47 protein-coding genes (1 of these 47 running past the window's edge) are annotated in these 57671 nt (G+C 60.2%); 12 read left to right on the forward strand and 35 right to left on the reverse strand.

Features of this window, described 5'->3' with window-relative positions; genetic code table 11:
* Positions 1–124 precede the first annotated feature (124 nt).
* The 6 genes from ppiD to tig form a co-directional block, all read right to left on the reverse strand.
* On the reverse strand, positions 125–2038 hold the full coding sequence (ppiD, locus tag BSP75_RS09510) for a peptidylprolyl isomerase (protein ID WP_075112989.1): 1914 nt from the start codon (positions 2036–2038) through the stop codon (positions 125–127).
* 150 nt (positions 2039–2188) lie between these two features.
* A complete protein-coding gene (gene hupB / locus BSP75_RS09515; protein ID WP_005315375.1) occupies positions 2189–2461 on the reverse strand; it encodes a nucleoid-associated protein HU-beta in 273 nt (90 codons plus the stop codon).
* A 240-nt stretch (positions 2462–2701) separates the two neighbouring features.
* Positions 2702–5056 carry an endopeptidase La gene (gene lon / locus BSP75_RS09520; RefSeq protein WP_058051817.1) on the reverse strand — a complete coding sequence of 785 codons (2355 nt, stop codon included), beginning with the start codon at positions 5054–5056 and terminating at the stop codon, positions 2702–2704.
* A 141-nt stretch (positions 5057–5197) separates the two neighbouring features.
* Entirely contained in the window at positions 5198–6472 is a 1275-nt protein-coding gene (gene clpX / locus BSP75_RS09525) for an ATP-dependent protease ATP-binding subunit ClpX (protein WP_005336977.1), read from the reverse strand.
* A gap of 70 nt (positions 6473–6542) precedes the next feature.
* A complete protein-coding gene (gene clpP, locus BSP75_RS09530) occupies positions 6543–7166 on the reverse strand; it encodes an ATP-dependent Clp endopeptidase proteolytic subunit ClpP (RefSeq protein ID WP_042062813.1) in 624 nt (207 codons plus the stop codon).
* 86 nt (positions 7167–7252) lie between these two features.
* Positions 7253–8563, reverse strand: a complete 1311-nt coding sequence (gene tig, locus BSP75_RS09535; protein ID WP_075112990.1) for a trigger factor — start codon at positions 8561–8563, stop codon at positions 7253–7255.
* A gap of 441 nt (positions 8564–9004) precedes the next feature.
* Here tig and BSP75_RS09545 point away from each other — a divergent pair, with 441 nt between their 5' ends.
* Together BSP75_RS09545 and yfbR are read left to right on the forward strand one after the other, a co-directional pair.
* Positions 9005–9439 carry a YccF domain-containing protein gene (locus BSP75_RS09545; protein WP_042062816.1) on the forward strand — a complete coding sequence of 145 codons (435 nt, stop codon included), beginning with the start codon at positions 9005–9007 and terminating at the stop codon, positions 9437–9439.
* A gap of 92 nt (positions 9440–9531) precedes the next feature.
* Positions 9532–10122: a 5'-deoxynucleotidase gene (gene yfbR / locus BSP75_RS09550; RefSeq protein ID WP_042062817.1), complete on the forward strand. Its 591-nt coding sequence runs from the start codon at positions 9532–9534 to the stop codon at positions 10120–10122.
* 87 nt (positions 10123–10209) lie between these two features.
* Here yfbR and lolE read toward each other — a convergent pair whose 3' ends face one another.
* The 3 genes from lolE to BSP75_RS09565 all read right to left on the reverse strand — a co-directional run bounded on the left by lolE (position 10210) and on the right by BSP75_RS09565 (position 13473).
* Positions 10210–11451 (reverse strand): lipoprotein-releasing ABC transporter permease subunit LolE, encoded by a 1242-nt coding sequence (lolE, locus tag BSP75_RS09555; protein ID WP_075112991.1) that lies wholly within the window; start codon positions 11449–11451, stop codon positions 10210–10212.
* Entirely contained in the window at positions 11451–12149 is a 699-nt protein-coding gene (lolD, locus tag BSP75_RS09560) for a lipoprotein-releasing ABC transporter ATP-binding protein LolD (RefSeq protein WP_075112992.1), read from the reverse strand. Before lolD ends, lolE begins: the two co-directional genes overlap by 1 nt.
* A gap of 88 nt (positions 12150–12237) precedes the next feature.
* Positions 12238–13473 carry a lipoprotein-releasing ABC transporter permease subunit gene (locus BSP75_RS09565; protein ID WP_058051813.1) on the reverse strand — a complete coding sequence of 412 codons (1236 nt, stop codon included), beginning with the start codon at positions 13471–13473 and terminating at the stop codon, positions 12238–12240.
* Between the two features lie 76 nt (positions 13474–13549).
* On the opposite strand from BSP75_RS09565, the gene BSP75_RS09570 reads away from it, so the two are divergent.
* Together BSP75_RS09570 and mfd are read left to right on the forward strand one after the other, a co-directional pair.
* Positions 13550–14125 carry a hypothetical protein gene (locus BSP75_RS09570; protein WP_042062821.1) on the forward strand — a complete coding sequence of 192 codons (576 nt, stop codon included), beginning with the start codon at positions 13550–13552 and terminating at the stop codon, positions 14123–14125.
* A 56-nt stretch (positions 14126–14181) separates the two neighbouring features.
* The gene (gene mfd, locus BSP75_RS09575) at positions 14182–17634 is read left to right on the forward strand and encodes a transcription-repair coupling factor (protein WP_075112993.1); all 3453 of its coding nucleotides are present in this window, start codon (positions 14182–14184) and stop codon (positions 17632–17634) included.
* A 97-nt stretch (positions 17635–17731) separates the two neighbouring features.
* On the opposite strand, the gene fbp is transcribed toward mfd, so the two are convergent.
* Positions 17732–18766, reverse strand: a complete 1035-nt coding sequence (fbp, locus tag BSP75_RS09580; RefSeq protein WP_058051810.1) for a class 1 fructose-bisphosphatase — start codon at positions 18764–18766, stop codon at positions 17732–17734.
* Positions 18767–19148: 382 nt separating this feature from the next.
* Between fbp and BSP75_RS09585 the strand changes: the two genes are divergently transcribed.
* The gene (locus BSP75_RS09585; protein ID WP_075112994.1) at positions 19149–20765 is read left to right on the forward strand and encodes a peptide ABC transporter substrate-binding protein; all 1617 of its coding nucleotides are present in this window, start codon (positions 19149–19151) and stop codon (positions 20763–20765) included.
* Positions 20766–21015: 250 nt separating this feature from the next.
* On the opposite strand, the gene BSP75_RS09590 is transcribed toward BSP75_RS09585, so the two are convergent.
* From BSP75_RS09590 to BSP75_RS09610, 5 genes are all read right to left on the reverse strand, one after another.
* Positions 21016–21450, reverse strand: a complete 435-nt coding sequence (locus BSP75_RS09590; protein ID WP_075112995.1) for a YcgN family cysteine cluster protein — start codon at positions 21448–21450, stop codon at positions 21016–21018.
* 155 nt (positions 21451–21605) lie between these two features.
* Positions 21606–23888: a formate C-acetyltransferase gene (gene pflB / locus BSP75_RS09595; protein WP_042062283.1), complete on the reverse strand. Its 2283-nt coding sequence runs from the start codon at positions 23886–23888 to the stop codon at positions 21606–21608.
* 46 nt (positions 23889–23934) lie between these two features.
* Positions 23935–24783, reverse strand: a complete 849-nt coding sequence (gene focA, locus BSP75_RS09600; RefSeq protein WP_042062281.1) for a formate transporter FocA — start codon at positions 24781–24783, stop codon at positions 23935–23937.
* A gap of 381 nt (positions 24784–25164) precedes the next feature.
* Positions 25165–26925: a 30S ribosomal protein S12 methylthiotransferase accessory factor YcaO gene (ycaO, locus tag BSP75_RS09605; protein WP_075112996.1), complete on the reverse strand. Its 1761-nt coding sequence runs from the start codon at positions 26923–26925 to the stop codon at positions 25165–25167.
* A 193-nt stretch (positions 26926–27118) separates the two neighbouring features.
* Positions 27119–28552, reverse strand: coding sequence for a glycoside hydrolase family 1 protein (locus tag BSP75_RS09610; RefSeq protein ID WP_075112997.1), 1434 nt, complete (start codon positions 28550–28552; stop codon positions 27119–27121).
* Between the two features lie 167 nt (positions 28553–28719).
* Here BSP75_RS09610 and BSP75_RS09615 point away from each other — a divergent pair, with 167 nt between their 5' ends.
* Entirely contained in the window at positions 28720–29583 is an 864-nt protein-coding gene (locus tag BSP75_RS09615; protein ID WP_075112998.1) for a LysR family transcriptional regulator, read from the forward strand.
* 36 nt (positions 29584–29619) lie between these two features.
* Here the strand turns inward: BSP75_RS09615 and BSP75_RS09620 are convergent, their stop codons facing one another.
* Complete coding sequence (locus tag BSP75_RS09620) at positions 29620–30369, reverse strand: transporter substrate-binding domain-containing protein (RefSeq protein ID WP_075112999.1); 750 nt, start codon at positions 30367–30369, stop codon at positions 29620–29622.
* Positions 30370–30531: 162 nt separating this feature from the next.
* A complete protein-coding gene (gene metE / locus BSP75_RS09625; RefSeq protein ID WP_075113000.1) occupies positions 30532–32796 on the reverse strand; it encodes a 5-methyltetrahydropteroyltriglutamate--homocysteine S-methyltransferase in 2265 nt (754 codons plus the stop codon).
* 322 nt (positions 32797–33118) lie between these two features.
* On the opposite strand from metE, the gene BSP75_RS09630 reads away from it, so the two are divergent.
* Positions 33119–34042 carry a LysR substrate-binding domain-containing protein gene (locus BSP75_RS09630; protein ID WP_075113001.1) on the forward strand — a complete coding sequence of 308 codons (924 nt, stop codon included), beginning with the start codon at positions 33119–33121 and terminating at the stop codon, positions 34040–34042.
* An 83-nt stretch (positions 34043–34125) separates the two neighbouring features.
* Positions 34126–35028, forward strand: a complete 903-nt coding sequence (locus tag BSP75_RS09635; protein WP_075113002.1) for a LysR family transcriptional regulator — start codon at positions 34126–34128, stop codon at positions 35026–35028.
* Between the two features lie 63 nt (positions 35029–35091).
* Here BSP75_RS09635 and BSP75_RS09640 read toward each other — a convergent pair whose 3' ends face one another.
* Positions 35092–35982, reverse strand: coding sequence for a LysR family transcriptional regulator (locus BSP75_RS09640; RefSeq protein WP_075113003.1), 891 nt, complete (start codon positions 35980–35982; stop codon positions 35092–35094).
* 101 nt (positions 35983–36083) lie between these two features.
* On the opposite strand from BSP75_RS09640, the gene BSP75_RS09645 reads away from it, so the two are divergent.
* From BSP75_RS09645 to BSP75_RS09655, 3 genes are all read left to right on the forward strand, one after another.
* The gene (locus BSP75_RS09645; protein ID WP_075113004.1) at positions 36084–36722 is read left to right on the forward strand and encodes an NAD(P)-dependent oxidoreductase; all 639 of its coding nucleotides are present in this window, start codon (positions 36084–36086) and stop codon (positions 36720–36722) included.
* 440 nt (positions 36723–37162) lie between these two features.
* Complete coding sequence (locus tag BSP75_RS09650) at positions 37163–38206, forward strand: 2-oxoglutarate and iron-dependent oxygenase domain-containing protein (protein ID WP_075113005.1); 1044 nt, start codon at positions 37163–37165, stop codon at positions 38204–38206.
* Between the two features lie 139 nt (positions 38207–38345).
* Entirely contained in the window at positions 38346–39509 is a 1164-nt protein-coding gene (locus tag BSP75_RS09655) for a PLP-dependent aspartate aminotransferase family protein (protein WP_075113006.1), read from the forward strand.
* Positions 39510–39626: 117 nt separating this feature from the next.
* Here BSP75_RS09655 and BSP75_RS09660 read toward each other — a convergent pair whose 3' ends face one another.
* The 3 genes from BSP75_RS09660 to BSP75_RS09670 all read right to left on the reverse strand — a co-directional run bounded on the left by BSP75_RS09660 (position 39627) and on the right by BSP75_RS09670 (position 42882).
* A complete protein-coding gene (locus BSP75_RS09660) occupies positions 39627–41291 on the reverse strand; it encodes an AMP-binding protein (protein WP_058051626.1) in 1665 nt (554 codons plus the stop codon).
* A 97-nt stretch (positions 41292–41388) separates the two neighbouring features.
* A complete protein-coding gene (locus BSP75_RS09665) occupies positions 41389–41667 on the reverse strand; it encodes a YfcL family protein (RefSeq protein ID WP_042062259.1) in 279 nt (92 codons plus the stop codon).
* 99 nt (positions 41668–41766) lie between these two features.
* Positions 41767–42882 carry an ATP-NAD kinase family protein gene (locus tag BSP75_RS09670; RefSeq protein ID WP_075113007.1) on the reverse strand — a complete coding sequence of 372 codons (1116 nt, stop codon included), beginning with the start codon at positions 42880–42882 and terminating at the stop codon, positions 41767–41769.
* Between the two features lie 120 nt (positions 42883–43002).
* On the opposite strand from BSP75_RS09670, the gene BSP75_RS09675 reads away from it, so the two are divergent.
* Positions 43003–43740, forward strand: a complete 738-nt coding sequence (locus BSP75_RS09675) for a TerC family protein (protein ID WP_005352619.1) — start codon at positions 43003–43005, stop codon at positions 43738–43740.
* Positions 43741–43836: 96 nt separating this feature from the next.
* On the opposite strand, the gene BSP75_RS09680 is transcribed toward BSP75_RS09675, so the two are convergent.
* The 14 genes from BSP75_RS09680 to BSP75_RS09745 all read right to left on the reverse strand — a co-directional run.
* A complete protein-coding gene (locus BSP75_RS09680; protein WP_042657590.1) occupies positions 43837–44325 on the reverse strand; it encodes an OmpA family protein in 489 nt (162 codons plus the stop codon).
* A gap of 28 nt (positions 44326–44353) precedes the next feature.
* The gene (locus BSP75_RS09685) at positions 44354–45592 is read right to left on the reverse strand and encodes a diguanylate cyclase (RefSeq protein WP_075113008.1); all 1239 of its coding nucleotides are present in this window, start codon (positions 45590–45592) and stop codon (positions 44354–44356) included.
* Positions 45589–46110: a YfiR family protein gene (locus BSP75_RS09690; RefSeq protein WP_232100283.1), complete on the reverse strand. Its 522-nt coding sequence runs from the start codon at positions 46108–46110 to the stop codon at positions 45589–45591. Before BSP75_RS09690 ends, BSP75_RS09685 begins: the two co-directional genes overlap by 4 nt.
* Before the next feature lie 224 nt (positions 46111–46334).
* Positions 46335–47882, reverse strand: a complete 1548-nt coding sequence (gene tyrR / locus BSP75_RS09695) for a transcriptional regulator TyrR (protein ID WP_058051631.1) — start codon at positions 47880–47882, stop codon at positions 46335–46337.
* A 148-nt stretch (positions 47883–48030) separates the two neighbouring features.
* Positions 48031–48369 carry a 4a-hydroxytetrahydrobiopterin dehydratase gene (locus BSP75_RS09700; RefSeq protein ID WP_058051632.1) on the reverse strand — a complete coding sequence of 113 codons (339 nt, stop codon included), beginning with the start codon at positions 48367–48369 and terminating at the stop codon, positions 48031–48033.
* A 63-nt stretch (positions 48370–48432) separates the two neighbouring features.
* Positions 48433–49227 carry a phenylalanine 4-monooxygenase gene (phhA, locus tag BSP75_RS09705; RefSeq protein ID WP_075113010.1) on the reverse strand — a complete coding sequence of 265 codons (795 nt, stop codon included), beginning with the start codon at positions 49225–49227 and terminating at the stop codon, positions 48433–48435.
* Between the two features lie 153 nt (positions 49228–49380).
* Positions 49381–50811 carry a gamma-aminobutyraldehyde dehydrogenase gene (locus tag BSP75_RS09710; protein WP_075113011.1) on the reverse strand — a complete coding sequence of 477 codons (1431 nt, stop codon included), beginning with the start codon at positions 50809–50811 and terminating at the stop codon, positions 49381–49383.
* Positions 50812–50840: 29 nt separating this feature from the next.
* The gene (locus BSP75_RS09715; RefSeq protein ID WP_075113012.1) at positions 50841–51668 is read right to left on the reverse strand and encodes an ABC transporter permease; all 828 of its coding nucleotides are present in this window, start codon (positions 51666–51668) and stop codon (positions 50841–50843) included.
* A gap of 35 nt (positions 51669–51703) precedes the next feature.
* Complete coding sequence (locus BSP75_RS09720; RefSeq protein WP_075113013.1) at positions 51704–52672, reverse strand: ABC transporter permease; 969 nt, start codon at positions 52670–52672, stop codon at positions 51704–51706.
* Complete coding sequence (locus tag BSP75_RS09725; protein ID WP_075113014.1) at positions 52669–53682, reverse strand: ABC transporter ATP-binding protein; 1014 nt, start codon at positions 53680–53682, stop codon at positions 52669–52671. Before BSP75_RS09725 ends, BSP75_RS09720 begins: the two co-directional genes overlap by 4 nt.
* Before the next feature lie 100 nt (positions 53683–53782).
* Positions 53783–54928 (reverse strand): ABC transporter substrate-binding protein, encoded by a 1146-nt coding sequence (locus BSP75_RS09730; RefSeq protein WP_075113015.1) that lies wholly within the window; start codon positions 54926–54928, stop codon positions 53783–53785.
* A 197-nt stretch (positions 54929–55125) separates the two neighbouring features.
* Complete coding sequence (locus BSP75_RS09735) at positions 55126–56049, reverse strand: LysR family transcriptional regulator (RefSeq protein WP_005346246.1); 924 nt, start codon at positions 56047–56049, stop codon at positions 55126–55128.
* Between the two features lie 191 nt (positions 56050–56240).
* Positions 56241–57272 (reverse strand): TIGR01620 family protein, encoded by a 1032-nt coding sequence (locus BSP75_RS09740; protein WP_075113016.1) that lies wholly within the window; start codon positions 57270–57272, stop codon positions 56241–56243.
* Between the two features lie 67 nt (positions 57273–57339).
* Positions 57340–57671, reverse strand: the 3' portion of a protein-coding gene (locus tag BSP75_RS09745; protein WP_075113017.1) for a YcjX family protein. Its footprint extends 1075 nt past the window's final position; the window shows 332 of its 1407 coding nt (coding positions 1076–1407); its start codon lies off the right edge, out of view; it ends in the stop codon at positions 57340–57342.

Raw genomic sequence — 57671 nt, forward strand, 5'->3', positions numbered from 1 at the left:
GGCGTGAATATCAAAGCGTGTTTGCATGAGGCGCTGGGGCGCCCCATGCAACACGTAATTGGGACATAGCCATAAAAAAACGGCTCCATCAAGGAGCCGTTTTCAATGGGTTGCGCGGTGCCGATTACTCGACGGTCGCTTCCACACTGGTGAAGTACTCGATCTTGGCTGCTTTGCGCAGCTCGTCGATCAGAGACTTGTAGCTCACCTGAGCTTTGCCCTGACCAAGCTGACCTTGCAGCATGGCGGCCATGCCGGATGCGGCGGCCGGGACGTTAACCTTGTCCAGCGCAACTACCACGCGGTCACCATTGGTCTCGGCAACCAGTGCCACGCTAGGCTTGCCATCTTTCGGATGGGGCAGTGTGAACGCCTGGGCAATCAGGTTCTGATCCAGTTCGCGATCGAAGCGGGCAACCCTTTTGTGGGTCTCCACTTTCAGACCGAGAGCAGCCAGATCGGCCGTGATGCTCTCACCGACCTTCAGCTTGTCCAGCAGGCCCTGCGCCTTGCCACGGGCCACTTCACCGGCCTTGTCATGCTTGATGGCGGCAATCACCTGCTCTTTCACTTCAGCCAGCGGCTTGACGGCCTTTGGCTGGTGACCGGTGATGTGCAGCACCAGCGCCTTGCCATCAGCCAGCTCAATCACGTCGGAGTTGGTGTTGTCATCGCGCAGTTGCTCGGAGAACGCCACGGAGAGCACCTTGGGATCGTTCAACGGAGCCGGGGCGCTCGCCTGGGTGAAGAAATCGGAAGATTGTACCTTCATCCCCATGGCATCAGCGGTCAGATCCAGCGAGTCCGGGTTTTCGAAGCTGTTGTCAGCCATCTTCTGCTGCTCGGCGAAGAACAGCTCCTTGGCCTTATCAGCTTGCAGACGAGTGATGGTCTCTTCCTTCACATCGGCAAACGGCTTGGTCTGGGCAGCCTCAACCCCCAGCAGCTTGATGATGTGGAAACCGAACGGGCTCTTCACCACGGTGGAGAGATCACCCGCCTTGTTCAGGGCGAACGCGGCTTTTTCGAAGGCCGGGTCCATCACCCCTTTCTCGAACCAGTCCAGCTCGCCGCCTTTTTTGGCGGAGAAGGTATCGGCAGAGTCAGCCTTGGCCAGCGCAGCGAAATCATCACCCGCCTTGGCTTTGGCCAGCACGGCTTCTGCCTTCTGCTCGGCGGCTTTCTCGTCCTTGCCAAACGGGATCAGGATGTGAGCCACATGACGACGCTCGGCACGCTGGAACAGATCCTGGTGCTGATCGTAGTAATCCTGGGCATCCTGCTCGGTGACCTTGATGTCCTTGGCGAGGTTGGCAGCGTCCAGCAGCAGATAGTCGACCTTGACCTGTTCGTCGTTCATGAAACGGGCGCCATTGGTCTTGTAGTACTGCTCCAGCTCGTTGTCAGAGACCTGAACATCATCCACATAGTTGGCGGCAGCCAGACGCACCAGACGCAGATCGCGAGTCTGGTTGTAGAGCTTGTCGAGCTGCTCCGCTTCACCCTTGAGGGAGAATTCGGTGCCCAGCAGGGCGCCCATCAGCTGTTGACGCACCATGTCCTGACGCAGGGAGTCACGGAACATTTCGGGAGTCATACCGGCACGACGGATCAGCTGCAGATAGCGGTCATTGTTGAACTTGCCGTTTTCGGCAAACTCGGGCATCTCCACGATGGCTTGCTTGATCTGCTCGTCGCTGATGCGCAGACCCAGTTCACGGGCCTTGCTGTCCAGCAACGCCTGATCGATCAGCCGATCCAGCACGCCACGGCGGAACTGTTTCATGTAATCGGGGTTCGCGGCCAGCTGGCTGAATGCCTCTCCCATCTGGGATTCCATGCGGGCGCGCTCGTTACGGTAGGCATTTTCCAGTGCCGCAGCACTGATCTCGGTGCCATTGACGGTGGCGGGGGCGGTACGGGCCGGGCCGTTCAGGTAGCTACCTACACCAGCCAAGGCAAAGGAGAGGATGATCAGGCCCAAGATAACCTTGGCTACCTTGCCCTGCGCCCCTTCGCGTAGTTTATCCAACATCATGTTTGTACTTATGCTCCCGAACTCGATGGGCGTAAACAATAAAAAGGCGCACCGATTGCGATGCGCCTTGGTCAATCAGTATGAGAGAAGACTCTCTAACTTGTCTGGTCTGCGACCAAGGACGGTAGCCGACGGATATCAGCGACCGACTTAGTTAACAGCGTCTTTCAGGGCCTTACCGGCTTTGAAGGCAGGAACTTTACCAGCAGCGATTTCGATGGTCGCGCCAGTCTGCGGGTTACGGCCTGAACGGGCAGCACGCTCGCGTACAGCGAAAGTACCGAAACCAACCAGAGCAACCTGGTCACCCTCTTTCAGCGCTTCACCAACAGCATCAATGAAGGCATCCAACGCACGGCCAGCGGCAGCTTTGGAGATATCGGCACCGTCTGCAATCTTGTCAATCAGTTGAGATTTATTCACTCTTATATTCCCCTTTTATCAAACACCGCTGCGGCGCTGATTTCCCTGGCCACAACAAGTGGAGGTTTTATAGCAAGCCTCCTGATCAGTTGCAAGTGACAATCTGGCGCAAACCCGCGCCACACAACGCATTGCGACTCATCACGAGTACCCGATCGGTGGTCAAGGCTACTTCCGTTATCGGGCGCATGCAAGCCTTAACCACCCGTCGAATGCGCCAAATTTGCGGCGCATCAACATTTACACGACAGAAACGCGTTCAAACCCCTGCGGATTGTCCTGCAACGCCAATTCCAGCACCTCGTCAATCCAGCGAACCGGATAAATTTCAAGGTCTTGTTTGACGTTTGCCGGGATCTCCTCAAGGTCACGCTCGTTCTCTTTCGGAATAAGCACTCGCTTGATGCCGCCACGATGGGCTGCCAGCAACTTCTCCTTGAGACCACCGATGGGCAGCACTTCGCCGCGCAGGGTGATCTCCCCTGTCATCGCCACATCAGCACGAACCGGATTACCGGTCAAGCTGGAGACCAGGGCGGTACACATGGCGATACCGGCACTCGGACCATCTTTCGGGGTTGCCCCTTCCGGTACGTGCACGTGGATATCGCGCTTCTCGTAGAAGTCGGCGTTGATGCGCAACTTCTCGGCACGGGCCCGCACCACCGTCATGGCCGCCTGGATGGACTCCTGCATCACGTCACCGAGGGAACCGGTGTAAGTGAGCTTGCCCTTGCCCGGCATGTTGGTGGTTTCGATGGTGAGCAGATCGCCGCCCACTTCGGTCCACGCCAGACCACACACCTGACCCACCTGGTTCTGGTCGGTGGCCTTGCCATAATCGAAACGCTGCACCCCGAGGAACTCCTTGAGGTTGGCCTGATTGACCTGAACATGCTTGATGCTCTTGTCCAGCAGGATGCGCTTGACTGCCTTGCGACAAATCTTGGAGATCTCGCGCTCCAGACTCCGTACCCCCGCCTCGCGGGTGTAGTAGCGGATCACCCCGACCAGGGCAGAATCCTCGATGGTGATCTCGGACTCTTTCAGGCCGTTGCGCTGGATCTGCTTGGCCACCAGATGTTGCTTGGCAATGTTGAGCTTCTCATCTTCGGTGTAACCGGAGAGACGGATCACTTCCATCCGGTCCAGCAACGGACCTGGGATATTCATGGAGTTGGAGGTGGCCACGAACATCACGTCCGACAGGTCATAATCCACTTCCAGGTAGTGATCGTTGAAGCTGTTGTTCTGTTCCGGATCCAGTACTTCCAGCAAGGCAGATGCGGGATCGCCACGCATGTCCGAGCTCATCTTGTCGATCTCGTCGAGCAGGAACAGCGGGTTCTTCACGCCGACTTTCGCCATCTTCTGAATAAGCTTGCCAGGCATGGAACCGATATAGGTACGGCGGTGACCGCGGATCTCCGCTTCATCACGCACGCCCCCCAAGGCCATCCGCACATACTTGCGGCCCGTCGCCTTGGCGATGGATTGGCCCAGCGAGGTCTTGCCCACACCGGGAGGCCCAACCAGACAGAGGATAGGGCCCTTGAGCTTGTTCACCCGCGCCTGTACCGCCAGATATTCGAGGATGCGATCCTTGACCTTCTCGAGGCCATAGTGATCGGCGTCCAGCACCTCTTGCGCCTTGCCAAGATCTTTCTTGACCTTGGAGCGCGCCTTCCACGGCACCTGTACCATCCAGTCCACATAGCTGCGAACCACGGTAGCCTCGGCGGACATGGGCGACATCATTTTCAGCTTGGCGAGCTCTGCCAACGCCTTTTCACGGGCATCAGCCGGCATGCCAGCCTCTTCAATCTTGCGATTGAGGGCTTCAAACTCGTCCGGGCTATCTTCCAGCTCACCCAGCTCTTTCTGGATGGCCTTCATCTGCTCGTTGAGGTAGTACTCGCGCTGGCTCTTCTCCATCTGCTTCTTGACGCGCGTGCGGATGCGTTTCTCGACCTGCAGCAGGTCAATCTCCGACTCCATCATCGCCATCAGGAATTCGATGCGCTCGGAAACCGAGACGATCTCCAGCACCTTCTGCTTGTCTTCCAGCTTGAGCGGCATATGGGCCGCCATGGTGTCGGCCAGACGCGCAGCATCGTCGATCGCCGAGATCGAGGTCAGTACCTCGGGCGGGATCTTCTTGTTGAGCTTGATATAGCCTTCAAACTGGCCGATGGCGGAGCGCACCAGTACTTCCTGATCCTTCTCCTCAATGGCTTGGGAGGGGATGTACTGGGCTTCGCAGACAAAGAAATCCTTGTCGTCGATCATCCGCTCCAGGCGGGCACGCTGCCCCCCCTCTACCAGCACCTTGACGGTGCCGTCCGGCAGCTTGAGCATCTGCAGAATATTGGCCACTGTCCCGACGGTGAAGATCTCCTCCACAGTCGGCTCGTCGGTTGACGCATCCTTCTGGGCCACCAGCAGAACTTTCTTGTCCTGCTCCATGGCCGCTTCCAGACAGCGAATGGATTTTTCCCGCCCCACAAAGAGTGGAATGACCATGTGGGGGTAAACCACCACGTCACGAAGAGGCAGGACGGGAATCTCGATGCGTTCTGAACGCTCTAGGTTCATATATGTCCTCTCGGCTTGTTATACCGTTGGCAAAGCGCTTGGCTGAGTATATGGGGGCGCTGAGATGAGATTCAATCGCCGAAACCGCAAAAAGCATGAAAGGGGCAAAAAGCCCCTTCCATTTGATTAAAAATCAGACGTTTACTCTGATGCAGCAGCCTGGGTCTCGGGATTTTCGTAGATCATCAAGGGCGCGGAGTCCCCTTTGATCACGGTCTCGTCGATCACCACCTTGCTGACCCCTTCCAGAGAAGGCAGGTCATACATGGTATCCAGCAGCACAGCTTCCACGATGGAACGCAGACCACGAGCACCGGTTTTACGCTCCATCGCCTTGCGGGCAATGGCGTTGAGTGCGTCGTCACGGAACTCCAGCTCAACCCCTTCCAGATCGAACAACGCAGCGTACTGTTTGGTCAGCGCGTTTTTCGGCTCTTTCAGGATCTGGATAAGCGCAGACTCGTCCAGTTCGGTCAGGGTCGCGACCACCGGCAGACGGCCGATGAACTCGGGGATGAGACCGTACTTGATCAGATCTTCCGGCTCCACCTTGGCGAAGGTCTCGCTCAGGGTAGCCTTGGCATCCTTGGATTTCACCTCGGCGCCAAAACCGATACCGGTTCCCTTCACGGAACGCTGCTCGATCACCTTGTCCAGACCGGCAAAGGCACCGCCACAGATGAAGAGGATCTTGGAGGTATCAACCTGCAAGAACTCCTGCTGCGGATGCTTGCGACCACCTTGCGGCGGCACGGAAGCGATGGTCCCTTCGATCAGCTTGAGCAGTGCCTGCTGTACCCCTTCCCCGGAGACATCGCGGGTGATGGAGGGGTTGTCCGACTTGCGGGAGATCTTGTCGATCTCGTCGATGTAGACGATGCCACGCTGGGCCTTCTCTACGTCGTAGTCGCACTTTTGCAGCAGCTTCTGGATGATGTTCTCCACGTCCTCGCCCACATAACCGGCTTCGGTCAGGGTGGTCGCATCGGCCATGGTGAACGGCACATCCAGCAGACGAGCCAGGGTCTCGGCCAGCAGGGTCTTGCCGCTACCGGTCGGGCCAATCAGCAGGATGTTGGATTTGCCGAGCTCCACACCACTGTTTTCGCCGCTGTTACGCAGACGCTTGTAGTGGTTGTAAACCGCAACGGCCAACACCTTCTTGGCGTACTCCTGCCCGATCACATAGTCATCGAGATGAGCGCGGATCTGATGAGGGGTCGGCAGCTCGTTACCATCGCGCTTGGGCGAGATCTCGCGGATCTCTTCGCGGATGATGTCGTTGCACAGCTCGACGCACTCATCACATATGTAGACGGAAGGGCCAGCGATCAGCTTGCGCACTTCATGCTGGCTTTTGCCGCAAAAAGAGCAGTAGAGCAGCTTATCACCCTCACCCTTGCGTTTTTCTGTCATTCAGCAACCTCGTTTTATCAATAGAGGATGGATCGGCCTGTTGAGTTTACAACAGACCGGGACACCCTGCTCAGCTACGCTGGCTCAGGACACCGTCTACCAGACCATAGGCCACGGCCTGCTCGGCGGACATGAAGTTGTCACGATCGGTGTCACGCTCGATGGTAGCCATGTCCTGACCGGTATGGAACGCCAGACGCTCGTTCAGGGTATTTTTGATTTTCAGGATCTCCTGGGCGTGGATCTGGATATCAGATGCCTGACCCTGGAAGCCACCCAGCGGCTGGTGGATCATCACGCGAGCGTTCGGCAGGCAGAAACGCTTGCCCTTGGCGCCACCGGCCAGCAGGAAGGCGCCCATGGAGCAGGCCTGACCCATGCAGACGGTGCTGACATCCGGCTTGATGAACTGCATGGTGTCATAGATAGACATGCCCGCAGTCACCGAACCACCCGGCGAGTTGATGTAGATATAGATGTCCTTGTCCGGATTCTCGGACTCGAGGAACAGCAGTTGGGCAACCACCAGATTGGCCATCTGATCTTCAACCTGACCGGTCAGGAAGATCACCCGCTCTTTCAGCAGACGGGAGTAAATATCGTAGGAACGTTCACCCTTGGCAGTCTGCTCTACCACCATCGGGATGAGTGCATTGCGTGGGGATTCGGTTACATCGTTATAGTTTTTATACATAAGGCATTGTCCCTAAAATAAAATGGCCCGAGTGGAGATCACACGAGCCATTATACTTAACAGTCTTGACCTTAAGTCAAATGTTCTTAGGCAGCGGCGCCAGACTTGTTGATCACGTCGTCAAAGGCAACTTCTTTTTCGGTCACTTGCGCTTTGGACAGGATCAGGTCGATGGCTTGATCTTCAACTGCCAGGTTACGAACGCCGTTCAGCATCTGCTCGTTCTTCTGGTAGTACTCGATCACTTCCTTCGGATCTTCGTAGGCAGTCGCCATGGACTCGATGATGCTGGTTACGCGGGCATCGTCAGCCTTGATCTCGTTGGTGCGGATCACGTCGCCCAGCAGCAGGCCAACGCGTACACGACGCTCGGCTTGCGCCTGGAACAGTTCAGCCGGCAGCTCGGGAGCGTTGCCGCCCTGGAAACCACCGAAGCGCTGCAGAGCCTGTTGACGCAGGGTATCGATCTCTTGAGCAACAGCGGCCTTCGGCAGGTCGATTTGGTTGGCTTCAACCAGACCGTTCAGAACCTGCTCTTTCACGCTGTTTTTCAGGGCTTGAGCCAGTTCGCGCTCCATGTTCTTGCGCACTTCGGCTTTCAGCTCTTCAACAGAACCGCTTTCGATACCGAAACGCTTGACGAACTCTTCGGTCAGCTCAGGCAGGATCTGCTCTTCAACCTTGATCAGCTTGGAAGCGAACTTGGCTTCTTTGCCTTTCAGGTTTTCAGCGTGGTAGTCAGCCGGGAAGGTCACTTCGATGGTGAACTCGTCGCCCGCTTTCTTGCCCATGATGGCGTCTTCGAAGCCCGGGATCATACGGCCAGCGCCCAGCACCAGGTTGAAGCCTTCAGCTTTGCCGCCGTCGAACTCTTCACCGTCGATGGAACCGACGAAGTCCAGGGTCACACGCATGCCATTGGCAGCAGCAACATCGGCATCAGCCCAGGTAGCGTGCTGCTTGCGCAGGGTGTCGATCATGTTGGCCAGATCTTCATCCTTCACGGTCGCAACCGGCTTCTCGACCTTGATGGTCTCGAGACCAGCAACTTCGAACTCCGGGTACACTTCGAACGTGGCGGTGAATTCGAAATCCTGACCTTCCTGGATCTCTTTCGGATCCATGGTCGGGGCACCGGCCGGGCTCAGTTTGTTTTCGATGATGGCTTTGATGAAGTTGCTCTGCATCATTTCATCAGCAACGCGGGCGTGAGCCATGGCGCCGAACATCTTCTTGATGATGGCAACCGGAGCCTTGCCAGGACGGAAACCGTCGATGCGACGAGTTTTGGCCAGGCCATTCAATTCTTTACGCACAGCGGCGTCTACGGTAGCGGCCGGTACAGTGATGGTAAGACGGCGTTCCAGACCCTGGGTTGTCTCTACAGAAACTTGCATTCTTCTACCTCGTTCAACTCAGCACTGTGTGCTGACCCTTATTGCCCCTGGGCAAAGCCCGGAGTCTTCCTGTTTATAAAGACAACAATATGTCTTTGTGATGAGAAAATATGACGCGGCATTATAGCGGCGCACTTTGGTCGAGTCGAGCCACACATCCCCCACATTGAGCGGCGTGAAAGCACAATTCGTGCAAAACTGCCCTTTATATGGGGAGAGAGGCACCCGACTTCAACCATCCGGTGACGATAATTTTGCGTTTGTTCACCTTTTTTCAGCCGAATGCCGATTTATTACCCATTTTTCGCCGCAAAACGGGCCGCTGTCGCGGGCGGCGACTTAATTTGTCCAGCCAAATGGCGATTGACCCAATCAACCATTGCGTCCCCTGCCCTCCCTCGTTATGGTGGCAGCCAAATTGATGTATCTGGAGTCACTCACATGGCCTTTTTCCGCTTCTTGTTCAATCTGCTCTGGTTTGTACTGGGAGGTATATTTATGGGCCTGGCCTGGTGGCTGGCCGGTCTTATCTGCTTTATCTCGCTGGTCGGCATCCCCTGGGGACGTGCCTGCTTCGTGATCGGCACCTTTACCTTCTTCCCGTTTGGCAAGCAGGCGGTCAATCGCAAGACCATGACCGGCCAGAGCGATATCGGCACAGGCACCCTGGGGCTGATTGGCAACATCCTCTGGTTCGTGCTGATCGGCATCTGGCTGGCCATCGGTCACATCGCTTCCGCGCTGGCCTGTTTCGTGACCATCATCGGTATCCCGTTCGGTATCCAGCACCTCAAGCTGGCACTGATCAGCCTGGCCCCCATCGGCCAGATGATCGTGACCAACCACGAGGCGGAATCGGGTCGCTATATCCGCTAACTGCGGGAATTGCGCGGGCAGACGCTGCCATACAACGAAAAAAAGGGCAGACTGGGGTCTGCCCTTTTCTATTCTCTTTTGTTGAGGCCATCATGTTACCCAGCCACTTTTTCGCCAATCTCGCCCGCATGAAGCTCATCTACCGCTGGCCCCTGATGCGCAACATCCAGCCCGAAAATATCGCCGAGCACAGCCTGCAGGTCGCCATGGTGGCCCATGCACTCGGCATCATCAAAAACCGGCTGTTTGGCGGCAGCGTGAATGCCGACCGCGCCGCCGTGATGGCGCTCTATCACGATAGCAGCGAGGTGTTGACCGGCGATCTGCCCACCCCGGTCAAATACTTCAACCCCGAAATTGCCCGCGAGTACAAAAAGATAGAGCTGGCCGCCGAGCAGCGTCTGCTCGCCATGCTGCCACCTGAGCTGGTCGAGGATTTTCGCCCGCTACTCGATTCGGCAGCCCAGGATGGCGAGCTGGCCCGACTGGTGAAAGATGCCGACACCCTCTGCGCCTATACCAAGTGTCTGGAAGAGATCAACGCGGGCAACCGGGAGTTTGAACCGGCTCGCAAGCGCCTCGAAGCCATGCTGGAAGCCCGGATGAGCGAGGAGATGCGCTACTTTATCGACACCTTCGTGGCCAGCTTCTCCCTGCCGCTCGATGAGCTCAACGCCCACTAAGCCAGGCTATACGCTCTGAAAACAGAAGGGCCCGCCGGTTTGCACCGGCGGGCCCTTCGTTATTTATTGCGAATTAGATGCGGCGTATCAGTGGCCCAGCTCGCGGGACGGCACCAGACCGCTCGCCCGCCAGGCGGGATAGAGGGTCGCCAGCAGACTCATCAGAATGGCAGCGCCTGTAACGATCAGCAGATCCTGCATATGCAACTCGGTCGGCAAGAAGTCGATGAAGTAGATATCCGGATTGAGGAAGCGATGGCCGATAAGCTTTTCGACAACGCTCAGGATCTGGGTCAGCTTGCTGGAGAGCAACCCACCCAGCAGGGCACCAAGCAGCGCACCGGCTACACCGTTGACCATCCCCTGAATGACGAAGGTGAGCCGGATCTGGCCGGGGCTCGCCCCCATGGTCTTCAGGATGGCGATCTCGCTGCGCTTTTCGTTCACCGCCATCACCAGGGTGGAGACGATGTTGAAACAGGCGACGGCCACCACCATCAGCATCACCACATACATGACAGTGCGCACCATCTGGATGTCCTGATAGAGGTAACCCTGACTGTTCATCCAGCTGCGGATATAGACGTGATGGGGGAACTGCTGCGCGGCAGCCACCGTGATGGATTGCGCCTTGAGCACATCGCTCACCCGCAGGCTGAAACCCTCTACATCACTGCCCATACCGGTGATGGTCTGGGCATCGGCCAGATGCATAAAGCCGAGCAGACCGTCGAGCTGACCGCCAATTTCCAGCAGTCCCACCACGGTCAGGGCTTCGCGTCGGGGATTCTTGATCCCGGCCTGATCGCCCCCTTGCGGCAGCAGCAGGGCGACAGCGTCCCCTACCTTGACCCCGAGCTTGTCGGCGATGGTCTTGCCGAGGATCACCCCATGCTCGCCCGGTTGCAGCTCACGCAGGCCGCGACCTGTCATGTATTTGCCCGCATCCGACAGATTGGCTTCCAGCTCCGGCAGCACGGCGCGCAGTTGCACCCCCTTGAGGGCGGAGCCGTGCTCCAGCAGGCCATTGAGGCGAATGACCGGCGCAGCCGCCTCGACACCCGGCTGGGCCAGCAGGTAGTCGCGCAGACGGGGCCAATCCGGCAGCGGCCGCTCGACCGCGTCCAGCTCACCTTGCGGCACGACCGAGAGCACCCGATCTTTGAGCTCCCGCTCGAAACCGTTCATGGCAGAGAGGCCCAGGATCAACGCCATCACCCCGAGGGCGATACCGATCAGGGAAGAGGCAGAGATAAAGGCGATAAACCCGTTGCGACGGCGGGAGCGGCTGTAACGCAGGCCCAGAAAAAGGGGCAGCGGTTTGAACATCAGGCAACCTCCGCCATCACACCGCTCACCAAGGTCACCCGGCGATGGAGCTTGGCCGCAAGGCTCAAGTCGTGAGTCACCACCACAAAGGCGGTACCCAGTTCACGGTTCAGTTCACACAGCAGTTCGTACACCGCAGTGGCGCTGGCGTGATCCAGATTGCCGGTGGGTTCGTCCGCCAGCACCAGACTCGGTTCGTTGACCAGCGCCCGGGCAATCGCCACCCGTTGACGTTCGCCACCGGAGAGCTCGGAGGGACGGTGGTTCAAGCGATGGGAGAGCCCTACCCGACCCAACATTCTGGTCGCCTTCTCGGTGGCAACCGCCACCGACTCACCGGCGATCAGCAGCGGCATGGCCGTATTTTCCAGCGCACTGAACTCGGAGAGCAGGTGATGGAACTGGTAGACAAAGCCCAGCTCGCGGTTGCGAAAACGGGCCTGGGTACGGCTGTCCCAATGGTGGATATCCTCCCCCTTGAACAGCACGGCTCCGCTGGAGGGGTTGTCCAGCGCCCCCATCAGATGCAGCAGAGTGGTCTTGCCGGAGCCCGAGCTCCCCACCACCGCCAGCATTTCACCGGGCGCGACACAGAGATCGATCCCCTTGAGCACCTGAGTCTCCAGCTCCCCCTCTTTATAGACATGATTGAGCGCCTGGCAGCGCAGCAGAGGTTCACGGGATACGGCTTCATTCATAACAGGGGCTCCACTTGCCTCGGTAACAACGCTGGCACCCGCAACAACGGGGGCACCAGTCACAACAGAAGATGCATTATTCACGGCATTACTCATAACGCAGCGCCTCGGCCGGTTTCACCCGCGCAGCGCGGGCCGCCGGATAGAGGGTGGCACTGAAGCTCAGCAGCACGGCGCCCAGCAAAATGGTGATGACCTGAGCTGGCTCGACGATGACCGGCAGGCCACTGCCGCCCGCCGCCATATAGAGGTTGAGCCCCACCGCATTGAGCAGGGGGTTGAGCCCCAGGCTGAGCGCAAGGCCCGCCAGTCCACCAAACAGGGCGCCAATCACCCCGCTGGAGGCGCCGAGCACCATGAAGATTTTGACGATCCCCGATTCACTCATGCCCATGGTGCGCAGGATGGCCACTTCGCCCTCCTTGTCCGTCACCACCATCACCAGCGCAGAGAGGATGTTGAAGGTGGCGACGGCGATGATCAGCACCAGCATCAGCCCCATCATCCGTTTCTCCATGGCGACTGCCTGGAACAGCTCGCCCCGCTCGCGGCGCCAATCCTGCCATAGCAACCCGTCCGGCAACGGTGTTTTGATCACCTCGTCGGCCGCAAACGGATCATCGAGCCAGAGGCGAATGCCACCGACGGTTTCTGTCGGCAGGCGCAGCAGCCGCTGGGCATCACCCAGCGCGATCAACGCAATCTGGTTATCCACGTCGGCGCCGACCCCGAAGATACCGGAGACCGTAAAGAGGCGCTGGGCCGGTACCCGGCCAAACGGGGTGAAGCGGGTCCCTTCGGTCAGGAGCAGACGAACCTGATCGCCGATGGAGACATTGAGGCGGCGTGCCACCCCCTGCCCCAGCACGATGCGGTAGTGACCGGCCTGCAAGGTATCGAGGCGCCCCCCCAGCATCTGGGAGTGCAGGATGTCATCCTTGGGCCAGTGCGCAGGGTCGATCCCCTGCACGCTCACCCCGGTCAGCTGGCCGGGGCTTTGCAGCATCCCTTCGCTGTCGAGCATGGGGGCCGAAGCGACCACATGGGGTAGTTTGGCCAGATCCGGCAAGCCTTGCGGGTCTGCATCAATGCGGCCAGCCTGATTGGTCACCACCACATGGGGGATCACCCCGAGGATGCGCCCTTTGAGCTGCCCTTCGAAACCGTTCATCACCGAAATGACCACCATCAGGGCGGCAACCCCGATGGCGATGCCAAAGGTAGAGAACAGGGAGATAAATGAGACGAAGCGATTGCTGCGCTTCGAGCCGGCATAACGCAGGCCGATGGCCAGCGAAAGGGGCTGAAAAAGTCCGGTCTTCAAGGATATGTACGTTGCCAACAAAATAAGATACCGGATAATAAAGGGAAACCGTCCATGACAACAAGGGATAGCCTCCATGCAGGAACAGTTCTTCAGCGTCACTCATGCCACGCCGGTCAATGTGATCCCCATGCCGGCCGACTTCCACCTCCCCTCGCTGGCGGAGCTGGACGCTGAGCTGCCGGAGCCCTTTCGGATCTCCTCGGCCATTACCTCCATCGATCTGGTGACCACTCGCCTGCTGCGCAACCAGAACGAGTCGATGCACGATCTGATCGAGATCGTCAATCAGCAGTCCCGCAAGATCGACATGATCATGGGCTATGTGCTCTCCGTGCAGGACCATCCGGAGCAGCGCTTCCACACCCTGCGTTTCAGTGCCGGCCAGCTCACCTACCTGCACCCCTATCATGGTCACGGCGATGCGCCGCACCTGCACCAGATAGTGCGCCTCAAGATCTTCCTGCGGGAAGAGGCGGCCGCCATCTACTGCTATGGCCAGGTCAAGCAGCTCGACGGCAGTGAACATGGCACCCATGTGCTGCTCGACTATGTGCGGATCCGCGAAGATGACCGTGAACTGCTGGTACGTGCCAGCCTGCATGTGCAATCCAAACAGCTCAAGCTGCGCGCCCAAGAGCGTCAGCGCTAACCAGAGCGAACGTCAGCGATAGATAACGTCAACGTTAAAAGAATCGAACCATGCCAATGAAACTCCCCGCCTTGCCCGCCAAAGCGGGCCAAAAGATCACGCTCGGCCAGCTGGTCGGCAGCAGCCTCTCGCTGATTGCAGCCCGTCTCACCAGCGAAGCCAAGGGGCCGGTACTGCTTATCACCGCCGATACCCCGAGCGCCCTGCGTCTCGAACAAGAACTGCAATACCTGCTGGCCGACAAGGGCTGCCCGGTATTGCTGTTCCCGGATTGGGAGACCCTGCCCTACGACGCCTTCTCCCCTCATCAGGACATCATCTCCCAGCGGCTCGAGACCCTCTACAAGCTGCCGCAGATGAACAAAGGGGTACTGATTGTCCCCATCTCCACCCTGATGTTGCGCTGTGCCCCCCGGGTCTATCTCGACAAGTACAGCCTGATGGTGAAGGCCGGTCAGCGCCTCAATCTGCAACAACTTAGAGGGCGCTTGGCCGAAGCGGGTTACGTGGCGGTGGATCAGGTGCTGGAGCATGGCGAATTTGCCGCCCGCGGCTCCCTGCTCGATCTCTTCCCGATGGGCAGCAACAGCCCCTATCGCATCGACTTCTTCGATGACGAAGTGGACTCTATCCGCCCGTTCGATCCCGAGACCCAGCGCTCCAGCGAGCCGGTCAAGACGGTCAGCCTGCTGCCTGCCCGGGAGTTCCCCACCGACGAGGCGGCTATCGAGCTGTTTCGCGGCCAGTTCCGCGAACAGTTCGAGCTGTCGCGGGCCGAGGGCTCCGTCTATCAGGAGGTGAGCAAGGGGCGCTGGCCCGCTGGCATCGAATATTATCTGCCGCTCTTCTTCAACCAGACCGCCAGCCTGTTTGACTATCTGCCGGCAGATACCCTGCTGCTCACCGTGGGGGATATCTACCCCGCCGCCCAGCGCTTCTGGAATGATATCGGCCAGCGCTATGAAGACCGGCGTTGGGACAACACCCGCCCGCTGCTGCCACCGGCGCAGCTCTATCTGCCGGTGGAGCAGCTGTTTGCCGCCCTTGGCCAATATGGCGCGGTGCGGCTGCAAGAGGCCGCCACCTCGGGCGATGCCGGTCAACACGATCTGCCCATCTCGGCGCTGCCCGATCTGCAACTCGATCACAGCAAGGAGCAACCCCTGCTGGCGCTCGACCAGTTCCTGCAAAGCTTTGCCGGGCGCACCCTGTTTGCGGTGGAATCCGAAGGGCGGCGGGAAGTGCTGGGCGATCTGCTGGCGCGTATCTCGCTGCAACCCAAGGAGTTCCCCTCCCTCGACGCCTTTATGGCGAGCCCGGATCGCCACGGCCTGCTGGTTGCTCCGCTTGAGCGCGGCTTCCTGTGGCAGGAGGCCGGTCAGGATCCCTTGGCGCTGATCACCGAGACCGAGCTGCTGGGCGGCAAGGTGCGGAGCAAGCGGGCGCGAGAGAAGAGCAAGAACTTAAGCTCCGATGCGGTGATCCGCAATCTCGGCGAGCTGACCCAGGGCCAGCCGGTGGTGCACCTTGATCACGGGGTCGGCCGCTATCTGGGGCTGGAGACCATCGACGCCGGTGGCTTGCCCACCGAGTTTTTGACCCTAGAATATGCCGGCGGCGACAAGCTGTTCGTGCCGGTCACCAGTTTGCACCTTATCAGCCGTTATACCGGATCGGATAACCCGCCCACCCACAAGTTGGGTGGCGAGGCCTGGGTCAAGGCGCGGCGCAAGGCGGCGGAAAAAGTGCGCGACGTGGCGGCCGAATTGCTGGATGTCTACGCCATACGCGCCGCCCGCGCCGGTTTTGCCTTCAAGCATGACAAAGAGGCCTATCGCCAGTTTGCCGCCAGCTTCCCGTTCGAGGAGACCGACGATCAACTCAACGCCATCAATGCGGTGCTGGGGGACATGTGTCAGGCCAAGAGCATGGACCGACTGGTGTGCGGCGACGTGGGCTTCGGCAAGACCGAAGTGGCGATGCGGGCGGCGTTTGTGGCCGTCCATGGCGGCAAGCAGGTCGCCGTGCTGGTGCCCACCACCCTGCTGGCGCAACAGCACTACGACAACTTCCGCGACCGCTTCGCGAACTGGCCGGTGCGGGTTGAGGTGCTGAGCCGCTTCCGCTCAGCCAAAGAGCAAAATGCCGTGATGAAAGAGCTGGCAGAGGGCAAGGTGGACATCATCATCGGCACCCACAAGCTGCTCGGCTCCGAGCTCACCTTCAAGGACTTGGGGCTGCTCATCGTCGATGAGGAGCACAGATTCGGGGTGCGCCAGAAGGAGAAGATCAAGGCACTGCGGGCCGATGTGGATATCCTCACCCTCACCGCCACCCCCATTCCGCGCACCCTCAACATGGCGATGTCTGGCATGCGGGATCTCTCTATCATCGCCACCCCGCCCGCCAAGCGACTCGCCATCAAGACCTTCGTGCGCCAGCATGAACCGGCTGTGGTGCGCGAGGCGGTGCTGCGGGAACTCAAACGCGGCGGTCAGGTCTACTACCTGCACAACGACGTGGAGAGCATCGAGAAGTGCGCCGCCGATCTGGCGGAGCTGGTACCCGAGGCCCGTATCGGCATCGCCCACGGCCAGATGCGCGAGCGCGACCTTGAGCGGATCATGTCCGACTTCTACCACCAGCGCTTCAACCTGCTGGTCTGCACCACCATTATCGAGACCGGTATCGACGTGCCGAGCGCCAACACCATCATCATGGATCGGGCTGATCATCTCGGTCTGGCCCAACTGCACCAGCTGCGGGGCCGGGTTGGCCGCTCTCACCATCAGGCCTATGCCTACCTGCTCACCCCCCATCCCAAGCTGATGACCAAGGATGCGGCGAAGCGGCTGGAGGCGATCGCCTCGCTCGAAGATCTCGGCGCCGGTTTTGCGCTGGCGACCCATGACCTGGAGATCCGAGGCGCGGGCGAACTGCTCGGCGACGACCAGAGCGGCCAGATCGAATCGGTCGGCTTCACCCTCTACATGGAGATGCTGGAGCAGGCGGTCGAAGCGCTGAAAAATGGCAAGGAGCCATCGCTGGAGCAACTGATGAGCCAGCACACCGAGGTGGAGCTGCGCCTGCCTGCACTGCTGCCGGACGACTACATCCCGGACGTCAACATGCGCCTCTCCATGTACAAGCGGATCGCCAGCGCGGCGGACGAGCAGGAGCTGCGCGAGCTGAAAGTGGAGTTGATCGACCGCTTTGGCCTCTTGCCGGAGGCGACCAAAACCCTGCTGGAGCTGGCCGCCTTCCGACAACGTGCCACTGCCCTTGGCATTCGCCGGGTGGAGATGAGCGAGCGCGGAGGCTATCTCGACTTCACCCAGGAGACCAAGGTCAATCCGGCCTATCTGGTCAAACTGCTCTCCAGCCAGCCACGGGTCTACAAGATGGACGGGCCGACCCGGCTGCGTTTCCAGATGCCAACCCAGGATCGCGCCATGCGCCTGAAACTGGTCGATGGCTTGCTGACGGATCTGGCCAACAACAGCCTGTGAGTGTTTGCAACGCTGGCGGCGAGCCAGCACGATAACGCCAACCAAAACGGGAGCCAAATCGGCTCCCGTTTTTTATTCACTCGCGCAAATCAGAGAATTAACCCTGGTTGGCTGGGTCCTCGTGGGCGGAGAACTCGCGCATAAAGGCCTCGGCCCGCTCCACCATCTTGGTCGAGCCCACGAAGTAAGGGGTACGCTGGTGCAGCGCGGTGGGCTGGAGATCCATGATCCGGCCAAAGCCATCGGAGGCCTTACCACCGGCCTGCTCCACCAGAAACGCCATCGGGTTGCACTCATAGAGCAGGCGCAGCTTGCCGTTCGGCGAGTTGGTGCCGGACGGATAGATGTAGATGCCGCCCTTGAGCAGGTTGCGGTGGAAATCGGAGACCAGCGAGCCGATATAGCGGGAGGTGTAGGGTCGGTGGGTCGCCTCGTCGCGCTCCTGACAATATTTCAGGTACTTCTTCACCCCGTCCGGGAACTTGATGTAGTTGCCCTCGTTGATGGAGTAGATCTTGCCCTCTTCCGGGATGCGGATGTTCTCGTGGGAGAGGCAGAAGCAGCCGATGGAAGGATCGTAGGTGAAGCCGTTGACGCCAAAGCCGGTGGTGTAGACCAGCATGGTGGAAGAGCCGTAGACCACATAACCGGCGGCGACCTGACGGTTGCCAGGTTGCAGGAAGTCCTCCAGCGTCACCGGCGAACCCTGCGGGCTCAAACGGCGGTAGATGGAGAAGATGGTCCCGACCGAGACGTTGACGTCGATGTTGGAGGAGCCATCGAGCGGGTCGATCAGCACCACATACTTGGAGTTTTTGGAAAGCGGCGAGTCAAAGGCCACGAAGTCCTCTTCCTCTTCCGAGGCCATGCCGCACACCTCGCCGCGCGCTTCCAGTGCCGCCTTGAAGCGTTCGTTGGCATAGACATCCAGCTTCTGCTGCACCTCGCCCTGTACGTTTTCAGCGCCCATGGAACCGATGATATCCGCCAGCCCCGCCTTGTTGATCTCCCGGTTCACCACCTTGGCAGCAAGGCGGATTGAGCTGAGCAACGAGGTCAGCTCGCCAGTCGCGGTAGGATAATCCGCCTGCTTTTTGACGATGAACTCACCCATGGTGATCATGTTTCGCATTTTTGTTCCTTTAGATCGCATCCGTTGGCGTTGAAAACGTTTGCAGGCATCGGCAAAAAAAATGCCGATCTCCGGCGGCCTTGATTTGTAACCTAATGTAACGTCTGTTTTTTGTTTTTGCAGCGAATTAAGCGGCCTAATAATTAGGCTATTTCAGCTGATTTTATGGTAACTGGCGCCTTTTATACGGTTTCATTCGATAACTTTTGGCCTCTTAATTCGTGGCAATAACCTGCGGCAAGCCACGATCTGACTGGCCTCGAGCCATTTAAAATGGAGTCTGATGGGCCTGCTCATCCTTCAGCCATTGCCTCTTGAGATCCGATCGCCAATCCAGCACACTGATTTCGCTTTGGAAGCAAATAAAACTCAAGGATTATCAATGAACAAGACTCTCATTGCCGGCATGGTAGCCGGACTGTTTGCCCTTCCCGCCTGGGCTGCCCAGGTGCCTGCCGGTACCAAGCTGCTGCCGGATGCCCAACAAATCTACGTGACCAATATCGGCACCGAGCCCACCACCATCGACCCCCAGCTGGTGGAAGAGAGTGCCGGTAGCGAGATCGTCAACGATCTGTTTGAAGGGCTCTACGTACTGGATGGCAAAGGCAAGACCCAGCCCGCTGGCGCTGTCAGCTACGAGGTCGACAAGACCGGTACCGTCTACACCTTCAAGCTGAGGCCCGAGGCCAAATGGTCTAACGGTGAACCGGTCACCGCCGCCGATTATGTCTACGGCTGGCAACGGGCAGCCGATCCCAAGACAGCCTCCAACTACGCCTGGTTTATCGAGTTGACCGGTGTGGTCAATGCTGGCGAGGTGATCCAGGGCAAGAAGAACCCGTCAGAGCTCGGGATCAAGGCGCTGGATGACTACACCCTGCAGGTGACCCTGAAAAATCCGGTTCCCTTCTTCCTGAAGACGCTGGCGCACTACACCACGTTCCCGGCCCCCAAGGCCACCATTGAAAAATTCGGCAAGGAGTGGGTCAAACCGGGCAACATCGTCTCCAACGGCGCGTTCGTGCTCAAGGAGTGGACCCCCAACGAGCGGCTGAGTGTCGAGCGCAATACCCACTACTGGGACAACCAGCACACCGTCCTGAACAAGGTGGTCTATCTGGAGATCGTCTCCGAAACCGCCGCTTACAACCGCTACCGCACCGGCGAGCTGCACTACACCACCTATCCGCTGGAGCAGTACAAGCACATCAAAAGCCAGAGCCCGCAAGATCTGGTCAGCGCCCCCATGCTCGCCACCTATTACTATGTGTTCAATGTGAACCGCAAACCGTTCGATGATCCGAAAGTGCGCAAGGCGCTCTCGCTGGCCCTCGACCGGGAGACCATCACCGACAAGATCCTGGGACAAGGGCAACTACCCGCCTTCAGCCTGACCCCACCGAGTGTCGATGGTTTTGACCTGAAAAAACCGGCCAGTCAGCAGCAGAGCAAAGAGGAGCGGATCAAGCAGGCCAAAGCCCTGTTGGCCGAAGCGGGTTATGGCCCGGACAAACCGCTCAGCGTGGATATCCTCTACAACACCAACGAGAGCCACAAAAAGATCGCGCTGGCCGTCTCCTCCATGTGGAAACACAACCTGGGGGTCACTGCCACCCTCAACAACATGGAGTGGAAAACCATGGTCTCGGCACTCAACGAGGGGGATTTCGGGGTGAGCCGCTACTCCTGGAACGGGGACTATAACGATGCCTCCACCTTCCTCGATATCCTGACCTCCAGCAGCAGCGCCAACAGCGGCAAGTGGTTCAACAAGGAGTACGATGCCCTGCTGGCCAAGGCCCACGACTCGCAGGACGCTGCCGAGCGCAATCAGCTCTACCAGCAGGCAGAAGCACTGATCGAGGCTGACGCCCCTATCGCGCCGCTCTACTTCTACGTCAAATCGCGACTGCTCAAACCGTTCGTCAAGGGTTATCCCTATGAGAGCCCGCAAGACATCGTCTATAGCCGGGACCTCTATCTGGTCGCCCAATAGACACTGACTGCACAGACCAGCCAGATTTTGACGCCGCCATTGTTTTAGTTACAGCCGAAGGGGCTAGCTCAAGTCCAGACAATCTGAGTGAGACCACGGATATCTACAACAAGGAAACTCCAGAGCCACCTTCTGAACGACAAAACCCCCGATACAGCGTATCGGGGGTTTTGAGGTACAAAACACAAGCTAAAATGGGTAACCCGATTTCAGCCTCTAGATAAGGCTACATTGCACTTGATAGCTTGGCTCAACTGGCCCAAGTGATTATGTGATCAATCCACTCACCAGCCTGCTCCTCGTGAACCACTTTGCCACGCACGGATTGACCCGCCTGATGCATGGCGGAGCGACTGCCGGTCAGCAGCGGATGCCACTCTGGCAGAGTATCCCCGTCAGCCAGTAAACGATAGGCGCAGGTAGAGGGGAGCCAATCATATTCGGCAATCTTGTCGTGAGTGATCTGCAGACAGTCAGGCTCTTTTTTGAAGCGATTAAGATAATCGGAACACTGGCAGGTCTTGGTATTGAGCAGGTTACAAGCCACATTGGTAAAAACCAGCTCATCTGTATCTTCATCAATGAGCTTGTTAAGGCAACATTTGCCGCAACCATCGCAGAGGGATTCCCACTCGGATTCAGTCATCTGCTGCAGACTCTTGGTCTGCCAAAAGGAGGATTGCATCATACCGCTCACTTAATATACCTGATGAAACGCGTGGTTATACCTATTGTTATCCCGAATTTCAAGGTTGGCATTGTCCACGGAGTTCTTTAGCAATAAAACCAGACATAAAAAAACCGGCGCCTTGGCGCCGGTTTTTGCTCACTGCGTCTCGATTACAGAGAAGCGGTGAAGGTACGGGTGATGACGTCTTGCTGTTGCTCTTTGGTCAAAGAGTTGAAGCGAACGGCATAACCGGATACGCGGATGGTCAACTGCGGATATTTCTCCGGGTTTTCCATGGCGTCCAGCAGCATTTCACGGTTCATCACGTTCACGTTCAGGTGCTGACCACCTTCCAGGTTGGACTCGTGATGGAAGTAACCGTCCATCAGGCCAGCCAGGTTGGCTTTCTGGGCTTCCATATCTTTACCCAGTGCGTTCGGAACGATGGAGAAGGTATAGGAGATACCATCTTTAGCGTAAGCGAACGGCAGCTTGGCGACGGAAGTCAGGGAAGCAACTGCACCCTTCTGGTCACGACCGTGCATCGGGTTGGCACCCGGGCCGAACGGAGCACCTGAACGGCGGCCATCCGGAGTGTTACCGGTCTTCTTGCCATATACCACGTTAGAGGTGATGGTCAGAACAGACTGGGTAGCAACAGCACCACGGTAGGTGTTCAGCTTCTGAATTTTCTTCATGAAGCGCTCAACCAGATCACAGGCGATGTCATCGACGCGAGCGTCGTTGTTACCGAACTGCGGGTATTCACCGTCGATTTCGAAGTCGATGGCAACGCCATCTTCGTCACGAACCGGCTTGACCTTGGCGTACTTGATAGCAGACAGGGAGTCAGCGGCTACGGACAGACCCGCGATACCACACGCCATGGTGCGATATACGTCACGGTCGTGCAGCGCCATCAGAGAGGCTTCGTAGCTGTACTTGTCGTGCATGTAGTGGATGATGTTCAGTGCAGCAACGTACTGCTTGGCCAGCCAATCCATGAAGCTATCCAGACGAGACATGACATCGTCATAGTCCAGGAACTCGGAGGTCACCTTGTCAGTTTTAGGACCGACCTGGATCTTGAGCTTCTCGTCGATACCGCCGTTGATTGCATACAGCATGGTCTTGGCCAGGTTGGCACGAGCACCGAAGAACTGCATCTGCTTACCAATCACCATCGGGGACACACAGCAAGCGATGGCGTAGTCATCGTTGTTGAAGTCCGGACGCATCAGGTCATCGTTCTCGTACTGTACAGAAGAGGTCTCGATGGATACCTTGGCGCAGTACTTCTTGAAACCGACCGGCAGCTTCTCGGACCACAGGATGGTCAGGTTCGGCTCAGGGGACGGGCCCATGGTGTACAGGGTGTTCAGCATACGGAAGCTGTTCTTGGTGACCAGGGTACGGCCATCAACGCCCATACCGGCCAGAGTCTCGGTCGCCCACATCGGGTCGCCGGAGAACAGTGAATCGTATTCCGGGGTACGCAGGAAGCGAACCATACGCAGCTTCATGACCATGTGGTCCATCAGCTCCTGGGCTTCTTGCTCGGTGATCAGGCCTTTCTTCAGGTCACGCTCGATGTACACGTCCAGGAAGCTGGAGGTACGACCGAAGGACATGGCGGCACCGTTCTGGGACTTGACTGCCGCCAGGTAGGCGAAGTAGGTCCACTGTACGGCTTCTTTGGCGTTCTTGGCTGGTACGGAGATATCGCAACCGTACTTGGCAGCCATCACCTTCATCTGTGCCAGGGCACGGTGCTGCTCGGAGATCTCTTCGCGCAGACGGATGGTGGCTTCCAGGTTTACACCGTTTTCCAGGTCAGCTTGCAGGGACTTGAACTGGGCCAGTTTGTCGGCCATCAGGAAGTCGATACCGTACAGAGCGACACGACGGTAGTCACCGATGATACGGCCACGGCCGTAGGCATCCGGCAGACCGGTGATAACACCAGACTTGCGGCAGTTCAGGATGTCTTTGGTGTAAACGTCAAACACGCCCTGGTTGTGAGTCTTGCGGTACTCGGTGAAGATCTTCTCGACCATCGGGTCCAGTTGACGACCGTACACTTCGCAAGAAGTCTTGACCATCTTGATACCGCCGTTGGCGATGATGGCGCGCTTCAGCGGCTTGTCAGTCTGCAGACCAACGATCTGCTCCAGGCTCTGATCGATATAACCGGCATCGTGTGCGGTAATGGTGGAGGGCAGGTCAGTATCAAAATCGACCGGCGCATGAGTGCGGTTCTCGATTTTGATCCCTTCCATGACCTTGTCCCACAGCTTGGTGGTTGCTTCGGTCGCGCCAGCCAGGAAGGACTCGTCACCTTCATACGGGGTGTAGTTCTTCTGGATGAAGTCACGGGTGTTGACAGAGGTCTGCCATTCACCGGCCGCGAAGCCTTCCCATGCTTTTTGGAACTGTTCGTTAAGTTCTGCCATTTTTCATTACCTCACACGGTATTGATGTAGTATCCCGAAATCATCCTTAATGATGACGACGGAAGATAAACCAGTAAGTCAGACCAACCATCACGCCACCACCGATGATATTGCCGATGGTAACAGGGATGAGGTTGTGTAGGACGAAGTTGGATACGGTCAGGTCAGCAAAGGTTGCCGGATCCTGGCCGATGGCCTGCCAAAATTCCGGACTAGCCACGCTGTGGATAGCGATACCAACCGGAATCATAAACATGTTTGCGATGCTGTGCTCGAAACCTGCTGCAACGAACATGGCAACCGGCAGCAGCATGACCACTACCTTGTCAGTCGCGCTGCGGGCACCGAAGGCCATCCAGGCAGCAAGACACACCATCAGGTTACAGAGGATACCCAGCGCCACCGCTTCGAAGAAGGTGTGGTGAATTTTGTGTTGGGCCACTTTCAGGGCATTGAGGCCCCACTGACCATCCGCCGCGGTGTATTCCGCCGACATGATGATGAGGCCAACCATCAGCAGACCACCGATCAGGTTACCGAAGTAAACCAGACCCCAGTTCTTGAGCAGTTGTGCCCAGCTGATGCGATTGGCGGCCTTGGCCACCAGCGTCAGGGTGGTGGAGGTGAACAGCTCGGCACCGAGCAGCACACACAGAATAAGACCGAGGGAGAAACAGAGACCACCAACCAGCTTGGCCATGCCCCAGGACATAGAGCCGGAACCGGTCGTGACTGTGATGTAGAAGATAAACGCGATGGCGATGAAAGCGCCTGCGGTGATGGCCAGTGGAATGACCTTGTATGCCGGCTTGGTAGCCTTGGCATAGGTGATGTCTTCAGCCAGTGCAGCGATGGCTTCGGGCTTGAGACAATCGAATGGGGATTCAGCTTTCAATTATTTTCTACCTGAATGTTTTGCCTGTTGAAATCATAACAAAGGCCCAAATGGCCAAAATTGACATTGATCAAGTTTATCAGACTGCGAATGTAATTTTACTACAAATATTTTAGTGCAACGGCTGCGCCAGTTTACACCAGGTTTCAGCTGAAACAGAAATGCCACGTTTTTAATACAATGATTTTAAAGAATTTATTGGCATGCACGTAAAGCAGGTATTGGCAAGATATCTTTGCAGTCCGGTTGCACATCCCCTGCCCTGTCATCAACCCCATTAGGGGTATTTTTTGTTTTTTATTTCATCTTTGAATAACAAACCCGTGCCTTGCCGCACGATAAACAGAAGGGGCCACACGGCCCCTTCCTTTACAGCAACGATCACGCCCAGTGATGGGCTCGCTTGGCTTTTTGCAGCTTCTCGTAGGCCGCCAGCAGCTTCTGGTGCAGCGGGAACTGGGAGAGCGACAGGTCGGCCGCCTCCAGCCCGTGGAAGCGCGCTTCGCCGCTGGCGTTGGCCCATGCCTGGGCCAGGGTCTCTTCGCCATACATGCGGGTGAAGACGGCGCGATACTGCTCCGGATCCCGCTCCTCGTCGAGGAACAACTCGACGCAGGCGCGCAGGGCGCGGTAGTAGCTGGCTCGCTCGGCAGTGAACACCGACTGGTTGAACTCCATGGTCCAGTCGATGAGATCCATCGCCGTCTCCAGCTCACCGGCGGCCAGCGCCAGCATGGCTTTGAGCTCGCCAACGCGCAGGGTGTGCAGCGCTGTGCCCTTGGCGGCGGCGATGCCCAGCAGCTCGCGGACACGGGTACGCTCATCGTGCCCCTCTTCATCCAGTTGATCAAACAACGCCATGTACTGCTCGGCATCCCACTCCAGTGATGGCAGCGCCAGGATCACTTCACGCAGGTTGGCGCCCATATTGTTGTTGGCCAGCAGCAGATCTTCGGCCGGATAGATGTCGGACATGCCCGGTACCAGAATGCGGCAAGCATAGACCCCCAGATGCTCGTAGTCGGCGATATAGACCGGCTGCTCCAGCTCGTGGAAGATGCCGATCAGGTGATCGAACTCCTCCTGCGAGGTGCCACGAAAATCCCAGTCGGCAAACTCGAAGTCCGCATCCTGCTTGAACAGATCCCAGCTGATAAGGCCCGAGGAGTCGATGAAGTGGGTCTCGAGGTTGTGGTGATCCGCTACCTGCTCGTTGTCGAATGACGGCGGAACGAACACGTCGAGATCCTTGAGACCACGGCCCTGCAGCAGCTCGGTGACGGTACGCTCGAAGGCCACTTCGAAGCGCGGATGGGCACCGAAGGAGGCAAAGCAGGTGCCATTGCTCGGGTTGAGCAGCACCACGCAGATGACCGGATAGCGGCCACCCAGAGAGGCATCGAAGCTGTAAATGGGGAATCCTTCAGCTTCCAGCGCGGCGATGGAGGCGGCGATCCCCGGATAACGGGCAATCACCTCGTCCGGGATCAGCGGCAGGCTCAGGGCTTCGGCGATGATCCTGTTCTTCACGTGGCGCTCGAACACTTCGGAGAGCGCCTGGGTGCGCGCTTCGGTGTGGGTGTTACCGGCGCTCATGCCGTTGGAGACATAGAGGTTGCCGATGATGTTCATCGGGATATAGACGGTCTGGTGGTCAGACTGGCGCTCGAACGGCAGCGCGACGATACCGCGCTCCTCGTTGTTTGACTGCAGATCCACCAGCATGTCGGCTGTCACTTCGCCGTCCGGGTTGTAGAACTTGCGGGTGAAGCTGTCGAGCAGACCGGCCGGGAACTGGTCACCCTCGATGGGGAACCACTTCTCGTTCGGGTAGTGAACGAAATCACCGTTGGCAACCTGCTCGCCCAGATAGAAGTCGGCGAAGAAGTAGTTGGTGGAGAGACGCTCGAAATATTCGCCAAGGGCGGAGGCGAGTGCTGCCTTCTTGCTGGCACCCTTGCCGTTGGTGAAGCAGAGGGCGCACTCCTTGTCCCGAATATGCACCGACCAGACGTTCGGCACGGGATTGAGCCAGGAGGCCTCTTCGATATCAAACCCCAAGGCTTGCAGCTTGGTCTGGAAGCGTTCAATGGAGTCTTCCAGCGCCGCGTCCTTGCCGGGAATAAACGTGTGGTCAGTCATCACAATATCCTGATTTTTATTGGCTCATGTTCGGCCGCAGATAATAGCAGGGGTCGGCGGCTTTGGCAGGACAAAAATCAGCAAACAGGGATGAGTCGCACGGTGAGAAACCGGCTTGTCCCCTCTCCCCCGCCACAAACAGAGCGGGCCCGGGGGTTACCCGGGCCCGCTGGTTACGCGACGCGAGAAACCGTCAGAGCTGCTTGCCCTGGCTGGCGATCACCTGGCTGTACCAGTGGAAGCTCGCTTTCTTGATCCGGCGAAGGGAGCCCCCCTGCTCGTCACGCTCCACATAGACGAAGCCGTAACGCTTCTGATAGCCATTGAGCCAGCTCAGGATGTCGGTGAACGACCAGGCGCAGTAGCCGAGCAGCTCGACGCCATCCTGCATCGCCTCCTGGCACGCCTTGACGTGGCTGCGCAGATAATCGATGCGGTACTCATCGTTCACCTTGTCGCCCGCCTCCAGCTTGTCGAACTCGCCGAGGCCGTTCTCGGTGATCATCAGCGGCAGACCATAGCGGGAAGAGAGGCGACGCAGGGCGATACGCATCCCGGTCGGATCGATGGCCCAGTCCCAGTTGCTAGTCTCCAGGTGCGGGTTGGGCGCCGTCTTGTAAAGACCCGGAATGCCGCTCGATGGCGTGGTGCCCTTCTTGCCGGTGGTGTTGATCCGCTGCAGGGTCTGACCGCCCAAGGGGTTATCGGTATAGGTCAGGGTGTAGTAGTAGTTGACGCCGATGTAGTCGGGCGTCCCCTCGCGCAGCAGCTCCAAATCGCCCGGCAGGATCTCCGGCGCCTCGCCGTTTTCCCGCAAGTAAGCGAGCGCCGCCTGGGGATAACGGCCAAAGCAGTAGGCATCCAGCCACCAGAGGTTGTTGAACTCCTCGGCGTTCTCATAGGCCAGCATATCTTTCGGGTCGCACGACGCCGGATAGGCAGGGGAATAGGCAAAGCTCGGGCCAATGAGGCCGTTCGGCACGTGCTGGCGAAACGCCTTGATCACCCGGGCGTTGGCCAGAAATGCGATATGGTTGGCGGCGAAGAAGCGCTTGCGATCCTGCACTGCGGGCGGATGGGTGCCGAGCTGATAGGCGTTGGTCAGGTTGTAGTTCTGCTCGTTGAGCGACACCCAGTATTTCACCTTGCCGGCAAAGCGCTGATAGAGGGTCACGCAGTAGCGCTCGAAATCGGCGATGATCCGTCGATCTTCCCAGCCGCCGTATTCATCTTGCAGCGCCTGCGGCAGATCCCAGTGATAAAGGGTCAGTACCGGCTCTATCTGATGCGCCAGCAGGGTATCGATGAGTTTCTCGTAGAAGGCAAGACCCGCCTCGTTCACCTCCCCCCGACCGGTGGGGTAGATGCGCGGCCAGCTCACCGAGAAACGGTAGGCCTTGAGCCCCATCTCGGCCATCAGCGCCACGTCCTCTTCCATACGGTGGTAGTGATCCACCGCCACATCGCCGTTGCTCCCCTCAAAGGTCTTGCCCGGCAGCTTGGTGAAGAGATCCCACACCGAGGGCCCCTTGCCATCGGCATTCCAGCCCCCCTCCACCTGATAGGCGGCGGAGGCTGCGCCCCACAGAAAATCGCTCGGGAAGTCGTTGAACTTGTGGTGATGCATCTGGTGTTGCTCCTTCTGCGCTGATGGTGTCAGCCATCTCTGATAACTTAGCTCCCCCAAGTTGGGGCGCCCGAAATGAATTGGCATCAGCATCCAACACTTCTAAAATTCCGTCCAATGACAAATATGACCACTCAACATTCCCAACAGGAATAAAAGGAGCCCTGATGGAGCTACGGGATCTGAAAGCCTTCGTCACTCTGGGGGAGGTATTGCACTTTGGCCAGGCGGCGGTGCGCCAGCATGTTACCCAGTCGGCCCTGAGCAAACAGATAAGGCGGCTGGAGGAGGAGCTGGGCGGCGAGCTGTTCGAGCGCAACGCCAGCAGCACTCGCCTGACCGGACTGGGCAGGGCACTGTATGAGGATGCCCGCGCGGTGGTCATCCAGAGCGAGCAGCTCTCGCGCACCGCCCGCGACGTGCTGGCGGGCAACGTCGGCACCCTGCGCATCGGCTTTGGCGTGGCCACCAAGATCCTGGTGCCCGCCGCCATCGCCCGCTTTCGTGCCGAGCGACCGCAGGTGACCATAGAGCTCAACGATCTCTCCACCCACCACCAGCTACTGGCGCTCAGTGAAGGCAAGCTGGATCTGGGTTTTTGCCGCCTGCCCGCCCCCAAGGGGTGGCACGCCCTGCCGGTGGTCGAAGCCCACTTTGTCGCCGTGCTGCCCGCCAGCTACCGCGATGTGAGGGAATTGGCCGATCTGGTGGACAAGCCGCTGGCGATCCTGCGCCGGGACAAGGCGCCATCGTTTTACGATCATCTGATGAACTATCTGGCCCAGAGCGGGCTGCGCTTTCGTGATATCCAGTACGTCAACGACTTCGCCGCCGGGGTCGCCACCGCAGCCGCGGAGATCGCCTGGACCCTGGTCCCCTCCTCCACCACTATAGAGCACCCGGATGTGCTCACCCTGCCCCTGAGAGATGGCGAAGCCTGCTGGACCATAGGGCTTATTCGTCCACCCCACAGCAAGGGGCCCTTGATCGACGCCTTCTGGGCAACCATCGTCGATATGACGCCGAACTAGACACATCGCTAACAAACAGCAGATGGCAGCTGCGCATCAACGATAGCGCGCTTCGATCCACGCCAACTCACCACTTTGCCGTAGCTGTTGCAGGGCCCGGTTGAACTCGGTTATCCGGGTATTAAAACGGGAATGTTTGCCGATGCAGAGGTTGAACGGAGTCGAGGCGAGCCGCAGTGGCACCTCGACCACCAGCCCGGACAACCCCAGCTGGTTGAGTTTGAAGCGTGCGACCAGTGGATCGGTCACCATCAGATCGCCCCGACCCGCCGCCAGCATTTTAAAGACGTTATCGACGTTGATGGTGTGATGAACGGTAAAGCCGGCCAGATTCTCCTTGCCCCAGCCGTTGCCCAGATAGTCGAGAAAGGTGAACGTCTTGAGGTCGCCCAAGCCTCTGGCTCGCTGAAATTCCGCCATCCGGGGGTGACCAAGCTGAGTAAATATCGTCATGATCGTCGATGTGACTGGCTCATCCACCATCAGGGTATAAGTGCGCCGCTCCAGTGTGGCGACAGTCACGAAGCCATCTGCCTGCGCCATCAGCACCATTTTTTGCGCCCGTTGCCACGGATAGCCTTCGTGGCGCACCCGCAGCCCCATCTGCCCTGCCACCCGATCCATCACATCGATCATCAGTCCGCGCATCTTGCCCTGCTCGTCACGCCACGAATATGGAGCAAAGTCGTCAAAATAAGCCATTTTCAACTCGGGAGCTGGCGCTGCCAAGGCACTCTGCCACATCAACAACCCCCACAGGATTGCGCTCCCCAGACTGACTCTCATGGCCGCGACTCCATCCACCTCTGTCCACTCTGAGCCTAGTGCAAAGCAGGCTGCGGCAAGGTTCAGGATCCAGTGGAAAAAGAGAGGGGAAGCAGTAGCTTCCCCTCTCTCGTTCGTTTGTCAGCACGCCACCTTATCGATGGCGGTCACGGCTTGCGCAGATTACGCCAGCTCGGCCCGCAGCGCCTTGGTGGCATTGACCATCACCTTGAGCGCGGCCTCCGTCTCTTCCCAGCCGCGGGTCTTGAGGCCGCAATCCGGATTGACCCACAGCCGCTCGGCCGGGATCTGTTTGGCCGCCTTGCGCAGCAACCCCTCAATCCAGCTCTGACTCGGCACGTTCGGTGAGTGAATGTCATAGACACCCGGGCCAATCTCGTTGGGGTAGTTGAAGCGCTCGAACGCTTCGAGCAACTGCATCTGGCTGCGGCTGGTCTCGATGGTGATCACGTCCGCATCCAGCGCCGCCACCGCCTCGATGATGAGGTTGAAGTCGCTGTAGCACATGTGGGTATGGATCTGGGTGCTGTCCGCCACTGGGCTGGCGCTAAGACGGAAGGCGCGCACCGCCCAGTCGAGATAAGCCTGATGATCCTGTTTGCGCAGCGGCAGCCCTTCGCGGATCGCCGGTTCGTCGATCTGGATGATCTTGATGCCAGCGGCTTCCAAGTCAGCCACCTCGTCGCGAATGGCTAGGCCAATCTGCAGGGCGGACTGCTCGCGGCTCACGTCTTCGCGCGGGAAGGACCAGCAGAGGATGGTCACCGGGCCCGTCAGCATCCCCTTCACCGGCTTGTCGGTCAGGCTCTGGGCAAACTGGGTCCACGCCAGCGTCATGGGGGTCGGGCGGTCGATATCGCGGGTGATCACCGGCGGCTTGACACAGCGGGAGCCATAGCTCTGTACCCAACCGAAGCGGGTGATGGCAAAGCCGTCCAGCAGCTCACCGAAATACTCCACCATATCGTTGCGCTCGGCCTCGCCATGCACCAGCACGTCCAGCCCGATCGCCTCCTGACGTTCGATGGCATCGCGGATCTCCGCCTTAATGCCCGCCTCGTAGGCGCTGTCGTCGATGCGACCGGCGCGCCAATCCTGACGCAATACCCGGATCTGCGAGGTCTGCGGGAAGGACCCGATGGTGGTGGTGGGCAGCAGCGGCAGTTTGAGATCCGAGCGCTGCAGCTCGGCCCTGACCGGATAGGGGCTATGGCGATCAAAATCGCTGTTGGTAAGGCTGGCCAGACGGGATTGCACCGCACGCTTGTGGACGCGGCTGTCGGACTCCCGATCGACGATGGGCTGGCTGTAGGCGGTGATCTTGTCGAGCTCGCCGCCATCCAGATACTCTCTGAGCAGCCCCAGCTCGAAACATTTTTGCAAGGCGAAGGCGAACCAGCTGCGGGTCTGGGGATCCAGATCCAGTTCGAGGGTCAAATCCACCGGACTGTGCAGCAGGGAGCAGGAGGAGGCCACCCAGAGCCGCTCGCCGAGTTTGGCTTTCAGCGCCTTCAGGGTCGGCGCCAGCTTGGCCAGATTGGCGCGCCAGACGTTGCGGCCGTTGATCACCCCGGCGGAGATGACCCACTGGGCGGGCAGATGCGGCACCAGGGTCTCCAGCTGTTCGGGGGCGGCCACCAGATCCAGATGCAGGCCATCCACTTTCAGGCTGGTGATGATGTCGCGCTGATGAGCCACCGAGCCGAAATAGGTGGTGAGCAGCAGCTTGCAGGGGCCCGCGAGGCGCTCGTAGGCGTTGAGATAGGCCAGCCGCCACTCGTCCGGCAAGTCCAGCGTCAGCGCAGGTTCGTCGATCTGTACCCACTCCACTCCTTGCGCGGCCAGTTTCGCCAGGATCTCCTGATAGACAATCAGCAGGCGATCGAGCAGTTCAAGGCGAGAGAAGCCGCTCTCTTTCTCCTTGCCAAGCCAGAGGTAGGAGACCGGCCCCAGCAGCACTGCCTTGACCGGCAGCCCCAGCGCTTTGGCCTCTTCCACCTCGTCAAACAGCTGGCTCCAGCCCAACTTGAAGCGCTGGTCGCGGCTGAACTCCGGCACCAGATAGTGGTAGTTGGTGTTGAACCATTTGGTCATCTCGGCAGCGGCGGCAGCTGGGCCAGTCGGCGCACGACCACGGGCCACCCGGAACAGGGTGTCGAGATCGGTCTCGCCATGACGGTGACGGGCAGGCACCGCATCCACCAGCAGGCTGGTGCCGAGCACCTGATCGTACCAGGCAAAATCCCCCACCGGCAGCAGATTGACCCCGGCAGCATATTGGGCCTGCCAGTGGCGCTCACGCAGCGTCTTGCCCACGGCAACGAGTTCGGCCTGAGTGGTCTCGCCACGCCAGTAGGATTCGAGGGCAAATTTCAGCTCGCGCTTGGCGCCGATACGGGGGAAGCCCAGGGTGTGTGCGCGTGTCATAGGTTCATTTCCTTATGCTCATTCATCTGATGGGAAACTGGATGATTTAGCCATCCAGATGTTTACACATCCAAAATGACAAGATAAGGTGACGCTGGCTATTGAATCCTCTTCAACTGGCTCTCAAATAATCCTCAACTGACCGCCGGTAAGGTTCACCGCGAGGATACAGAGGCCCGTTTTTACAAGAGTTAAGAAGCGCAGGTGCAAGAAGCACAGGAGTAAGAAGGCAGGATCAAGGCGCGCAGGAGGCTAACAGCAAAGCCATGCCATCGCTGCCAGCAACATCAGCACCATACGCAATCTCACAAGGAGCCATCTTATGGCAGTGCCAAGCAATTCAGGGATAGAGATCAAACACTTGAAAACAATGACCGCGCTGGCCGAGCAGGGCTCGCTGGCCGGTGCGGCGCTGACCCTCAACCTCACCCAGTCCGCTCTCTCCCACCAGCTCAAAGAGCTGGAGACCCGCCTCAATCTGGAGCTCTACCTGCGCAAAAGCCGCCCGCTGGTGCTGACCGCGGCAGGTAGCCAGCTGCTCGCCCTCGCCCGTCAGGTGTTGCCCGCCCTGGCCCAGACCGAGAAGCAGTTGCAGGCCCTGCAGAGCGGCGATGCGGGCAGGCTGCATCTGGCGCTCGATTGCCACAGCTGCATTCAGTGGCTGCTGCCACTGTTGCCCGAGTTTCGCCGCCAGTGGCCGGGGGTGGATCTGGAGGTGGAGTCGGTACCGGGCTTTGATGCCATCAATGCCCTGCTCGGCGGCCAGCTCGACCTGCTGCTCACCTCGGACGTGCAGGCCCGCGGCGATCTTCATTTCGAGCCGCTGTTTGCCTTTGATCTGACTCTGGTGATGGCGCCGGATCACCCCCTCTGCCACCAGAGCCGTATCGAGCCAGGCGATCTGGGGCCGGAGGTGCTGCTGGTCTATCCGGTGGAGCGCAGCCGCATGGATATCTTCAGCCGCTTTTTGCAACCCGCCGGGGTGGAGCCCGCCCGCTGCAAGCCGGTGGACAACACCTCGGTGATGCTGCAGATGGCCGCCGCTGGCCTTGGCGTCGCCGCCCTGCCACGCTGGGCCAGCGACGAGTTTGTCAGACAGGGGATGCTCTGCGCCCGCCCCCTTGGTAGCGGTATTCGTCGCCATATGTACGGCGCGGTGCGGGCCGCCGATCGGGATCAAGCCTGCCTGCAGAGCCTGTTCGCACGCATTCGCGGCAAGATGGGGGATGGTTGGAGCGAGGAATAAATCACAGGAGTGGCAGGCAATGCTGGCCTGACAAGGGGCAGATCAGTATCCTGATACTTTAATTTTGCTTAACGGTAGCCGCCATGTCTCAAGTCGATCTCAATCTCTTTCGCGTCCTTGATGCCGTGATCCGCTATGGCGGCGTCACCACGGCGGCCGAGATGATGGAGATGACCCCCTCCGCCATCAGTCAGGCCATCAGCCGTCTGACTGCACTGGTGGGCGAGCCGCTGTTTGTGCGACAGGGGCGCGGCATTACCCCCACGGCGCGGGCGCTGAGCCTGCACCACGAGATCATGGTGCCGCTGCACGACATGGAGCGCAGCCTGCAACGCACCGATCTCTTTGACCCCCATACCAGCCGACGCACCTTCCGCATCGCGGGAGTGCCCGATATCGACATCTTCTTCCTGCCCGAACTCAACCACCTGCTGCAGACCCAGGCCCCCAACTGCCAGCTGGAGTGGAATACCCAGGTGCAGGACGAAGCCCTGCGCCAGAACAGCCTCTATCTGCACAGCGTGGATCTGGTGCTGGCGACCAAGCCGATGGCAGAGCAGGGGATCGAAAACGAGCAGATCATGTCGCAAGCCCTGCGCATCGCCTGCCGAAAGGATCACCCGAGGATCCGCCAGGCCCCCGACATGACCGCCTTCTTCAACGAGAAACATGTGGTGTTGCAGGCCAGACGGCTCGACAACCTGCTGCTCAACACCCTGACCAAGGCGCCGCTGCCCCCGCGCCAGATCGCCTACGAGAGCGACTCCCTGCTCACGGCCCTTCATCTGGTGAGTCGTACCGACTGGCTCTGCGTCGCCAGCCAGTGGCACATGGACATGCTGGGCCATACCCTGGACCTGGCCAGCTACCCCCTCCCCTGGCTCTCGGAGGATTGCCCGGTCTACATGAGCTGGCACAAGAGTTCCAATCAGGATGCGGGACTGAACTGGCTCAAGCAGCAGGTGCGAACCGTCTGCTCGATTTAAGCCGACTTAACGGTGAGCAACAGCCAGCACGGATCCTCGTCCTGACGGCGGCCCAACTGGCCCTCAGACCGACAGCGTCGTGCCGAAATAGCTGCGCAGCGCCTCCACCACCCGCCGCACCTTCTCCGGGATCTCCCGCTGCGGCGTGATGGCGTGGATCTCCATCGACGCGACCCGAAAACCGGGCAGCAGTTCGAGCAGACGCCCATGCGCCAGATCCTCACTGATTTCGCCTTCCGGCTGCAGCGAGATCCCCTGCCCCGCCAGTGCAAACTGGCGCAGGGGCAACACGTTGTTGCAGAGCACCTTGGGCTTGAACCTCACCCTGTGTTCCCCCCCTTTTTCATCCAGCAGCAGCAAGCCGCTGCCCAGCATCTCGCCACATAGCCAATCGTGGGTCGCCAGATCGGTGGGGGTGCGCGGCGTTCCCTTGCGCGTCAGATAGGCGGGCGCGGCGCACAGCAGCATCCGGGTCTGGCCCAGCTTGCGGGCCACCAGGGTCGAGTCAGGCAAGCTGCCAACCCGCAGCGCCACATCGATCCGCTCGGCAATCAGATCCCGTTTCTCGTCGTCGGCGATGATCTGGATGGTGAGGCCGGGGTGGGCCTGCAACAGCGGCGAGAGCGCCAGTGCCAGCGGCTGGCCCGCCATGCCCACCGGCGCGGTGATCCGCACTTCACCGAGCAGAGTATCGCGCACCTCCGAGAGGCGCAGCTCGGTCTCGCTCAGGGTCTGCTGCAACACCCGGCACCCTTGCCACACCACCTCCCCCGCCTCGGTCAGACTGAGCCGTCGGGTAGAGCGATGGAGCAGGGTCAGCCCGAGCAGGTTCTCCAGCTGGCTGATATGCTGACTGACAGCAGAGGGGGTCATGCCGAGAGATTTGGCCGCCCCGGTCATGCTGCCCGCCTCCACCACGGCGGCGAAGATGGCGTAACGTCTGAGCTGTTCCATTATTAAATCCAGCTTATAAGTGAATGCATTTTTGCGGTGATTATTAAATCACATCCGGGGGAGTAGGATAGCCCCATTCCAACAGTGAAGGAGAGTTTCCCATGAAGATTGCCCTGATCGGTGCCAGCGGTTTTGTCGGTTCAGCCATCCTGAACGAGGCCGTCAGCCGCGGCCATCACGTCACCGCCATCGTCCGCGATGTCAGCAAGGTGGCCGCCCATCCGCAGGTCACTGCCGTGGCGGTGGATGCCCAGAACCCTCAGGCGCTGGCCGAGGTGCTCAAGGGGCATGATCGGGTGATCAGCGCCTACAACCCGGGCTGGAGTGCGCCGGATATCTACGACCAGTACCTCAAAGGGGCCAGCGCCATTGTCGAGGCGACCAAAGCCATCAATGGCTGGTTGCTGGTGGTCGGTGGTGCCGGCAGTCTGGAGGTTGCTCCCGGCGTACAACTGGTGGATACCCCGGAATTCCCGACCGAATGGCAACAGGGGGCCCTGGCCGCCCGTGACGGTCTTACCGCCCTGCGCCGTGAAACCGCCCTCGACTGGCGCTTTGTCTCTCCCCCGGTGTTCCTGGAACCGGGCGAGAAACGCGGCGGCTATCGCCTCGGTGGTGATCAGGTACTGTTCAGTGGCGAACAACCTGCCGGGATCACGGTTGGCGATCTGGCCGATGGCGTGCTGAACGAGGCGGAAAAACCGGCTCATCTGCGCCAACGCTTTACCCTGGGTTACTGAGAACCACGGGTGATTCAGGCCAGATATTCGCTGTCACTCCCCCGTTACCCCGGTCAGGTGAAAAACCGCTCAACCACAAGGGAGGCATCAGCCTCCCTTCTCTATTTGGGCATTTTCTGTGTTGGTCATGTTGCAGCCGATGCTTCTGACTGCCCCCTCCTCCCCATATCATTCCCCTTCCCCCCTCAACGGCTGCGCAATAAACAGCCACCCCATCAAGTACCGAATTCCATTTCGAATTTTGTATATAACTAAGAATAATTTGTTGTTTCCGTCTTATAACACCGAACAGTAGCATCACCCTCATTCCAGATGGCGCCATACAGCAAACACATACCGCCGTGCTGTCGTGCCACCCGTTTGCCGCTCATCAGGCCTGCCAACAGCGGAGGCAGTGCAAGAGATGGCGCCAGAGATAACGAAAGAGTGAGGAGGTGTACATGGAACAGTCATCACTGCCGATCATCGATCTGGCGGCCCTCAAGGGGGCACCCAACCTGCGTCGCACTATGCTGGCCAAGTTGGCTGCGGCCGCCCGTGACGTGGGCTTTTTCTATCTAGTCGGCCACGGCCTGAGCGAAGTTGAGCAGCGGGAAACTCTGGCGCTGGCAGAGCGTTTCTTTGCTCTGCCGGAGCAGGAGAAGCTGGCGGTGCAGATGGTCAACAGCCCCCACTTTCGCGGCTACAACCGGGTCGGTGCCGAGCTGACCCGCCAGCAGCCTGACCTGCGGGAGCAGTTCGATATCATGAACGAGGCGCAGGCCCTACCTGCGGCGCAGATCCGTGAACCCTGGCAGCGGCTGATCGGCCCCAACCAGTGGCCGACCGCCTTGCCCGAGATGAAATTTCACCTGCTGGCGTGGCAGGAGCGGCTGAGCGATATCACTCTCACCCTGCTCGCCGCCTTCGCCGAGGTGCTGGAACAGCCGGTCGGGGTGTTTGACGACAGCATTCGTGGCGCCCCCTACCAGCACATGAAGCTCATTCACTACCCGGGACAAGAGGCGGGCGGCAGCAGTCAGGGGGTCGGCGCCCACAAGGATCCCGGTTACCTGACCCTGGTGATGCAGGACCATCACTCAGGGCTGGAGGTCGAGACGGCCGACGGCTGGATCTCGGCGCCCCCCCTGCCGGGAGCGCTGGTGGTCAATATCGGCGAGCTGCTGGAGCTTGCCTCCAACGGTTATCTCAAGGCGACCCTGCATCGGGTGGTGAGTCCGCCGCCCGGGGTATCGCGCCTCTCCTGCGCCTTCTTTATGGCGGCGCGGCTCGATGCCACCGTGCCACTGCTCACCCTCTCCCCCGAGCTGGCGGCGCAGGCGCAAGGGCCGGAGAGTGACCCGACCAACCCGCTCTTCTATCAGGTAGGAGAAAACGTACTCAAGGGGCGGCTGCGCTCCCACCCGGATGTGGCGGCGCGTCACTATGGGCCGGTGGAACCCGCTCGCCTCCCGCGCACTGAAAGCGAAGCGATACCGGCCTAAGCAGCGCAGAGATCCGCTGGCGGGTATATGCATAAGCCACAAGCCGCATGCACATACCCGCGCTGACAACAAACAACAAGCAACGAACTACAAAACACAACCAGTCATGGCCAGAGCGTGGCCAGAACGGAGTAATACGATGAAATTCAAGACCATGAGCGTACACAGCGGCCAGCGGATCGACCCACAGACCGGCGCCCTCACCACCCCGCTCTACCAGAGCAGCACCTTCAGCTACTTCAACGCCCAGGCAGGCAAGGAGCGTTTCGCAGGTCAGGCACCGGGCTTTATCTACAGCCGCTTTGGCAACCCCACTACCGCCGAGCTGGAGCAGAAACTGGCGGCGCTCGAAGGTGCCGATGAAGCGCTGGTAGTCGCGAGCGGCATGGCGGCGGTCAGCGCCATCATGTATGCGCTGGCCGACAGCGGTGATGAGGTGGCCTATATCGGCCCGCTCTATGGCGGCACCGATGCGTTTCTCAAGCAGACCTTCAGCCGTGCCGGCATCAAGGTCACTGCCTACGCAAGCGATCAGGATCTGCTGGCTAACATCCGCCCCGCCACCAAGGTGGTACTGTTCGAAACCCTGACCAACCCCACCCTCAAGGTGGTGGACCCACGGTTGGTGGTAGAGGCAGCCCGCAAGGTGGGGGCCATCACGGTGTGTGACAACACCTTCCTCACCCCCTATCTGCTGCGCCCGCTCGAGCTTGGCATCGACATCGTGATGCACAGCGGCACCAAGTATCTGGGCGGCCACGGCGACATCATTGCCGGGGTGGTAGCGGGCTCCCACGCGCTGATGAAGTCCATCCGCACCGTGGCCCTCAAGCATATCGGCTCCCCCATCGGCCCGCAGGAGGCCTACCTGCTGCAGCGCGGGGTCAAGACCCTGCCCCTGCGGATGGATGCCCACCTGCACAATGCGCAGAAGGTGGCCGAGTTTCTGGCGGCCCATCCGGCGGTGAAGAAGGTGATCTACCCGGGGCTTGCCAGCCACCCGGGTCACGACGCCCTCGGCGCCTTCGCCAGCGGCTTTGGTGGCATGGTGAGTATTGAACTTGAAGGAGGCTTTGCCCGCTGCGCCACCCTGCTCGACAACCTGCAGCTGTTCGTGCAGGCGGTGAGCCTCGGCGATCTCGAGAGCCTCGCTTGCCATCCGGCCAGCACCACCCACGCCGCCATGGACGAGGCGAGCCGCCTCGCCGCCGGGGTCAATGACGATCTGATCCGCTTCAGCATCGGGGTGGAAGATGCCGACGATCTGATCGCCGATCTGGCCGCCGCGCTGGCGCTGATCTAGCCAGCGGCGCCTTTGCGGCAACCTTCAACACCGGGGTTCGTCACCAAGCCCCAAACAGAACAACGGCCCATCAAGGGCCGTTGTTGTCTGATATCGCGATGTCGAGAACAGAGGGATTTACTCCTCCCACACCACCACTTGCGATGAAGGCCAGCGATCCCCGACATGGGCATACTTTTGCTCCAGCAGGTGACGCTTGATCTTCATGGTGGGGGTCAGCACGCCGTTTTCGATATTCCAGGGGCTCTTCACCACCAGAATGCCGCGAATTTTGGCATGGGATTCCAGCTGATCGTTGACCCGTACCCGCGCCGCTTCCAGTCTGGCGTTGATCTCGTCCCGATTGCCCTTCATGGCGCTTTCGGCCAGCTGCACCAGCGCAATGGGCTGGGGCATGCCATAACCGATTACGCAGAGCTGCTCGATGATGGGCTCCTGCCCCAGCAACCCTTCGATGGGCACCGGTGCCACATACTTGCCCTTGGCGGTCTTGAACACATCCTTCATCCGGCCGGTGATGGTGAGGTAACCCTCCCGGTCCAGCTTGCCCATGTCGCCGGTATGGAGCCAGCCCTCGGCATCGATGGCCTCGGCGCTGTGCTCGGGATCCTTGTAGTAACCCAGCATCATCCCTTCGCAGCGGCAGAGGATTTCCCCCTCGTCGGAGATCTTGATGGTCACCCCGAGCCCCGCCTTGCCGACGGTGCCAATCTTGTCGGCACGGAACGGGTAGTTGATGGTGGAGTAGGCGTGGTTCTCGGTCATGCCCCAGGCTTCCGTTACCTTGAGGCCGATGCTCAGATACCACTGCAGCAGCGCAGGGGAGACCGGCGCCGAGCCGCAGCCGAGTACCCGGGCCTGATCCAGCCCCAGCCCCTTTTGCAGCTTGCGTTTGATAAGGCCGGAGATGAGCGGGATCTTGAGCAGCAACTCCAGTTTCTTCTGGGGCAGCTTCTCGTGGATCTTGATGCGGAACATGGCCCACAGCCGCGGCACCGAGATAAAGACGGTGGGACGGCAGCGTTTGACGTCTTCGATAAAGGTGTCGAGGGATTCGGGGAAGGCGATTTCGGCGCAACCATAGAGGCTGCCGCCGTAGACATAGACACGCTCGGTAATGTGGGCCAGCGGCAGGTAGGAAAAGCCGCGATCATTGGCGCACAACCCCACCGTTTCCACCAGCTTCTCGCACGACCAGGCGTAGCGCTCGACGCTCAGCATGGCCCCTTTCGGCTTGCCGGTACTGCCGGAGGTGTAGACCAGACTCAGCAGGGAGTCAGGGGCCTGCACCGGGCTGTCAGCAATGGGCTCGTGCGCTTCCAGCAGGTCGTCCCACTGGTGGCTGGCTGGCATGGTGTCGTAGGGGAAGGCGATGCGCAACAGGTCGGCGGGCACCCCAGCCTCCTGACTCTTCCAGTCATCCAGCTTGCCGACGAAGATCGCCTTGGCCTCGCTGTGGCGCAGCACATATTCGATGGTATCGACGTTGGCCGTCGGGTAGATGGGCACGCTCACATACTGCCCCATCTGCATCGCCAGATCGGCGATAAACCACTGGGCGCAGTTCTTGGAGAGCAGCGCCACCTTGTCACCGGCCACCAGCCCGAGGTGACGCAAGGCCGTCACCATCCGCCGCGCTTCATCGGCCACTTCACCCCAGGTGAAGTCGACATATTCGCGGTTGATGGTTTGACGCAGGTAGGTTCGATCAGGACACTGCCGCTCCCAGTGATAGAGCATCTCGAGCGGCAGTTTATTGGCAATGCGTGAGGAGGAGGCCATAGTTTAATCCCTGAAACAAAAGGCGAAACTTATTATTAACCTTTCACTAACCTCAGGGAAGAATAAACTCAAACTTCTGTTTGAACTGTGTATCCGATCAAGCTTCTGCCTGTTGTTGCAAACGAATCCACATTGCCTGCACCAGTTTTTCATCCTCTTCGGAGAGCTCACCTTGCAAAATGGCCTCGTTGAGGCTGCGCAACACATAGCTCTTGACGTCCCGCACCAGGGTCTTGCCTTCCAGCTCGGCCCGGGCAACCGCCAATGAGATATGACCTCGCAGGTAACCCCCCGCAAACAGCTCATCGTCGGTTGCGGTGGCAACCATGCTGTCGATCAGTCCCAACAACTTGTGCTCAAAATCGTGAATCGTCATGTAACGCAGCCTCATTTGCGGCAAAAAATTCGGGGGTATGGAACCGCAATCCGGTTGATTGCGGCTCTCTGGCGCCAGGCCAGCAGCATCCCTGGCGTCCTATTCCGGGTTGGCCACCGGGTAGATGACCTGATCCTTGTATCCCGTGGTTATTCGCAGATAACCACGCAACGCCCGGTTTAATTCGGGATCATCGGTGTCCACCAGCAGCGGCCTGCCCGCGAGCGCGGCAAGCTTGGCCTTGGTTGCCAGCACCTGGATATTCTCCAGCCCGACACACCGAATCACCTCTGGACTCAATTGCTGATTTCCGCGCCCGAACAGATGTCCCTGTCCGCCGATCAGGGTAATGATCAGTCGGCAGCGACGGCCGCGGATCCGGGTCAGGATCTCGGCGGCGCTGAGATCCTGCCCGATAAGTCGGCCATTTTCCACCAGATCCACACCGAGCAAGGTATTTTCCAGACCCAGCTCGGCCATGCAGGCCGCCACCGTGCTGCCGGAGCCCATCAGATAGAGGGTGTCGGGCTCCATCTGCTCCACCACACCGGCTGCGAGATCCGCCAGCACCAGCTCTTCGGACTCCTTGCCCCCCTGTTTAACCGCCTGCACATAACGCAGATCGCCGGGCACCTTCAGCTGACCGTAGTGGCGAGCCCGCACCTTGCCCTCCCGAAATGCCTCCTCGTCGATGTCGCGCACCTCGGCATCGATCAGGCTGAGCAGTTCACCGGCGATCATCCGCGCCACCACCCGCCCGCTGGCGGCGGGCGTCACCCCGTAGACGCCGGAGTGGATCTTGCACCCCGCCGGAATGCCGAGCACATGACAAGACTCCCCCACCGCGGCGCAGATATCGCGCGCCGTGCCATCACCACCGGCAAACAGCAGCAGATCGACCCCGGCTTCGCGCATCAGCTCGGCGGCGTGGCGGGTGTCATCGGCCGAGGTGCTCTCTCCGACCGGTTGATAGATGACCCGACAGGGCAATCCCAGCTCGCGGGCCACCGCCTCCCCCATCTCTCCCGCCACCGTCAGCAGCTCGAACGGTGCCGTCAACTCGCACAGTGGCAACAAGGCTTGCCGCGCCCGCTCCTGCGCTTTGGGCACCGCGCCTCGGGCCAGCGCCTCGGCCACCACCCCGTCACTGCCCTTGAGCCCCACTGCGCCGCCAATCCCGGCGACCGGATTGATGATGAACCCTAATCGAAACATGCCTGCCTCCCTTGCCATGGCCACCATTTTTATCTTTTCCCCCCTCAGGGACAAGCGCTGGCGCCCCTGCTAGAATGCGCTGCTTCAATTTTCCAACCAATTTTCAACCAAGGTTCAATCATGCTGGAATGGGTTCTTGATCCCTCTGCCTGGGTCGCACTCGCCACCCTTACCCTGCTCGAGATCGTGCTGGGTATCGACAACATCATCTTTATCTCCATCCTGGTGGGTCGCCTGCCGGAGGCGCAGCGTCAGAAAGCGCGCATTCTGGGTCTGGGGCTCGCCATGGGTACCCGGATCCTGCTGCTGCTCTCGCTCGCCTGGGTGATGCGCCTCACCGATCCGCTGTTCACCGTGCTGGGTGAGGCCATCTCCGGCCGCGACCTGATCCTGCTGCTGGGGGGCCTGTTCCTCATTGGCAAGAGTGCCCATGAGATCCACGTCACCCTGGAAGGGGCAGCCGAGCCGGAGAGTGTCAGCAAAGCGGCCTCGGGCTTTATCAGCACCCTGATCCAGATCGCCATTCTGGACATAGTGTTCAGCCTCGACTCGGTGATCACCGCGGTCGGCATGGCCGATCACGTGCCGGTGATGGTGCTGGCCATCATGATCGCCGTCTTCATCATGATGTTCGCCGCCAAATCCATCGGTGATTTCGTCGATGCCCACCCCACCATCAAGATGCTGGCCCTCTCCTTCCTCACGTTGGTGGGCTTCGCCCTGATGGCCGAGGGGATGGATCTGCACATTCCGAAGGGTTACATCTACTTCGCCATGGCCTTCTCGCTGGTGGTGGAGATGATCAACATCCGCCTGCGCAGCCATCACGACAATAACGGGCAAAACAGCGCGCAGTGATCTCGCGCAGTATGCCCCCGCGACCCCAGCTGTCGCGATCAAAAAGAGCGCCGGTCGGGCGCTCTTTTTTATGGGTAACAAAACGATAAGAAGGGGTTATTGATCGCTGATGACGATGGCGACCCGGCGGTTGGCGGCCCGCCCCTCTCTGGTCTTGTTATCCGCCAGCGGCATGGTCTCGCCACGGCCATGGATCTCCAAATTGGCAGGCTTCATGCCGACCGAGACCAGCACATCGGCCACCGACTGGGCCCGCTTCAGGGAGAGTTGCTGGTTGTAGCTGCTCTCGCCGGTATTGTCGGTGTGACCATCCACCCGCGCCTTGTCCAGTCCTACACCCAGCAGGGTCTTGCCCAGCTTTTCCACGGATTGGCGAGTCTGGGGATTGAGCGCCCCCACGTTGTTGGCAAACAGCACCCGGTTAGCCAGATCCAGCGTCCACCCCTCATCGGTCAGATAAAAGCCCTGCTCCTTGAGCACGGCAATCTGCTCCGCGGTCAACCCCTTGGGCGCGCTCTGGCAACCGGCCAGCAGCGACAACATCAACCCCAGCAGGGTGACTTTCAACAGGTGGGTGATCTTCATGGTTTGCTCCTCTCTTTTTCTATGTTGTTCATGCCTGTTGAGCCAGCGTGTCCGGCTCTCTGTGACGCCCCCGTTTGGTCTGATACATGGCCGCATCGGCCTGCTCACACAAGGCGCTGGCACTCATGCCCACCTGATAGATGGCAAAGCCGATGCTCACACCGGCCACCAGCTGACGCCCATCACGCAGCGCCACCGGCTCGCTCATCGCCTGCTGAATACGACCAATCACCTCTTCCACCTCATGCTGCCGCTGGAGCGGGCCAACCAGCACCGCAAACTCATCGCCACCGAGGCGAAACACCAGATCGTCCGGACGCAGCTGATGTTGCACCCGTCTCGAGAGGGCGATCAGCACATCGTCGCCGCCGTTGTGGCCGAAGGTATCGTTGATCTGCTTGAAGCGATCGCAGTCGAGATAGAGCAGCGCAAACCCCTCTTGCTCGCCAAGGGAGATGGCCTGCGCGAGTCGCGCTTCAAACAGGGCGCGATTGGGTAGACCGGTGAGGGCATCGTGGGTCGCCTGATGGAGCAGGCTGGCATTCTCGCGGGCTTGCTGAGCCTGCCAGGCTTGCAATTCATCCAGCAGGGAGTTGAAGTCATCCCCCAGCTCGTTGAGCTCGACGATATCGGCCGGTGGCGCCCGCATCCCCAGGGTGCGTTGCCGGCGTACCGAGTGGGCAACCCGTGCCAGTTTGCGCAGCGGCGAGGTGATGGAGACCTGCATCCGGCCAGCCACATAGAGTGCCACCAGTGCGCTCACCACCAGACAGACCACCATCGCCAGCAGTGCCGAGAGTAAAAACAGCAGCAGGTACTCGCCATGACCGCGTAACTCGATGGTGGCGATCTGCTCGCCGCCCCGCAGCATGGGCGTCTTGACCGGCCCCGGCATCAGCAGTTGGGCCAGATAGTCTTCGAGCGTCACCAGCGGATTGCTTCTGGGGCGCACCCAACTGGCGAGCGGTTTCCCATCGGCAAGGACGATGCGAGCCTCGGCGACCTCCTCGTGGGCGACAATCCCGCCGAGCGCCTCGCTCGCCGCCTCCTCATCGTGGAACACCACCGCCGCCTCGGCGCTGTAGCTGATGGCGCGGGCGACCAGCTCCAGATTGTGGGCGGCGTAAAAGCGCACCACCAACAGGGCAACCAGCGTAAAGAAGAGTCCCGCCACACTGACGGCTGTGATGGCGGCCACCAGATGGGTTCGCCCCAGGCTCTGACGCAGGGTCAGACGGCGGGGAGCCGCGCTCACCTGTCGTCTCATGGCACCCCCTTGTCGGCATGGGCCAGCTTGAGCACGGCGGGATGTACTCGCACGCCGCTCAACGCCAGGGCGTCTAGATTGACCTTGAAGCGCACCCGCACACTGTCTGGTGACGTCTGCAGGCAGAACACCGCACTGGTAGAGCACTCCTGGCTATATTCGCTGATGCTGAGCACCGGGTGGCCCTGCAGGCGAGTGAAGAGCGCAAGCCGGGTCTGTTCACTCACAACGCCAAGATAGAGCACATCGCAGTTATCACGGATAGCCGGATCGCTCGCTTCGTAGCGATTGACCTGAACCGTCCGACCATTGGCCTGATGCTTGATGGTAAAGAGCGCACCGGCATATTCGGTCGGTGCTGCCACACACATGCGCAACACCGCAGGCTCCGTGGGCCAGCGGGTGTAACTGAGAATATCGAGCACCAGCTCCCTGACGGCCATCGCCCGGCTCTCGGCCGCCGTTTCCGCCACCGCGCGGGGCAATAGCAACCCGAGCGCCACCAACAGGAGCGCCATGCGAATGATGGTACGGGGAAACGAGAGTAACCGCATGATCAGAGAGTGGCCACCTTGACACTACCGCAGCAGTGCACTGCAGTTCGGATAGATAAGGGTTGATAGTAAGTTGGCTGATGATTGCCTGACAAGCCTTCACCGCCCGCTATTTCTGACCGACGTATAAAACAACGAAAGAGCCCATCTGACGATGGGCTCTTTGTTCACGGGCATCAATACGCAACTTACTTCTTGCTGATACCGTACTCACGCAACTTGTTGGCGATGGCGGTGTGCGACACACCCAGGCGCTTGGCCAACTGGCGGGTCGATGGAAACGCCGGATAGAGTCGTGCCAGCAACTGGCTCTCGAAGCGCTTCACCGCATCGTCCAGATCCCCTTCGAACCACTCGTCGATGAGCGGCGCGGTATCGGCCGCCACCGGCAGATCGATCTGCTCCGGCCCCAGCTCATCCCCTTCCAGCAGGGTCATGGCGCGGTAGAGACAGTTGCGCAGTTGGCGCACGTTGCCCGGCCAGCGGTAAGCGGTCAGGTAGTCGGCCATGTTGCGGGTAAAGCGCGGACGGGGCCGCTGCAATTCGCTGGCAAAGCGGGAGACAAACTGCTGGGCCAGCACCATGATGTCCGCCTTGCGCTCGCGCAGGGGGGGTAGCGCCAGACTCAGTACGTTGAGGCGGTAGTAAAGATCCTCACGGAAGGTTCCCTCGTGCACCAGATCCAGCAACTGCTTCTGGGTGGTGCAGATGAAACGCACGTTGACCTTCACCTCCTGCTCGTCACCGACCCGGCGGAATACTCCATCCTGCAACACCCGCAAAAACTTGGTTTGCAGATGGGGAGACATGTCGCCGATCTCGTCCAGCATCAGGGTGCCGCCGCTGGCCAGCTCCAGCACGCCGCGCTTGCCTTCGGTGTTATTGCCAAAGGCGCCGGGGGCATAACCAAACAGCTCACTCTCGGCCACGTTATCGGGCATGGCGGCGCAGTTGAGGGCCATAAAGGGGTGACTGGAGCGCAGGCTGGCACCGTGACAGGCGCGGGCCAACAGCTCCTTGCCGGTGCCGGTCTCGCCGACGATCAGCAGCGGCGCGTCCTGCATCGCCAGTTTGCGCGCTTGCGACAGCACCTCTTTCATCTTGGGGCTCTCGGCCTGCAGATGCTCGAAGCCCCCCACTTCCACCGCATGGAGCGCGCTGAAGTGCAAGCCGACCCGACGGGCAGATTTGAGCACCACCACGGCCCCGGCCAGCGCCTGCTTGCCGCGGGCTTCCGCCACGAACAGCGGCATCAGATCCGCCAGATACTCTTCGCCATTGAAACTGAGCTTGCAGGTCTGCGGCTTGATCTCGCTCGCCTCCAGCCAGCGAGTGAAGGAGAAGCCCTTGACCAGCGAACCGAGCGCCACGCCGCGCACCTCCTCCACCGGCAAGCCGAGGGTGGTGAGGGCCGACTGGTTGGCCTGGGTCACCTTGCCCTTGCTGTCGAGGGAGAAGACCAGATCCGGCAGCGCCTTGAGCAGCGCCTCGATTTCGTGGTGCTCTCGCTCGGAAGGCATGTAGGGGATGGTCTTGACGTCGTAGACGCCGGGAATGCGACGGATCTCCGGCATCAGGTGCTGAAAATCACTGAACTCCAGCTCGGGAAAGTTGAGATAGATGATGCCTGAGGTATCGATTTCGATGCCGCGCAGATCGATATTGTGCTCCACCAGGCGGTCGAGCAGTTCCCGGGTCAGGCCCAGGCGGTCTTCACAGCTGACTTCAAGACGCATTCGGGACACACTTCCTAGCTAACTCTATGAATGAGCGGATAATACAGTCTCGATCCCCCCAGTGCGAGCGCCAGCCCATAAAAATGCGGGCCCGCCCCGCTTTCGCAGGCAGGCCCAAACCAGCACGAGTCACGGTTTGCGCACATCGTCAGCTGATTAATTGATCCGTGCGCGCTGCCATAATGAAGTCGTTGCGGTGTAATCCGCCGATCTTGTGGGTCCACCAGCTGACGGTCACCTTACCCCACTCGGTCAGGATGGCCGGATGGTGAAACTCCGCCTCCGCCAGTTCGCCCAGACGGTTGGTAAACGCCAGCGCCTCCTTGAAGTTGCGAAACGTAAATTCCCGCCGCAGTTGCAGCGCCCCCTCCACCACCAGCGGCTGCCAGTCGGGGATAAGCTGCATCAGCTCGCGCAGCTCCTCATCGCTCACCTTGGGGGCATCGGCACGGCACGCTTCACATTGCTGGCTGGCCAGTTCGGACATGGGTTACTCCTGCTTGAATTAATGAAAAATTAATGAATATGAAATAGGGTTGTTTGCTTTTAGTCAGCTCGCCTGCTTGCCAGCGGCAACCTCAAAGCGCGGCGGATAGAGGCCAAGCCGACTGGCCTCGGCCAGAGCAGCCATGATCTCCTCCCCGGTCAGCTGGTAGAGATGATCGAGACTCGGCAGCACAAAATAGGTGGGCTGCATGATGTCGATGCGATACGGGGTGCGCAGCACGGTCAACAGATCGAAAGGTTGCAACAGCGGCTTGCCACAGAGGGCATAGGCGGTCTCGCCGATAGAGGAGAGAATGCCGCCGCCGTAGATACGCAGCCCGTCAGGTGTCGCCAAGAGGCCAAACTCCACGGTGAACCAGTAGAGCCGCGCCAGAAAGACCCGCAGCTCCTTGCTCGCCTGCTGCCCCAACTGGCCGTAAAGGTGGGTGAAGTGGGCAAAGGCCGGATTGGTCAGCATGGCGCAGTGGCCGAAAATCTCGTGAAAGATATCGGGCTCCTGCAGGTAGTCGAGCTCGTCCCGCCGCCGGATAAAGGTCGCCACCGGAAACTGGCGATTGGCCAGCAGGGCGAAGAAGCGATCGAACGAGATGAGCGCTGGCACCGCCGCCACCGACCAGCCGGTCGCAGGCTGCAAGACGGCGTTGATCTCGGCCAGCTGGGGGATGCGATCACGGGGCAGCCCCAGTCTGTCGAGACCGGCCAGATACTCATCACACCCCTTGCCATCGAGGGCTGCGAACTGGCGCTCAATCAGGATCTGCCAGGTGCCATGCTCCTCGTTGCTGTAGTGGATCACCCCCTCAGCATCCGGCTGGTGGGCGGTATAACAGGTTGCCATAACGGTTCCATCCTCTGGCGCCACATCCAGGCGCCTTGCCGTTTCATCACGGTTTCACTGTAACGAAATGGCAACAAAAAAAGCAGCCGACCCATGAGTCGGCTGCCGGAAACAGTTGTAAACAAATTGTGACAACCCGCTAACCAATCCCCACTACAACTTGACCATGATATGGCGCGGCACCGTGTAATCCTCCAGCGCATAGAGGGAGAGATCCTTGCCGTAGCCCGACATCTTCATGCCGCCATGAGGCATCTCGGAGGTGAGCATGAAGTGGGTGTTGATCCAGGTGCAGCCATATTGCAGGTGGCTGGCCACCTTGCTGGCGAGGCTCAAATCCCGGGTCCAGACCGACGAGGCAAGACCATAGTCCGAGTCGTTGGCCCACTGCACCACCTGCTCGGCGTCGCTGAAACGGGTCACCGACACCACGGGGCCGAACACCTCGCGCCGCACGATCTCATCCTCCTGCCGAGCCCCGACAATCAGGGTCGGCTCGAAGAAGAAGCCGTTGCCGGGGCGGATCTTGCCCCCCGCCGTCACCTCCACATGGCCGCTGCTCTGGGCCCGTTCGACAAAGCTGGCAACCCGGTTGCGCTGTCTGTCCGAGATAAGCGGCCCCATCTCGACTCCCTCCTCGTACTGACTACCCACCTTGATGGAGGCCACCGCCTCGGTCATGGCGGCGACGAACTTGTCGTAGATCTTGCCCTGGGCATAGATACGGCAGGCGGCGGTGCAATCTTGCCCTGCGTTGTAGAAACCGAAGGTGCGAATACCCGCCACCACCGCCTCCAGATCCGCATCGTCGAAGATGATCACCGGCGCCTTGCCCCCCAGTTCAAGGTGGGTGCGCTTCATGGTGCGGGCGGCGCTTTGCAGGATCTTCTGGCCGGTGGCGATATCGCCGGTGAGCGACACCATCCGTACCAGCGGGTGCTCCACCAGCGGCGCGCCCACACTCTCACCTCGCCCGCAGATGACGTTGATGACGCCGCGCGGGAAGATCTCGCTGGCCAGCTCGGCAAGGCGCAGGGCGGTGAGCGGGGTCTGCTCGGAGGGTTTGAGCACCACCGTATTGCCCGCCGCCAGCACCGGCGCCATCTTCCATGCCGCCATCATCAGCGGATAGTTCCAGGGGGCGATACTGCCCACCACACCTATGGGATCACGGCGGATCATGCTGGTGTGCCCCTCGATATACTCCCCCGCCAGCGGCCCTTGCAGGCAGCGAGCCGCCCCGGCAAAGAAGCGGAAGCAGTCCACCACCGCGGGCAGCTCGTCGTTGAGCACCGCCAGATAGGGTTTGCCGCAGTTGAGGGATTCGAGCGCCGCGAACTCCTCGGCGTGGCGCTCGACGAGATCCGCCAGACGCAGCAGCAGGTTGCTGCGCTGGGCCGGGGTGGTGCGGCTCCACTGGGCGAAGGCGCGCTGGGCACCGTTCACCGCCCGGTTCACCTGTTCGAACGAAGCTTCCGGCACGGCGGCGATCTGCTCGCCGTTGGCCGGGTTGAGAATCGGTTCGGCCTGCCCCTCGCCGGTCACAAACTGGCCATCAATCAAGAGTTGGGTAGAGAGTTTCATGGTTGCATCCTTGCGCACGCGTTGAGTCATCATTTGCCACTGCCAGCGACATCATGGGTGTCGCGAGTGAGGTAGTAGGCAAGCAAAATGGGGATAGTGGTGAAGGCCACTATGATGAGGGCCACCACGTTGGTGACCGGCCTGTCTCGGGGACGGATCAGCTCCTGATACATCCAGATGGGCAGCGTGGTCTGCTGGCCCGCCGTGAAGGTGGTGACGATCACTTCGTCAAAGCTCAGGGCAAAGGCCAGCATGCCCCCCGCCAGCAGCGCCGTGGCCAGATTGGGCAGGATCACGTAGCGCAGGGTCTGGAAGCCGTCGGCCCCGAGATCCATCGACGCCTCGATGAGGCTCTGGTTGGTGCGGCGAAAACGGGCCAGCGCATTGTTGTAGACCACCACCACGCAAAAGGTGGCGTGGCCGATAACGATGGTCCAGAAGCTGAACGGGATCTCCAGCAGACCGTAGGCCGAACGCAGCGCGATACCGGTGACGATGCCGGGCAACGCGATGGGCAGCACCAGCAACAGTGACACCACCTCCTGACCGAAGAAGCGGCTGCGGGCAATGGCCCCTGCCGCCAACGTGCCGAGCACCATGGCCGCTAGCGTTGCCAGTCCCGCCACCTCCAGCGACAACTGGATGGCGCGCCACACATCGGGGCGATTGAGGGTCACCTCGAACCACTTGAGGGTGAGCCCGGGGGGCGGAAACTGGTAACTCTTGCTCTCGCTGGTGAAGGCGTAGAGGAAGATAAACAGAATGGGAAAGTGCAGGAACAAGAGCCCGCCGATGGCGGCGTACTTGAGCAGGCCCGAAGGGCGCTGTCCCTGACTGATCACTGAGCTAGCGGACATGACGGCCTCCTTGCTGCCGGTTCAAAGCGATAGGGTCAGAGCGCATCAAAAGCCCCCAGTCGTTTCGCCATCGCCAGATAGATGGCGATGATAAGGATCGGCACCAGCGAGAAGGCGGCGGCGAAGGGCAGATTGCCCGCCGTTCCCTGCTGCATGTAGACCACCTGACCGATATACATGGTCGAGTTGCCGATGATGCCGGGGATGATGTAATCACCGAGGGTCAGCGAGAAGGTGAAGATGGAGCCCGCCACCACACCGGGCAACGCCAGCGGCAGGATCAGGTTGCGAAAGGTCTGGGCGGGTGTCGCCCCCAGATCGCTGCTCGCCTCCAAGAGGGAGCGCGGAATACGCTCCACTGCCGCCTGAATAGGCAGGATCATGAAGGGCAGCCAGACGTAGACGAACACGATAAAGGTGCCGAGCCGCGAGAAGGAGAGCGACGGGCCCCCAATCACCGGCAGGGAGAGGATGGCATCAAGCAGCCACTCCAGCCCCATACTGTGCGCCAACCAGCTGATGACACCCTCCTTGGCCAAGATCAGCTTCCAGGCATAGACCCGCACCAGATAGCTGGACCAGAGCGGCAACATGATCCCCACATAGAACAGCGCCCGGGTCTTGCCACTGGTGTAGCGTGCCATGTAGTAGGCAACCGGAAAACCGAGCAGGGCGCAGGCCAGGGTCACCAGCAGCGACATGCCGACGGTGCGACCGATCACATCCAGATTCTCCGGCCGCAACAGGGCGACGAAATTTTGCAGCCCCAGCTCATGGCGCACCTGACCGCTGAACTCGTCCAGCCCGAACAGGGAGTTGGAGAGCAGCATCAGCAAGGAGCCGACATAGATGATGCCGAGCCACAGCAGCGGCGGCCCCAACAGGATCGCCAGCAGCAGGCCGGGTCGGCCATAGAGCAGGGTCGAGAGGCGCCGTAGCGGCCTGAAACGGGCAGGGTCGGGCTGATGGTTCATGGCAAGACTCGCACTGTGAGGGGCACTCATGGCTGCGCCCCTTGATGAGTGGCGCTCAGGCGATGGATGGCCTGCTCCGGCCAGCTGAGGCTGACCTGGGTACCACGGCTCAGGCGGGCCTGCCCCTCATTGGGATGGTTGACGATGATCTCGATCTGCTCCCCGAGGCTAACCCGATAACGGACAAAGGGGCCCAGATACTCCACTTCGCGGATCTCCCCCGACCAGCCCGGCGTGCCCGCCTCACCGAGCCGGATCCGTTCCGGGCGCACCATCATCTGGCTGCCGTCACCGCACAGCCGTCTGGCCTGCTCCCCTTCGAACAGATTGACGGTGCCGACGAAGCGGGCCACAAACGGCGTCGCCGGAGCGTCGTAGATGGTATCGGGCGCGGCAATCTGCTCGATCTTGCCCTGACTGAAGATGCAGATCCGGTCGCTCATGGAGAGCGCTTCCTGCTGATCGTGGGTGACGAAGATAAAGGTGATGCCAAGCTGGCGTTGCAGCGCCTTGAGCTCAAGCTGCATCTGCTCGCGCAGCTTGAGATCGAGGGCGCCCAGCGGCTCATCCAGCAGCAGGATGCGCGGCTGGTTGATAAGGGCCCGGGCGATGGCGATGCGCTGGCGCTGGCCGCCGGAGAGCTGGCTCGGGCGGCGCTTGCCGACCCCGGGCAATCGCACCAGCTCCAGCATCTCGTCCACCTTGCGGTAGCGCTCCGTCTTGGCGACCCCCTTGAGCATCAGGCCATAGCCGATGTTGTCGCGCACATCCATGTTGGGAAACAGGGCATAGTCCTGAAATACGGTGTTGAGGTTGCGATCATAGGGCGGCACGGTGGAGCAGGGTTCGCCAAACAGGCGGATCTCCCCGTCGCTCGGGTACTCGAAGCCCGCGATCATCCGCAGGCAGGTGGTCTTGCCGGAACCGCTCGGCCCCAGCAAGGTAAAGAATTCCCCGGAGGGGATCTGGAAAGAGATGTCATCGACCGCCTTCGCCTCGCCATAGTGGCGACTGACCCGGTCAAATTGTACGGCGTTCATGGGGCGTCCTTGTCTGTACTGGGATGGGCCGGACTCCTGTCCGGCCCGCTTGATTATCCGGTTTGGGCGGTTGTGCAGAGGAGGCGCGGCTCACCCCGCCTTAGCGACCACCCAGAATGGCGATATAGTCGGAAACCCAGCGGTAATAGGGCACGCAAGTTCCCTGGCTCTTGCACTGGGAGACCGGAGTGCGCCAGAAACGAACCCGATCGAAGTTGTCGATACCGTTGGTTTTGCACCCGGTCGGGCCAAGCAGGGCATTGCCCTCGCAGGCGGCAGGCACCACAGGCACAGAGCCAAACCAGGAGGCGAGATCCCCCTGCAGCTTGTTGTTCAGGGAGTGCTCCAGCCACTTGTAAGCGCAGGTGAGGTTCTTGGCATCGCTGTGCACCATGCTGGTATCGGCCCAACCGGTGACACCCTCTTTGGGCACAGTGGTGGCGATAGGTTGCTTGTCGGCGATCAGGGTATTGGCCTGGAACGGCCAGGAGCCTGACGCGACCACCCCTTCGTTTTTGAAGTCATCGATCTGTACGAAAGCATCATGCCAGTAGCGTCCCACCAGCTGGCGCTGCTTGCGCAGCAGATCGAGGGAGGCCTTGTACTGATCCTCGTTCAGCTCGTAAGGATCCTTGATGCCAAGGGCGGGCTGATGGGTCATCAGATAGAGGGCGGCATCGGCGATGTGGATCGGGCCGTCAAAGGCCTGCACCCGCCCCTTGTTGGACTTGCCATCCGCCAGGGTCTGCTCCTCGAACACCACGTTCCAGGAGTCCGGTGCCTTGGGGAACACCTTGGTGTTGTACATCAGGATATTGCCGCCCCACTGGTAGGGCACGCCGTAGTGCTTGCCATCCACCGTGTGCCAGGGGGCGTTTTGCAGCCGGGGATCAATCTTGCTGTAGCTCGGGATGAGCGCCAGATTGAGCGGCTGCACCTTGCCACCGGCAATCAGACGCAGACTGGCATCGCCGGAGGCGGTCACCAGATCGAAGCCCCCCTCGTTCATCAGCGCCACCATCTCGTCCGAGGTGGCCGCCGTCTTGACGCTCACCTTGCAGCCGGTCTCTTTTTCGAAGCCGGTCACCCAGTCGTAGTTCTTATCGGTCTCGCCACGTTCGACGTAGCCAGCCCAGGCCACGATATTGAGCTGGCCTTCACCCTTGCCGAGCTCGGTCGGGGCAGCCTGGGTCTGGCCTGCCAGCAGCGCCGGAACAAGAGCCAGCATCAGAGGGATCAATTTCATCATGCACTCCTTGCATTGTGTTGACTTGCATCAGGTGAAGGAACGCCGCCATGGGCGTTAACATCCTGTTAACCAGCAATGAGCTTAGGGGAGTGGCAATACGATGAATATTTCAATTTTTGGTGGCTCAGATATCAGCTAAATCGATATCGAGTGCAGATGAATCTGATTTTTGGTGGCAACCCAGCAAGAGATGGCTAGCGAGGGAGCGCCTGACGGGCCCGCAACCGGCTCTGATCCCGCGCGATATCGATAAATTCCCGCGCCGTCCAATCCAGCCGAGAACCACGGCGCCACACCAGCCCGATATCGATGGCGGGAATGGGCTCCTTGATGGGGCGCGCCTCGACCCGCTCCTGCTCCAGCGACCAGGGGCGATAGGCAAAATCGGGCAGCAGGGCAACCCCGAGCTGGCTGGCGACCAGACTGCGCACCGCCTCCACCGACGCAGTGCGCAGCACGATGCGGGGGGAGATGCCGTAGCGGCGCAGGCCGCCACCGATGATCTGATCGAGCTGATCGGCGGTCAGCGAGATCATCGGCTCCTCCCCCAGCGCCGTCAGGGAGAGGGTCGACTCGGCGCAGAGCGGGTGGTTGGCGGCCAGCCAGAGCCGCAACGGCGAGCGGGTCAGCAGCTCGGTATCAAACGCCTCTTGCCGGATGGTGCGGTTGGTCATCAGGATCCCCACATCCACCTCGCCGTTGACGATCTGATGCTCCAGAAAAGGCTGTTCATCCTCCTTCACCTCGATCTGTACCGCCGGAAAGGCGCGGCGAAAGCGGCCGAGCGCCTCCGACAGGTAGTAACCCGCCACCAGGGTGGTCACACCGATGGTGAGCCGCCCCTGATCCTGCTGGGCCACCGCTTTGAGGGAGTGGCTCGCCTCGGTCATGGCGCCGAGAATGCGGCGGGCGTGGAGCAAAAACTGGTGGCCCTGAGTGGTGAGGGTAACGCCGCGCGGGTTGCGCTCGAATAGCGGGGCGCCCAGTTCGGTCTCCAGCTCGCGAATGGCGCTGGTCACCGCAGACTGGGAGATATGCAGCTCGGCGGCGGCGCGGCTCACTGAAAAGCTGTCGGCCACGGCCACGAAATAACGGATCTGGCGGAAGGTAAAGTTCATCGGGCATCCTTGCCGATTAGTACGATTGGTGTGATTGATACGATTGACTGCCAGCTTAACCGTAAACGGGCGCCTCGCCAAAGTCGGGCCATGCAGCCAAATCAATGACCTGCCGATTAAAACCATGCCCCTGCGGCTTGGCGAGCACGACAGGGGCATGGGTCATCGCAGCAAGGTGTCGCCAGTGGCGATCAGGATTTGTTGAGATACCCCGCCAGCTGGCCGATCAGCCGCTTGCGCAGCTCGCCCAGTTTGGGTTTCTCGTCCGCACACCATGGCAGCGGGCGGCACGCCTCTATGGTGCGCAGGCCAAGGCGGGCGGTGAGCAGCCCCGCCCCCACCCCTTGCGCGGCGCGGGCGGAGAGCTTGGCGGTGAGCTCGGCCCCCAGCAAGTCCATCCCCACCTCGGTCACCAGCTCGGTGGCACCGGCGTAGAGCATGTTGCGAAACACCTGACGGATCAGACGAATGCGGCTCCAGTAGCCAAGCTCGATGGCGTAGACATCGGCGATATCCTCGATCATCCGCAGGTTGCGCCACAGCATCAGCATCATATCGACGGTAGCGAGCGGGCTTAGCGCCACCAGCACCGCGGCCTCCCCCGACCATTTGGCGACCCGCGCCTGCGCCAGCTTGTCGCGCTCGCTCAGTACCAGCTGACTGTAGAGGGTCAGGACCTCCCGATCGCTGTGGCTCTCGTCGAGCTGGGCCAGCCAGCTTTGATACCCCTCGCGCCCCTTGTCGCCACTTTTGACCGCCAACCCTTCGCAGAAGGCTTGCCCCTGCCCGACTCCCTGATGAGCCAGCAGATCTTCTGCTCGCGAGCGCACATCCTGACGCCGCTTGAGGGTGCGCAGTCGCAACCACTCGCGCCCCACCACGCTGGAGGTCCCCGCAGCGACCAGCGCCGAGGCCGCCAGCCAGGCACTACCCCACAGCGGAGTAGTGAGGAATTGGTCGTAAAGAAAGGCGCCATATTGGCCCAACGAGAGCAGACCGACTGCCCCCAGCCCCCACGCCAACAGCCGATGGCGGCGGCGCGGTTTGATGACGAGGGCACTCTCCACCTCGGTGAGCTCGTCCAGCTCGTCGAGGCGCTCGAAGCTCGCCTCCTCCAGCCGCTGGGCGGGTGCGGGTGGTCGCTCGTCACTGGCCACCGTCAAGGCAGGCTCAAGGATCACCTTGCCCTGCAGCGGCGGCCGCTCTTTTATCTGATCGTTCATCGCATTGTTCTCCTGTGCACGGCTTCCTGTATGCGCCCTTCGGCTCAGGTGCCAAGACCGCACACCGTTATTCGAGGTGATCCCCGAGCAGAAACTCCAGCGCTGCATCGAGCCGGATATGGGGCAGCGCCTGATGGGCGCTCATGGGCATGGGGCGAAACGCCTGAAAATCAAAGCCCTGACTGTTCCACCACTGCGCTGGCGGAATATGGGGCGGCACCTCCCCCGGGAACAGCAGCAGCGGCTCACCCTCAAGACTGGTGCCACGGATGGCGGGGAACTCGCGGCCATTGGCCACCCCCTTGCCCACCTCGGTTGCCTTGATGGCGGCGAGCGCCAGACATTCGGTGGTGATCCCCTCAAAACGGGCCTGCCCGCGGCCGCTGCGTACCAGATGCT

Source organism: Aeromonas sp. YN13HZO-058 (genome assembly GCF_001921245.1).
Lineage (GTDB): Bacteria > Pseudomonadota > Gammaproteobacteria > Enterobacterales > Aeromonadaceae > Aeromonas > Aeromonas allosaccharophila.

Coding starts and splice junctions, on each gene's coding strand:
- BSP75_RS09570 (WP_042062821.1), top strand. CDS start 13,550: ATGCAGGAACAGTTCTTCAGCGTCACTCATGCCACGCCGGTCAATGTG.
- ppiD (WP_075112989.1), bottom strand. CDS start 2,038: ATGATGTTGGATAAACTACGCGAAGGGGCGCAGGGCAAGGTAGCCAAG.
- tyrR (WP_058051631.1), bottom strand. CDS start 47,882: ATGCGTCTTGAAGTCAGCTGTGAAGACCGCCTGGGCCTGACCCGGGAA.
- pflB (WP_042062283.1), bottom strand. CDS start 23,888: ATGGCAGAACTTAACGAACAGTTCCAAAAAGCATGGGAAGGCTTCGCG.
- mfd (WP_075112993.1), top strand. CDS start 14,182: ATGAAACTCCCCGCCTTGCCCGCCAAAGCGGGCCAAAAGATCACGCTC.
- BSP75_RS09610 (WP_075112997.1), bottom strand. CDS start 28,552: ATGCATCACCACAAGTTCAACGACTTCCCGAGCGATTTTCTGTGGGGC.
- BSP75_RS09630 (WP_075113001.1), top strand. CDS start 33,119: ATGGCAGTGCCAAGCAATTCAGGGATAGAGATCAAACACTTGAAAACA.
- lolE (WP_075112991.1), bottom strand. CDS start 11,451: ATGTTCAAACCGCTGCCCCTTTTTCTGGGCCTGCGTTACAGCCGCTCC.
- BSP75_RS09710 (WP_075113011.1), bottom strand. CDS start 50,811: ATGAAACTCTCTACCCAACTCTTGATTGATGGCCAGTTTGTGACCGGC.
- yfbR (WP_042062817.1), top strand. CDS start 9,532: ATGTTACCCAGCCACTTTTTCGCCAATCTCGCCCGCATGAAGCTCATC.
- BSP75_RS09730 (WP_075113015.1), bottom strand. CDS start 54,928: ATGAAATTGATCCCTCTGATGCTGGCTCTTGTTCCGGCGCTGCTGGCA.
- BSP75_RS09640 (WP_075113003.1), bottom strand. CDS start 35,982: ATGGAACAGCTCAGACGTTACGCCATCTTCGCCGCCGTGGTGGAGGCG.
- lolD (WP_075112992.1), bottom strand. CDS start 12,149: ATGAATGAAGCCGTATCCCGTGAACCTCTGCTGCGCTGCCAGGCGCTC.
- metE (WP_075113000.1), bottom strand. CDS start 32,796: ATGACACGCGCACACACCCTGGGCTTCCCCCGTATCGGCGCCAAGCGC.
- BSP75_RS09720 (WP_075113013.1), bottom strand. CDS start 52,672: ATGAGTGCCCCTCACAGTGCGAGTCTTGCCATGAACCATCAGCCCGAC.
- clpX (WP_005336977.1), bottom strand. CDS start 6,472: ATGACAGAAAAACGCAAGGGTGAGGGTGATAAGCTGCTCTACTGCTCT.
- BSP75_RS09650 (WP_075113005.1), top strand. CDS start 37,163: ATGGAACAGTCATCACTGCCGATCATCGATCTGGCGGCCCTCAAGGGG.
- fbp (WP_058051810.1), bottom strand. CDS start 18,766: ATGCGAAACATGATCACCATGGGTGAGTTCATCGTCAAAAAGCAGGCG.
- BSP75_RS09660 (WP_058051626.1), bottom strand. CDS start 41,291: ATGGCCTCCTCCTCACGCATTGCCAATAAACTGCCGCTCGAGATGCTC.
- ycaO (WP_075112996.1), bottom strand. CDS start 26,925: ATGACTGACCACACGTTTATTCCCGGCAAGGACGCGGCGCTGGAAGAC.
- BSP75_RS09675 (WP_005352619.1), top strand. CDS start 43,003: ATGCTGGAATGGGTTCTTGATCCCTCTGCCTGGGTCGCACTCGCCACC.
- tig (WP_075112990.1), bottom strand. CDS start 8,563: ATGCAAGTTTCTGTAGAGACAACCCAGGGTCTGGAACGCCGTCTTACC.
- clpP (WP_042062813.1), bottom strand. CDS start 7,166: ATGTATAAAAACTATAACGATGTAACCGAATCCCCACGCAATGCACTC.
- BSP75_RS09615 (WP_075112998.1), top strand. CDS start 28,720: ATGGAGCTACGGGATCTGAAAGCCTTCGTCACTCTGGGGGAGGTATTG.
- BSP75_RS09725 (WP_075113014.1), bottom strand. CDS start 53,682: ATGAACGCCGTACAATTTGACCGGGTCAGTCGCCACTATGGCGAGGCG.
- BSP75_RS09685 (WP_075113008.1), bottom strand. CDS start 45,592: ATGAGACGACAGGTGAGCGCGGCTCCCCGCCGTCTGACCCTGCGTCAG.
- BSP75_RS09680 (WP_042657590.1), bottom strand. CDS start 44,325: ATGAAGATCACCCACCTGTTGAAAGTCACCCTGCTGGGGTTGATGTTG.
- phhA (WP_075113010.1), bottom strand. CDS start 49,227: ATGGCAACCTGTTATACCGCCCACCAGCCGGATGCTGAGGGGGTGATC.
- BSP75_RS09690 (WP_232100283.1), bottom strand. CDS start 46,110: ATGGCGCTCCTGTTGGTGGCGCTCGGGTTGCTATTGCCCCGCGCGGTG.
- BSP75_RS09635 (WP_075113002.1), top strand. CDS start 34,126: ATGTCTCAAGTCGATCTCAATCTCTTTCGCGTCCTTGATGCCGTGATC.
- BSP75_RS09735 (WP_005346246.1), bottom strand. CDS start 56,049: ATGAACTTTACCTTCCGCCAGATCCGTTATTTCGTGGCCGTGGCCGAC.
- BSP75_RS09545 (WP_042062816.1), top strand. CDS start 9,005: ATGGCCTTTTTCCGCTTCTTGTTCAATCTGCTCTGGTTTGTACTGGGA.
- BSP75_RS09645 (WP_075113004.1), top strand. CDS start 36,084: ATGAAGATTGCCCTGATCGGTGCCAGCGGTTTTGTCGGTTCAGCCATC.
- BSP75_RS09585 (WP_075112994.1), top strand. CDS start 19,149: ATGAACAAGACTCTCATTGCCGGCATGGTAGCCGGACTGTTTGCCCTT.
- lon (WP_058051817.1), bottom strand. CDS start 5,056: ATGAACCTAGAGCGTTCAGAACGCATCGAGATTCCCGTCCTGCCTCTT.
- BSP75_RS09655 (WP_075113006.1), top strand. CDS start 38,346: ATGAAATTCAAGACCATGAGCGTACACAGCGGCCAGCGGATCGACCCA.
- BSP75_RS09590 (WP_075112995.1), bottom strand. CDS start 21,450: ATGCAATCCTCCTTTTGGCAGACCAAGAGTCTGCAGCAGATGACTGAA.
- BSP75_RS09700 (WP_058051632.1), bottom strand. CDS start 48,369: ATGTCCGAACTGGCCAGCCAGCAATGTGAAGCGTGCCGTGCCGATGCC.
- BSP75_RS09740 (WP_075113016.1), bottom strand. CDS start 57,272: ATGAACGATCAGATAAAAGAGCGGCCGCCGCTGCAGGGCAAGGTGATC.
- BSP75_RS09670 (WP_075113007.1), bottom strand. CDS start 42,882: ATGTTTCGATTAGGGTTCATCATCAATCCGGTCGCCGGGATTGGCGGC.
- BSP75_RS09715 (WP_075113012.1), bottom strand. CDS start 51,668: ATGTCCGCTAGCTCAGTGATCAGTCAGGGACAGCGCCCTTCGGGCCTG.
- BSP75_RS09665 (WP_042062259.1), bottom strand. CDS start 41,667: ATGACGATTCACGATTTTGAGCACAAGTTGTTGGGACTGATCGACAGC.
- BSP75_RS09620 (WP_075112999.1), bottom strand. CDS start 30,369: ATGAGAGTCAGTCTGGGGAGCGCAATCCTGTGGGGGTTGTTGATGTGG.